Origin of the sequence: Streptococcus sp. HSISS2, assembly GCF_000448665.1 — a bacterium.
Lineage (GTDB): Bacteria > Bacillota > Bacilli > Lactobacillales > Streptococcaceae > Streptococcus > Streptococcus raffinosi.
In genome coordinates, this window is record NZ_CM002133.1 from 2,233,023 (window position 1) to 2,277,082 (window position 44,060).

Sequence of the window (44,060 nt, forward strand, 5' to 3'; positions counted from 1 at the left end):
TAGTCGCAATGTCGCCTACTTTGAAATCTGGACGGACATGAAGGCCATAAAACTCATCTGGTAGCCAATCACCGAAGGCCCCGTCTTCATACATAAGCATACCACCAGCTTCATTTTCCTCAGCTGGCTGGAATAAGAAGAGCATATTATTTTAGGTTGAACCTCAACCATTTGGTCAAGAAGTCCAAGCGCTGTCGTCATATGAATATCGTGACCACAGGCATGCATACGACCCTCATGAGTAGATTTGAAGGGAAGACCTGTTTCCTCTTCAACCGGAAGAGCGTCAATGTCTGTACGCCAACCAATGGTTTTTCAGGAGCATATCCATGGAGATAAACCAGAATACCTGTACGCCAAGTACGTTGCTCCACAAAGTCCTTACCCTCAGTCATTTCAGCAATACGCTCTAAGAGATAAGCCTGGGTTTTAAACTCTTCCAAACCAATTTCTGGAATTTGATGAAGGTCTCGTCTGATTTTGATTAAATCAAGTGTCATTTTTATTTCCTTTTTTGTCTTATTTAATAGAGAATCTAGAAATAGAGGCCTTACGGCCTCTACTATCAATATGTTATAAGTTACGCAAGGCGTCTTCAAGTGCTGTTTTTTGTTGTGTTTTTTCATCAATTTCCTTGATGATGCGAGCTGGAACACCAGCTACAACGACATTTTCAGGAACATCTTGAGTAACGATAGCTCCAGCGGCAACGACTGAACCATTACCAACTTGAACCCCTTCGATAACAACAGCATTGGCACCGACAAGAACGTTATCACCGATACGAACTGGATCTGCTGAAGCCGGTTCAATCACACCAGCAAGGACCGCGCCCGCACCGATGTGGCTATTTTTACCAACAGTAGCACGACCACCAAGGATAGCCCCCATATCAATCATAGTACCAGCACCGATTTCAGCACCGATGTTGATAACAGCCCCCATCATAACGACAGCATTATCTTCGATAGTTACTTGGTCACGGATAATAGCACCTGGTTCGATACGTGCATTAAGGTGACGTTTATCAAGCAATGGAACAGCTGAGTTACGGCCATCTTGTTCCACAACGTAGTCCTTGTTTTCAGTCAAGTTGGCAAGAAGTGGTTCGATATCTTTCCAGTCTCCGAAAAGAACATTACCAAGCTTAGTGACAGAAGCTGGAACAGCAGTTGCCAATTCCCCTTCAAAGGTTACTTTAACATTCGTTTTCTTTTCTGCATTACCGATAAAAGCGATAATTTCTTGAGCAGACATTTTTTGTGCAGTCATGAGATTCTCCATTCACATAAAGTTAGGGATTATTATACCAAAAATTCTGATAATTGTCTTTGCTTTTGCCAAATAGAGTGTATTTTTATGTAAAACCTATCTTTAAAGCTTCTATATCCGTAATCACTCGGTTTGGCTTAATTGGGGAGTTCTCCAGTTCTCGGCGTGAGTAAGGAAAGGTATTGAGCAAGATACCATCAATCCCAACTCCTTCAGCTACGGCAATATCAGTCGTCAAATCATTTCCAACCATGACAGTCTCAGATGGCTTCAACCTATGATCAATCAAAACTTGCTTTAAAAACTCTGGTTGAGGCTTACAGATACCCGCATCCGAAGACAAGTAAATGGCATCAAAATAAGCTCTTAACTCCATTAGGTCAATTTCAGCGTTAGTAAAGGCTGCTTGAGCATTGGACAAGAGATAGAGACGACAGCCCTGCTCTTTTAGAAAGGCTAAAACTTCCTCAGTATGAGGATAAGCCATCAAGTATTTGCGAGATAAGACCCGAAAGACCATAGCTATCAGCTGCCCCCAGCCTTCTGGCTGATGAAGTCTACTAGACTGAAGACTAGCATCTTCATAAAGCTGGTTAAAAATGTGAGCTAGGTCAATTTCTGGATAAGCAACTCCTTTTAGAGCCACTAGGTCCTTGCGAGCCTGACCCACGCGCTTGGCATAAGCTTTTTTAAGAGCTTTCCCCTTATAATACGCCCCATAAGCTTGGTACAGTTGGGCTAGTTTATCCCATAACATAGGGTCTTTCTCATCGGTTAATATATCAACCAAGGTTCCATAAAAATCAAAAATATAGTTCTTATAAACGTTATTATTCATCGCTTTTACTCGTTACTAAACTTTTCTTCTGGATAATCCTCATCATACACCATTTAAGAAAACCAAACAAGCTTACCAAGATATTCTCCATCAAAAAAATCCCAACGGCGTTAGGATTACTTATCATTTTTGATACGACCAATCAGCAATTCTCCTGCAACCGTTAGCTGCCTTACTGAGGTCAAATCTAAAGTTTTTTTATCAACATGGAAGAAAAGAGGGGTCATCTCAGCAAATGCTTGAACATGCTCTGCTGGCATAGACCAAGTCTTAGAAATCATCACACGCTCCAAAAGCTCACAGGAGTCCTGAAAATGCTCCAGAACATCCTGGTTGGAATAAGCCTGCGCCTCTGGTAGTAATTGGCGAAACTCTTTAAGATGATCCTTATGAGGAATAACCTTGAAAATCAAGCCCTGATCAGTCAAAAGTCGTCCAAATTCTTGATAATTAGCTGGCGAAAAAATATCTAAGATCACATCGATACGGTGCTCACGCAAGGGCAGTTTAGCCAAATCACCAACGAACCAGGCCACGTTTTTCTGAGGATTTTGACGGGCCGCAAGAAGGATGGAGTCCTTAGATAAATCAAAGGCCATGAAATCCTTGTCAAACTCTAAAGCCAACTGACGGCTATAATAGCCCTCACCACAGGCAACATCTAGAACATGCGAATATCTAGGAAGGTCACGCAAGCGCTCTGAAATCACCTCAAGGATAGGATCATAATAGCCCGCTGCCAGAATATGACTTCTATTTTCAAAAGAAGCCATATCATAGTGCTTATCTCCCTTATTCTGTCTCAAAAAATTAACAAACCCCTGCTTTGCGATATTAAAGGTATGCCTAGTCTGACAAACCAGACTAGACTGGTCCAAACACATTGGTGCCTGACAGATGGGACACGCAAAAAGACTCTCTTGATCTTTAAAAACACTAAATTTGGCCATAAATCCTCCTCGACACCAAAAAAGAGCACACACCTGAAATCGCTTAGGGCTGCTGGATTCCTCCCCTGACCCGCTTCACGCACAGATGTTGCTCCGAATGATATTATACCATAAATCGAAGTGATTGCAAGTAGCGAACCCCCGATACTGTCAATGAAACTTATCCTCCAAACCTCCCTACAAATAACTTCGATCACTACCAACTTCTAACACCACAACTAAGGCCATAGTGACATCTATGTCACTACTTTTTATTTCTCCACTTTTTATAATAAAACCATAGCTTGAGGAAAAGACCAAAAGCTAGTGACAATGCTAACTCAATGGAAAGGAGAAAATTATTTTAGGATATCTCTTACTTCATGGTGAAGAGGCTAAGAGATTAAAGAACTCACCAAAAATAAAAGAGGAGAATGACAAAGATAACTAAAGAAATGAATGTTGCAGACCTAGCTGCAGTCACAGGAGGCGGATGGAAGATCAACATCGCTATTGGAGGACTCTGCCTAGCTTCAGGACCTATCGGAACTCTTGTATGTGTTGGTGCTTATAATGGCTACAAGGATTCTGCACGATAAGATGAAAGGAGACAACAACAATAATTAATAAACTCAAAACACATCAAAACATGACTCTTAAAGAGCTTGAAAGTGTATCAGGTGGGGCGGTTCCTTGGGCTGCTGTCTCCGTCGGGATTGCTGCTGCAAAGCTGACTTACGACCTAAGCTATGCCGTTGGTAAAACTTATTACAACCTCACACACTAACAATAAGAGCTTACACCATGATGACATCTCAAAGATTTTGAGGATGATAACCTATGAAAGATACAAGAAATCAAACAAACGATACTACTAATAAGCAATCATCTAAACGCAATAATTATCTGCTCGTAAAAGGGGCCTTGATTTGTATTATCTCTACCCTACTTCTGATACTTCTAATCAACCTTATCTTTTATGTACGATTGGGTACACCAATTATTGATACTAATTTGAAATCTGCTTGTAGTACTCTCATCTTCTTCCTCCCCATTTTTCTTTTGACAAGAGAGAAAGAAAACCTAAAGCTAAGACAGAGTAACTCATACAGTCTTCAAGAAAACAAAAACTCTCATTTCCCATTGAAAAATGCAAGCCCAAAAGGGCTTGCATTTTGCGCTTACATCTCTTGTATTGCTTCTAATTTTGCCAGACGTTTAGCTTCTTTCTTTCGTTCACGACTTTGACGGAAAAAGTTTTGCATGATTTCAGCACATTCTTTCTCCATAACACCAGTCTCAAGATCAACACGATGATTGAGACGCTCATCTCTTAGAATATCGTAAAGGCTCCCCGCTCCACCAAATTTTTGATTACTCGCTCCATAGATAACTTTAGGAATACGAGCCAGACCAATGGCGCCACTGCACATTACGCAAGGTTCAATAGTGACGAAAAGAGTGCAATCAAGCAAACGCCAATTACCAATGGTCCTATTTGCCTCCTGAATAGCCATGACCTCAGCATGCATGATTGCTTGGTTAAGTTCCTCACGCGCATTGTGTCCACGACCAACAATTTCTCCATCCTTAACAATAACACAGCCAATTGGGATTTCTGCCTTATCTAAAGATTTTTGGGCCTCCTTAAGAGCCTCAGACATGAAAAAGTCTTTCTCCTCTTGAGTAAAGTCAATCATAAATGTTACTCCTGTTCCAAGATTTTTCATATATCACCACAGAGTCAAAATGTCAGTGTGATGGTCTTCCATGATTTTAAAAAAGGAGGCTTCTAGACAACCGACCCTTTTTAAGGTTTTGGCGTACCCCCCTCGCTTAACTCTTTTTATTATAACATAAGAAAAGCTTGAGCAAGGGTAGCCTTACCAAAGTAGACAAAAAAGCTAAGACGAATCCGCTTAGCTTCAAACACATTAGTTTGGTGAATCTTAGGAGTCACACCAATGTGTTTCTCCAAGTCTAACGAAAAGTCAATGACCGCTTAACATCCTAATTAATATGTCAGTCGGAATGTCAACCAATTGTCTGTGAAATCATTATATCAACCTATAGACACATAACAAAAACGCAACTGTATCAAACAATTGCAAGGACAGTGTTCTAGTTAAGGTGTTCCACACTTTCCTTCCAAACAAATAATGTCTACTACAAAAGTAAAAGGTAACTTTCATAGCTTTTTCCTTACCCACCTATAGTTTATCATGAAACCTCTATCATTTAATTTAAAAATTGGTAATAAAACAATGATACAAATGAGGAGTAACTGTTAATTGTACACTTCGTTTTGAATAATTTTATAAATGCTGGAACCCTTGTTATCATTGCACTTGTCAACGATTTTAATTATTTTTTCCACTCTAACAAGGCCATTAACCACCCATAATTCTAAGTCTTATCTAATTTTACTGTTAATTAAGTCTTACAAGTGTTTAATATTTAACCCAATAATACTCTAACTTTGGCAAGAAAGAATATTTATTTTTTAGAAGCGACTAAGTAAACTGACAAACTAGAAGGGAAGTTCTTCTTCCAAAACAAGGTCAGCCAAGTCATTGTCAGGATTATTTTCCCTAACAGCACGCTGAGCACGACTCTCCAGAAGTTGGAAAGAGGAACAAAGCACCTCAGTAACGTAATGGGTTTGGCCATCCTTATCGTACTTACGGGTACGTAGCTCACCATCAAGAGAAATTAAACTCCCCTTGCTAGCATAAGATGCTAAGGTCTCAGCTAAACGGCCCCAAACCACCACTGTGATAAAGTCAGCCTCACGCTCTCCATTTTGCGCCTTATAGCGCCGATTAACCGCAACTGTGACACGTGTAAAAGACCTATCACTAGCAGTCTTAACCATCTCAGGTGTCGCTGTCAAACGTCCAATCAAAATAACTTTGTTATACATTTTTTTACCTCCACCTATCTATTCGTAAGAGGAAGTAAAAAATAGGTTATTTTTTAATAGTTTTAAAGATTCTCTCGATAGGATCCTTTCTAATACTCGAAGGTTATTATTTTTCTAGAAATAGTACTCCATCAGATGTTTTCATTACAACAATTAATCTTTAAATCTTCTCGACTCGCTTAGCTAACTCAACGTTTTTGAACCACAATTTCCCAAGAGGCAGGACCGACTTGGTCAAAGCGAGTTACAGGATAATCATTATCTGCAGCCCAGTTTGGAATACTTTCCGTTGCTTGCGTACAATCGAAAGCAATCAACAACTCATCTCCAACAGCCAATTCAGCCATTTTCTTCTTCGCATCAATCAATGGGAATGGGCATACCAATCCACCAGTTTCAAGTTTTACCAAAGTCATATTATATTCTCCTCTTAATTTTTGTTTGGTTTTACAAAGATAATGTAGGAAGCCGTCCAAACACCTAAAATAGTCACTGGCAAAGCAATCCATCCCTTACTAGAAAAATTGCTGTAGCTGTTAAACCGTTACCAATTGTACAGCCACCAGCCCATGAGGCACCAATTCCCATAAAAATCCCCCCTAGTGTGCTCTTACCAATGGTTGACAAGTCTGGCAAACGCCAGCGAAACTCTTGAGATCCCTTTGCAGCAAGAAAGGAACCAATAAAAATACCCAATACAAGAAAAACACCCCAACCAAGTTGCTTACTATCGCCTGTAATAATATAACTAATTAGATGTGCCGATGGTGTTGTAATCCCTAACCCTCCAACACGACCAGTCAGCTGACTAGCTGGCCAAGCAATTAAAGCAACAAGACCTATTAGAAGTCCTGCAAAATATTTATGGTAAGTTTTCTCAAAAAGGTAGTGTCTCACTCCCTTATATCTTGGTGGAAGAGAAGCAATCTGACGTCTGGGCTTACGTAACTCTCGAATTACAAAGAAACTTGTTATAACTACTAAGAAAACAAGAAGATACCAAACTGGAATTCCTAATTGACCAGCTAAATCATCATTAATTACCCAGTGCTTAGCTATTAATTGATTCAAAGGAACAAGAAATCCTGATTTCATAGCTGCCGCACTCGTCATATAAAAGAATAGTGCAACCCAACTACCCAGGAGCCCTTCTCCAGCACGATACCACGTTCCCGTGGCACATCCCCCCGCGAGAACAATTCCAATACCAAATAGATAGGAGCCCACAATCGCTCCTAACACGGAAAAGTCTTCATAAGGGTTTCCAATAATACCCAATTTAATCAAGAAAAGTACTCCTATACTTTCCACTGTGATTGCAATAAGGAAAGCGTAAAATAAGGTATTATTACGTGCAATATACATGTCTCGAAAACCACCCGTCAAACAAAAACGAGTTCGTTGTAAAATAAATCCAAATATCAAACCAATGAGCCCACCAGAAAGAACAGTCGTAAGCATAGGTACCTCCTAAAGTAAATGTTGATTACATTTTAAGAAAAATATTATAGCTTGCATAATCTTTCTTTTTTATGATTAGCTATAAACTTTCTTTATGACAAACAAAAAAGCGGATTATTACCGCTTCTTCTCTTACTTACCCTTTCCAGTGTTTGGCTGGATCAAAAGCCTCACCAACTACTGCTGAATCATCAAGTTCAATAATACCACGTTTTTGTGGGGCATTTGGAAGGGCCAACTCACGTGGGGCACACATCATACCATAACTATCTTCACCACGAAGTTTACCAGGGAAGATAAGGGCACCGCTAGGCATCATAGCACCTGGAAGAGCTACGATTGTTTTAAGACCGAGAGCTGCGTTTGGTGCTCCTGCAACGATTTGGACCTTCTTACCGCCGATATTCACTTGGCAGATGTTAAGGTGGTCACTATCTGGATGTGGAACCATTTCGTCAATTTGTCCAACCACAAAGACGGGACCCTGTGTATTTTCCAAGCGTTCTTCAAAACCTTCTTTGGCCAATTCCTCGTTCAAGACAGCTACATCTTGGTCTGACAAGAAAACTTGACCATTTCCATTAATATCAATGAGGCTTGATGCTTCAAAAATGTTCCAAGCAAGAGTCTTGCCTGTTTCATCAGCTGTGACACGCGCCACTTTACCTTTACGTTCTACGCTACGTTTAATGTCCTTAGTATCTTCCAAGATAACCAACAAAACGTCGCCAACTTGTTCTTTATTGTATGCAAAAATCATGGGTTCTCCTTATACTGTTGCCAAAAAGGCATTGATTTCTTCTTTGGTTTTACGAGCTTTATTGACCAGACGCCCCAATTCCTGACCTTTCTGAGTCACGACAAAACTTGGAATACCAAAAATATTCCAAGTTTGCGCCAAAGCCATATAATCATCACGGTTAACACGCACAAAGGTCATATCTGGATGGGCAGCCTCAATATCAGACATAACGGGATAGATAAACTGGCAGTCTGGACACCAATCAGCAGTGAAAAAGAAGACCACTTTTTGGTCACTGTCAACATAACCTGCAAGTTCTTCGAGATTCTTCGGAATAATCATGCCTGCTCCTCCTCATAAGTCAAGACATCATCAGCATAGGCAAAACGATAAGTCCGCCCATCTTCTAATACGATACCTCCCGTAAGCCCTGGATTTTCCTTATCAGTAGGATTCGTATAGAGAACGGCAATAGTCCCTAAATATGATAGTTCTTGTCTAATATTTTGAATTAATACGGTATTCTTTGCTTCTACATGTGAGCGTCTCTGCTTTTCTGCCATTGCCAAGAGACTTAAAGCTCCTAGCCCACCAGCAAACAAAGCTAATGTTTTACGTTTCATATGAAACATTTTACCATATTTTTAGAGGAATGGGGAGAGGCTACCTATCTCTTGAGAATCGTGCTAAAATAGTAGCATGTACTACTCAAGGAGGATTTTATGACTACTCTATTTGACAAAATTAAGGAAGTCACCGAGCTTGGTGCTACTTCAGGATTTGAGGCTCCTGTACGCAACTACCTTCGCAAAACTATCACGCCACTCGTAGATGAGGTGCAAACAGATGGCCTCGGCGGTATTTTCGGTATTAAGTACAGTCAGGCAGAAAATGCCCCTAAGGTGCTTGTGGCTGCCCACATGGACGAAGTCGGCTTTATGATTAAGGAAATCAAGGCAGACGGGACTTTCCGTGTCGTCGAACTTGGTGGCTGGAACCCACTGGTTGTCAGCTCTCAACGCTTTACCCTACACACACGTGACGGTCATGTCTATCCTGTCATCTCAGGTTCAGTACCACCTCATTTCTTACGTGCTAGCGGTGGCGCTGCAAGTCTTCCTAGTGTCTCTGATATCGTCTTTGATGCTGGTTTTGCCAACCAAGAAGAAGCTAATGCCTACGGTGTTTTCCCGGGTGATGTCATCATTCCTCAATCAGAAACTATTCTCACAGCCAATCAAAAAAACGTGATTTCTAAAGCCTGGGATAACCGTTATGGTGTCCTCATGATTCGTGAACTCTTGGAAAATGTCAAAAACCAAGAACTCAACAATACTCTAATCGCTGGGGCTAACGTTCAAGAAGAAGTCGGTTTACGTGGTGCTCATGTTTCAACCACAAAATTTAATCCTGAGCTCTTCTTTGCGGTAGACTGCTCTCCTGCAGGTGATATCTATGGTAATCAAGGTAAGGTAGGCGACGGTACCCTTATTCGTTTCTTCGACCCAGGACATATCATGCTGCCAAATATGAAGGATTTCCTTTTGACTACTGCTGAAGAAGCTGGTATCAAATACCAATACTACTGTGCTGCAGGTGGTACTGATGCTGGTGCCGCTCACTTGCAGAATGCTGGTATTCCATCAACAACCATCGGCGTTTGTGCCCGTTACATCCACTCACACCAAACCCTTTATGCTTTGGATGACTTCCTAGAAGCACAAGCCTTTTTACAAGCCATTGTTAAGAAGTTGGATCGTTCAACAGTGGATTTGATTAAGAACTACTAAGACAAGGAGTAACCCATGATTATTGGTTTTATCGGCGTTGGAAAGATGGCAACAGCCATTATCAACGGCCTAAACACAAGCTCACATCGTATTATTATTTCAGGGTCTTCCTTGGCTCGTTCACGCCAAATTGCAGAGGAACTAGAGGTTGAAGCTGCTGCTTCCCATCAAGAATTGTTGGATAAGGCTGATTTGGTCATCCTAGGTATCAAACCTCAAATGTTTGATAAGGTACTAACTGGCCTCACTTTCCATCAACCTATCATGAGTATGGCTGCTGGAGTAACCTTGGAACGCCTCGCTTCACTCACTAGTCCAGACCTACCTCTTATTCGTATCATGCCTAACCTTAATGCTCAGATTCTTAAGAGCACTACTGGTCTTTGCACCAACGATAAGGTATCCGAGGACCTTTTGGCAGTTGCCAAGGAAATCACAGACAGTTTTGGAACCACTGTCGAATTGGCTGAAAAGGACTTTGATACCTTTACTGCCCTAGCTGGTTCAAGCCCGGCCTACATTGCCCTTTTTATCGAGGCACTAGCCAAGGCTGGCGTCAAAAATGGCCTAAGTAAACAGGTTGCTCTGACCATTGCCACACAGACAGTTCTAGCTACTGCTGAAAACCTTAGTCTGGGTAGCGACAGCCCACATGATCTTATTGACAAGGTTTGTAGCCCTGGTGGGACCACTATCGCCGGCCTCATGGACCTTGAGCGTACAGGCCTCACCCATAGTGTGGTTTCAAGTATTGATACAACCATTGCTAAAGCTAAAAAACTATAAGAAAAAAGCTCGGAAAATTCCGAGCTTTATTTGATATATGGCGCTAACAATTGTAGGAGTAACATCATTGAAACCGCAATACTATTGTTAATCATATGAGCCATGATACTATATTCTAGCTTCTTAGATACACGATAAACAGTTGCAAGGACAAGGCCCATACCTCCATATATAATCCAGACACCCATACTATTAGGCGTATGAACAAGGCCAAAGAGTAAACCACTTAGAATCAAACCAACAATAGAATCTGGATTAAAGACCCGTCCCATAAGAAGCCCTCTAAAAACCAACTCTTCCACAATCGGTGCCATAATCACTGTAATTGTTATAAGAACAAAGGGATTCATATGGGCATTTTCTATGGCTGCCTGATTGGTGCTGTTACTAACACCTTCCCACATCATGACCATTGCACCAAGCCCAGTGACAATGTAAATACCTAGGTAGGTCAGGCCAATCATTCCCCATGCCTTCATGGAAGACAGCGCCCTAAAGCCCTCAAGAAGACCCATACGTTTGCCCAAGAAAAGAGCTCCTGCACTAATGAGTAGCATAACCAAAATTAGGAGACTAACTGCCCTCACATCTTTAACACGAACAAATATGGTTGGAGTCTGTTCAATACACAAAATTAGGAAAGCCAGTAAGAAATAAAGAAAGCGTTTTAAAATGGACACTTTGTTCATAAGAAGCTACCTCTTTTTATTGTTATTTTGTACCTTTATTATAATACAATTCAACTACTTTGACAAGAAACCGTGAAAATAAGAGATTCAATCTTGAAAAGATGAGGGACTCTTATCCTATTTTAGATAGAATGATACGAATAAGGACAAATCCTACAACTAAGCCATAGAGCAAGACAGATAAGACTGTAACATATGGCAACTGAATATTAACAAAGGCATATAGGGCAATCAAAGCAAAGATAAGCAAAAACTCCAGAACCAGTGTTGCAACTGCTGTCACCTGCAAAATCTGTTTATTTCGCTCATCATAGGTAGCAATGTACATCTGGTGAAGACGTTTCGAATGCCTAAGCGCTGCAAAATAATAAATCGACAGGGCGTAACTCCCAATGGTAACCCCCACTACTAATCCTAGTGCAAAATCACTAAGACTGTTAGAGCGAACAATAAATAATCCCAAAATACCCAAAGAAAAGAAAGAACATGCTACTCGGGCTATGTATCTTTTATACTCTGATTCTGTTTTTTCTTTCCTAACGTTTTTAATAACATATCTTAACATTCCTTTCATTATCCTTTAAAAGAGCAAGATAAAATTCCTCAATGATAACTTTAAACATTCACCTTAAACAAAAAGGCTGAGTAGGACAGCTATACTGTTGTTTAAAATATGAACACCCATACTGTACTCGATATGCTTAGTCTTATAGTAAGTTATGGCAAGACCAGCTGACATAATGCCATAGACGACAATTGTTTGAGGCGTAAATGCTGAGTGACCTGCCATAAAGAGAAGACTGGAAATAACAAGACCTGTCTTAAAGTATTTTCCAAAGAGTACCTTAGCTAAGAGTCCCCTAAAAATAATTTCTTCCATAATAGGAATAATAAAACCGGCAACTACTAGGTAAAGATAGAATGGTACGTGAATAAATATCTTATTTAAAGCAGCTTGATTTTCCATAGCTGCATTGTGTGTTAACTGACCTACAAAATACCCTAGAAGATCACCTAGGAAAAAGATGACGAGATTAAGAGAAGCAATCGCAACGAGACGTCTCCAATTAATCTCTTTAAGCGATAAGAGTTTAAATCTATAAGCAATCACGATAAAAATAGCCAAACTCCCTAATGCCCAAACACCGTAACCTATTTGCTCCACAAGTGAAAACTTACCATCCTGAGTAAGTAGTGGGAAAGCACCTAATAGTGTTAAATCTAAGATTAGTAGAGTGAGCGCTAAAACAATAACACCAATTTTCTTCATGACTTGTTTAAACATATCTTTTCTCCTTAATCTTCCTCAAAAAGAAAGACTTCTTCAATAGTCTTTCCAAAATACCTAGCAATTTTAAAAGCTAGTTCCAAGGACGCATTATAGCGACCTTTTTCGAGTGAAATGATGGTCTGCCTCGTGACTCCCATCTCATCTGCTAACTCTGCCTGACTAATCTTATTAGCCTTGCGAAGTTCCTGAATCTTTGTTTCCATATGATACCTCAACCTTATAGTTTATTCTCAAATAGTTAAACTCCCATCTCTTTGTTAAGTTAACTTCACATCTATAGTATAGTTCACTTAACATATTTTGTAAAGTCTATTTTGCATTTTTTGTAAAGTTTTCTTTACTTATCGAATGACATATCCGGATATAGGCGAATAATTCTTTCCAAGTACTCAAAAAAGCTGGCCAATCACTCAGCCAACTTTTCTGGTCTTATCAATTTTTTGATAACTTATTTAGATTTAAGGCGCTCAACATCACGCGCAATCACCAATTCTTCATCTGTTGGGATGACAAAAACTTTAACAGGTGACTCTGCTGTTGTAATATCGCCAACATGTCCAAAGACATTCTTTTCAGGATCCACTTCAATACCAAACCAAGTCAAACCATCTAAAATTGAAGAACGAACTTCTGCAGAATTTTCACCGATACCTGCCGTAAAGACAATGGCATCTGCTCCGTTCAATACGCCAAAGTATTGAGCAATGTATTTACGCAAACGATCTACATAAAGATTGTAGGCTAAAATACATTTTTCATCTCCTTCATTTTTACCAGCAATGATATCACGCATATCGCTTGATTTTTCAGAGATACCAAGGAGTCCTGATTCTTTATTAAAGACGTGACGAATACGTTCAGCATCGGCCATATCAGGCTCACGGTCAATGATGAATGGAATAATCGCAGGGTCAAGATCCCCAGTACGTGTTCCCATCATAACCCCACCAAGTGGTGTCAATCCCATTGACGTGTCTACTGATTTACCACCGTCCACGGCAGTAATTGAAACACCATTTCCAACATGGGCTGTGATAATCTTAGTTTCTTCAATAGGTTTTCCTAGTAGCTTAGCTGCTTCTTGAGAAACATATTGGTGGCTTGTTCCGTGTGCTCCGTATTTACGAACTTGATAGTCTGTATAATAACGATTAGGCACTGGATAACGGTAAGCCACTTCTGGCATAGATGTATGGAAGGCTGTGTCAAAAACAGCAACACTGGTAATATCTGGGAGGAGCTCCTTAAAGGCACGAATCCCTGAGGCTGCGCCAGGATTATGAAGTGGAGCCAAAGCAGACAATTCTTCGATTTTCGCTAATGCTTCATCATCTACCAAACTTGATTCTTTGAAATACTCACCACCAGCAACCACTCGATGACCTACACCTGTGATTTCATCATAATTCTTGATGATATTAAAACGAATCAAATCATCAAGTACGATTTTTACAGCCTGAACATGATCGGTAATATCTAAAATCTGCGTTTCAGAATCATTATCAAACTTAACTGTTGAAATAGAGTCTTTTAATCCGATACGCTCAATCAACCCTTTGGCAAGTACAACTTCAGATGGCATTTCATACAATTGCCATTTCAAACTTGAACTTCCTGCATTGATTGCGATTGTTTTTGTCATAAGTCACCTCTTTGTAAAACGCTTTCAGTAATATAGTCTTATTTTATCATGTTTTTTATAAAATGGAATTGTCTGATTTCCATTTTTGGAAATTCTCAGTAAAATCTTTGAGAATCTCTGGATTTTGTAAATCACTAAGCGGATAAACAAAGGTCTCTGGAGCATTTTCTGTTTGCTTTTTAAGCACAAAGATAGACTTCATATTGTGTTTATTGCCAAAAGCTGCTTCAGGAAGAGTGATTACAGCAATAATATCAGCATATCCTGATAGCCACTTCTTAAGCAAATCACTTTGTGGACTCGTTAAAAGATTAGTTGGTGCCAAAAGAATAGCAATACCGTCTTTCTTCAAGTACTTAAGCGATTGCTCCATAAGAAGATGATGGGCATATGTGTGTTCACCAGTTGCTGCCACCTTGAAACGACTCGCAATTTCATCATTAGGGTAGTAACCTACTGGAAGGTCACTGATAATAACATCGCTTTCTTTGAGGATATGGGGGCGAACTGCGTCTTCTTGAATGTAAACCGCTTTTGAGTTCACTACATCCGCAATACTGGCTGACAAATCAATAAGCAAATCGTCAACTTCCATCCCCATATAATTAAGGTTTTTGTGACTATTATTTAAAAGAGTCTCTGCCAAGTTACCTGTACCTGAACCAATCTCCAAGACATCTAATTGATTGTCCTTAGTCAAACCCTCAAGTAGGTAAAGAATGATAAATCCAATAGCATCTGGTGTAAATTGGTGATTGGCTTGTAAGGCTTCCAACTGCCCTAGTTTGATAAACAAAAACTGAAAGGCTCGACGCCACTCCTCTTTACTTAGATTAAGGGCACGTAATTTCTCGTTATTTTTGATGATAAGTTCGTTATCAACGTCAGCCCCCAAATAATAGGAATTTTGCTCGATAAGGGCATCGTAAGCATGGGTCCCAAGATCATTTTCAATGGTTTGGACATTTTCTAACAACAGCGCAAAAGCTGTCTCAATTGCTTCAAAATTCATGATTTCCTCCGTCCCTCTATCATATCAAAAAGGGGGGAGAATTGCTATTTCTGGTCCTCTTTCTTCACATAGTGATAGGTCTTGGTGTGTCCTTCATTCTCAACTCTAATAATCATCTTCTTGTCTTTTACCTCATAAGTCGTATTTCCCTGAGCAAAACTAAAAGAACCCGACTCCTTATCAGCCAAATCCACCGTCATTTCTGCCATAAGTCGACTCTGACTAGCTACTGTTTGTGCTTGATTTTGTCTAGAGCTAGCAACTACCCTATCCAAATAAACCTGAAGAAGAAGTGTAAAAATGCCAGCCATAAAAAGGGAATAGAGGAGAACACCTCCCCTAACTTGTTTTTTCAAAAGCATAAACGAAACTCCTTTGCAGACCATTTTTAAGAATAACTTCAATGGTGACTATCTGATTTTTTTGACTGATTGTACTAGATTTTAAACCGAAAAGCATGGGTTGATAGCCTCGACCATCGGCGTTAGTTTTCGAAAATCAGAAGCATTTGAGATACCAAATGCCAAGTCTTGATTATCCTGCTTGACATAAAGCTTGTTGCCTTCTACTTTAACCAACTGACAACCTTCTAACTCTGCCTCCATTTGTTGGACAAACAGAAGCCAATCTTGATTTTCTTGTTGTCTTACCTGTTTAACATTGCTCACCAGAACGGTGGTTAAGCCTTGATATACTTGGACAGAACCAGCTATAACCAGTAAGGCTACCAGACATTCCAAAAGGGTAAAGGCGCGAACCTTACTATTTAGAGACATGAGTAATTTCCTTTCCTGATTCATAAACTGTGATGCCTTGCTTGCTACGTTTCACTGTTACCGTGATGCCATTTAAGGTCAACTGATCCTGTTTGGTCTGGACGGCCATAGTTGCCACACTCAAGACCTCTTGTTGATGAAGATTCTTAGCCATTAACCTACGATTAGTGTTAATTTGCTCTAAGATGAGGCTACTGACAAGCACTAAAACGGCCATGGCTACCAAACTTTCGATGAGAATATAGCCTCTAAGAGACCGTCTTTTTATATTTTCCACTGCCCATGTTAAGCTGATAAGTCACCACCTCCTTGTTACTTGAGAAACGAATCTTACTAAGACTAGAATTGCCTCCTTTAGCATCAAATACTAGGGTCTGCCCCTTATCCAGATGAATGTTTTCAGGAATAGAGAGACTGGTTCTTCCATTACTAATCTTATCCTTAGTCAGCTGCAATTCAATGTTAGTCCCTTCCGCTGCTGCCAAGCGCTGACTATCCCGGTACAGATACTCAAAGCGTAGATAAAAAAGATTAGTCTCGACTTGCTGAAAAATACCCGTCACTGACCCTGACAAACTCAGAGTAAGAAAAGCAACGACTGCTAATGTCACCAAGCTTTCCAACAAGGTGAAGGCCCTAATTGGCAACTGAGCGGCTTTCACCACCATGTTTCGCATAATAATCATTGTATGAATCTGCCTGTTTTTGTGTAATTTGACCTGATGACACAAGAGCTGCTAAACTAGCTGTCTTGTTATTTTTCATTTCATAGAGTTCTGCTTGAGAATCCACAACTTTGACGACAGCTGCATTTCCAGTTTCTTTTACAGAATCCTTTTGCTTACTCAAGTTAGGAACAAAGAGCAAAAGAAGAATACTGATAATGAGCAACACGACCAGCATTTCAATCAGAGTAAAAGCACGTAACTTAACGGCATTCAATTTTTTCAACATCAATTTCATGACATCATTCCTTCCATATTTTGATACATCGGTAATAACATGGCTGCATAGATCATTACAATCACGACAGCAACAATAACAAAAATGAGGGGTTGTACAAAGGTTGTCGCCTTATTAAGACGGTTAAAGAAGGTCTGCCAAACCTCTTCAGCATAGACTTCAAGCTCATAGCCCAACCTAGCATTAGCCTCCCCATAGGCAATAATTAGGGAGAGCTCCTCAGTGAAAAACGGATGACTGGCAATACGTTCAGGGAAACTCTGCCCCAGCATCAAGGCTTCTTCTAAATCGGTTCCCAACTCACGAAAGAGCTTGGATTTTTGCTCTTGCATAAGAGCCACTAAATCTAGCAAGTCAACGCCTTGACCTAATAGATTTCCCCACTCCCTAGCATAATAGGCTGTCGTGTAAAGCCTTACTGTCTGACCAATAAATAGAATTTTGGCCATTCGCCTATAAAAAACAAGAGCTGACTGTCGTTTCACCCAGACATAGAGGAGAATCCCTAACACAAGGAATCCAAACAAACTCACAAAGAACAACTGAGGAAACATTTGAACCAGTTGTACTGCCCAGTTATCCTTACCATCACCTTCTAAAAGCTGTGGTAAAAGATAATTTTTGAGCCCAAACATAATCAAAATCAGGAACCCCAAAAGCAAGATAGGATAAGTCGCCACTTCCATGAGTTTCTTACGAACCTTGGTCATGCGAAGCATATAGGTTTCAATCTTAGTCAAGCTCCCTAAAAGATCTCCATGCTTGTCAGCAAGTGCAATCTGAGTGACAATATTATCCGAAAAGCCCACTGATGCAAACATCTGGTCCAATCTCTCACCTCGCATTAAACTCTCTTTCATAAGAGATAATGAGGATTCTTTCAACAAATGACTGCGCTCCAAGAAAGCCACAATTTCAGTTAGGGTGAATCCTGCCTTCAAGAGTTGTTTGAAAAGCTGAATAACCTTGACTTGTTGGTTAATCTTTAATTTTCTCCCCTTGGATATCCCTTTCAGTGAGATGTCCCTGTTTAACCAAGTCTTCCAGTTGCTGGTTCCAGCTGGTTGACGAATGGTTTTGGAAACTTTCTTTGGCAAAATCAATCACCCCTCCTCCCTTTATCAAACGCATATAGGCAATACCTTGAAGCGCATTATCCAATTCAGACTTGTCTACACCAAGGTCCAGGAGGCGTTCATAAACACCGGCCACACTCTTGGCGTGAATGGTTGAAAGAACAGTCACTCCTGTCAGACTAGCCCTAATAACAGCTCGGGCAGTCTCTCTATCCCGAATTTCTCCAATAATCAGAACATCCGGACGATGACGCAGAGATAGCTTTATTAAATTATCATAGGTCATATCAATCGCCTGATTAACCTGGAGCTGCAAGACATTATCCTGTTTAATCTCTACAGGATCCTCAATTGAAATCACCTGTTGCCCCTTAAAACGCTCCTGTACCAAGGCATGCATAAGCGTCGTCTTCCCAGAGCCCACAGGACCTGCAAAAAGGTACAAACCTCGATAATCCAATGCATCCACAATTGGCTGAATCCCTTGATTCCAGTACGTTAACTCTCTTCGTTCGGAATGAAGAACACGAATAACCAGGCTTTCCAAGCCTCGATAGTCTCCAACAGTTGATAAACGCAGAGAAACCAAGTGACCATCACCACAATCATAATCACAAGAGCCCAGTTGACTCCTACGCTTCTCACCCACCATCATTCCTGCCACAAATTTAAAGTGACCAATAAGACTAGCCATGAAATCAGGCCGATATACATCAATCAATCTCCTCTCCTGCCCAATTCGCATATAGAGCTCGTAATTATCCTGACGTGGAATAATATAGATGTCTTGAGCCCCACAACTATCAGCATTTTTGATCATTTCCTTAGCAAATTCTGTTACCATAAGGACCTCCTCATAGTCCTATTCGCAAAAGATTGTAAAAAATAAGGAAAATGAAAAAAAGCTCGAAAACTTCGAGCTTCAATTCAATAATCCTGATTATCGTTTTATTTTACAATGAGCATGAGTTGGAAGGTCATTACGCTTTTCATAGCCTGGACGATATTTTTCCTCAGGAATTTCCTTCCAATCATCCAAGAGGGCGATAGATTGGTAAACCTGCAGATATTCGTTACACTCCTCACACCAATGCTTATCCTTTTGATCCCAAAAGGCAGTCATGACACTACTACGACTAATATAGCTTGGCAAGATTTCTTCCATGGCAAACCAAAGTTTTTTGTAGTACTTTAGAGCATCGTAAAAATCTTCAAATTCCTTTGTGCTGATAATATCCTCTTGCCAGCCTTCTAAGAACCACCACGGCTCCAAGTCACCTTTCATCTCAACTACTTGGTACATCTTTCTTTCTCACTTCATCTTTTGTTTTCCTATTATACAAAATTTTCTGGGAAAGATAAAAAAATGGTTTTATTTTTCATGTTTATCAAGAAAAGAAGACATTCTGGTCATATAAATACAAAAAGGACTCACAGCTGTGAGCCCTTTTACTGTAATCTTAGTCTTCAGATGTTTCCACAATTGCTTCATCAACAGCAATGTTTTCAATAACTTCAACTTCGTTAACTGAAAGTGGTTCAATGTTACGGTAGCGAGCCATACCTGTACCAGCAGGGATAGTCTTACCAATGATAACATTTTCTTTAAGACCAAGAAGATGGTCTTTCTTACCACGGATAGCAGCATCTGTGAGGACACGTGTTGTTTCTTGGAAGGAAGCCGCAGACAAGAATGAATTTGTTTCAAGTGAGGCTTTAGTGATACCAAGAAGAACTGGACGTGATGTTGCAGGAAGACCACCAGAAATAACAATATCCTTGTTAGCATCTGTGAAATCTGCAATGTCCATAAGTGTTCCTGGAAGAAGATTTGTGTCACCTGGATCCATGACACGTACTTTACGAAGCATTTGACGAACCATTACTTCGACGTGCTTGTCTCCGATTTCTACCCCTTGGCTACGGTAAACTTTTTGTACTTCTGCAAGAAGGTAAGTTTCAACTGACAAGGTATCACGAACTTCAAGAAGGTGTTTTGGTTGGATTGAACCTTCTGTAAGAGCGGCACCACGGTGAACTTCATCTCCCACTTCAACTTTCATACGAGCTGTAAATGGTACAACATATTCACCCATGCCAGTTTTACCTTGAACGAAGACCTTCTTAGTACGTGTTGCAGCATCTTCTTCGATTTCGATAACATTACCCTTAACTTCAGTAATGACCGCTTCCCCTTTAGGGTTACGAGCTTCAAAGATTTCCTGGATACGTGGAAGACCTTGTGTGATATCGGTGTTTGAGGCTACCCCACCGGTGTGGAAGGTACGCATAGTGAGCTGTGTACCAGGTTCCCCGATAGATTGGGCAGCGATAGTACCAACCGCTTCACCAACTTCAACCGCATCACCAGTTGCCAAGTTAATACCATAACAGTGACGGCAGACACCGTGGCGTGTGTTACATGTAAATACTGAACGGATAGTGACTTCTTCAACACCAGCATTGACAATAGCAGCAGCCATTTCTTCAGTAATCAAGGTATCTGGACCTACGATGACTTCACCTGTTGTAGGATTCTTAACTGATTTCTTAGTGTAACGACCTTGAAGACGTTCTTCAAGTGTTTCTGTAACCTCTTTACCATCAGTAATCGCACGAATGAGAAGACCACGGTCTGTTCCACAGTCATCTTCACGGATGATAACATCTTGGGCAACGTCTACCAAACGACGAGTCAAATAACCTGAGTCGGCTGTCTTAAGGGCCGTATCGGTCATACCTTTACGAGCACCGTGAGTTGAGAAGAACATTTCCAAAACGCTCAAACCTTCACGGAAGTTTGAAAGGATAGGCAATTCCATGATACGTCCGTTAGGAGCGGCCATCAAACCACGCATACCGGCAAGTTGGGAGAAGTTAGAGATGTTACCACGAGCTCCTGAGTCCATCATCATAACGATTGGGTTCTTAGAATCTTGTGTCTCAATCAGACGTTTTTCAAGTGCTTCTTTAGCTTCACGCCATGTTGTTGTAACAGCAACATAACGGTCATCATCTGTCATCAAACCACGACGGAAGGCTTTGTTAATTTCTTCAACACGGTGGTGAGCAGCATCAATAATTTCTTGTTTGTTATCAATAACTGGGATATCGGCGATACCAACGGTCAAACCAGCAAGTGTTGAGTGATAGTAACCAAGGTCTTTCAAACGGTCAAGGAAGGCTGACGTTTCAGTCGTGCGAAGACGTTTGAAGGTTTCAGCGATGATGTTACCAAGATTTTTCTTCTTAAATGGTGCATTGATTTCCAAACTATCAATAACGGTTTGGATATCTTGACCTGGTTCAAGGAAGTATTTATCTGGCGTACTATCGGTCAAGTTTTCATTTGTGATTTCTTGGAGGTATGGAATTTCTGCTGGAATAATCTCGTTAAAGAAGATTTTACCAACGGTTGTTACCATAATCTTGTGAAGTTGGTTTTCTTTCCAAGGTTTATCAGGCATGCTGTCTACAGCAATACCGACACGGCTATGCAAGTGAACATAACCATTACGATAAGCCATCACTGCCTCATCAATATCCTTGAAGACAATACCTTCACCTTCACGGCCTTTTTCTTCCATTGTCAAGTAGTAGTTACCAAGAACCATGTCCTGAGATGGTGTTACGACTGGTTTACCATCTTTAGGGTTAAGGATGTGTTCTGCTGCAAGGAGGAGCAAGCGTGCTTCAGCTTGAGCTTCTTCAGACAATGGAACGTGAATGGCCATTTGGTCACCGTCAAAGTCGGCATTGTAGGCTTCACAGGCAAGTGGGTGGAGGCGAAGGGCCTTACCATCAATCAAGACTGGTTCAAAGGCCTGAATCCCCAAACGGTGGAGGGTAGGTGCGCGGTTAAGAAGTACTGGGTGTTCCTTAATGACATCTTCAAGAATATCCCAAATACGTTCATCACCACGTTCAACCATACGTTTAGCGGCTTTCACGTTGCCTGCGTATTCACGCGCAACGATTTCACGCATAACAAATGGTTTGAAAAGTTCGATGGCCATCAAACGTGGCACACCACATTGATACATTTTAAGTGTTGGACCAACAGCGATAACAGAACGTCCAGAGAAGTCAACACGTTTACCAAGCAAGTTTTGACGGAAACGGCCTTGTTTACCTTTAAGCATGTGGCTCAAAGATTTAAGTGGACGACTACCTGGTCCAGTGATTGGACGACCACGACGTCCATTATCAATAAGGGCATCTACCGCTTCTTGCAACATACGTTTTTCATTTTGCACGATGATACCTGGGGCATTCAATTCAAGCAAACGAGCCAAACGGTTGTTACGGTTGATAACACGACGATAAAGATCGTTCAAGTCAGATGCTGCAAAACGGCCACCATCCAATTGAACCATCGGACGAAGATCTGGTGGCAATACTGGCAAGATGTTAAGTACCATCCATTCTGGTTTGTTACCAGACTTGTAGAAGGCATCAAGAACGTCCAAACGACGAACAGCCTTAACACGTTTTTGACCAGTTGCTGTCTTCAATTCTTCCTTAAGTTCAGCAATTTCAGCTTCCAAATCCACTTGTTTTAAGAGTTCTTGGATGGCTTCTGCACCCATTTTAGCGACGAATGAACCATGTCCATACTCTTGCAATTTTTCGCGGTATTCACGTTCAGTCAAGAGAGATTTTGGTTCAAGTGGTGTTTCTTTTGGATCGATAACCACGTAAGCTGCGAAATAAATAACTTCTTCAAGCGCACGAGGGCTCATATCCAAAGTCAATCCCATACGAGAAGGGATTCCCTTGAAGTACCAGATATGTGATACTGGTGCTTTCAACTCGATGTGACCCATACGTTCACGACGAACCTTAGCACGTGTTACTTCAACACCACAGCGGTCACAAACGATACCTTTATAACGGATACGTTTGTATTTTCCACACGCACATTCCCAGTCCTTAGTTGGACCAAAGATCACTTCATCAAAGAGACCTTCACGTTCTGGTTTGAGCGTACGGTAGTTGATTGTTTCAGGTTTCTTAACTTCACCATAAGACCATGAACGGACTTTAGTTGGTGAAGCTAGTGTGATTTGCATACTTTTAAATCGATTTACGTCAACCACTAGTATTACCTTTCTTTTTTCTATTGACAATAGTAGCTCTATTGTCACCTTTATCAGCTACCTTAGAGGGGGAAGAATCTTCCACTTCTAAAGCTTATGTTTATTCTTCTTTATTTGAAGCTTCTTCTTTAGCTTTTTCTAATTCAGCAGCTTCTTTGGCCTGTTGCACACGTGCTTTTTCAAGATCGTCAACGTGCATAACGTCGTCATCTTCACCTTCATCAAGATCACGCAATTCAACTTCATGATCGTCTTCGTCAAGGACACGCATGTCAAGACCGAGTGATTGCAATTCTTTTACAAGTACTCGGAATGATTCTGGAACGCCTGGTTTTGGAATTGGTTTACCTTTAGTAATCGCTTCATAGGCTTTCAAACGTCCGTTAACATCATCAGACTTGTAAGTCAAGATTTCTTGAAGAATGTTTGAAGCACCGTAAGCTTCAAGGGCCCAAACCTCCATCTCACCGAAACGTTGTCCACCAAATTGTGCTTTACCACCAAGAGGTTGTTGAGTAACAAGTGAGTAAGGACCAACTGAACGAGCGTGAAGTTTATCATCAACCATGTGGTGAAGTTTGATCATGTACATGACACCAACTGACACACGGTTATCAAATGGTTCACCTGTACGTCCATCGTAAAGGATTGTCTTAGCATCACTATCCATACCAGCTTCACGAACAGTATCCCAGAGGTCTTCTGAGCTTGCTCCGTCAAAGACTGGTGTTGCGATGTGAATACCCAAGTTACGAGCAGCCATACCAAGGTGAAGTTCCATAACTTGTCCGATATTCATACGTGATGGCACCCCAAGTGGATTCAACATGATATCAACTGGTGTACCGTCTGGAAGGTAAGGCATGTCTTCAACCGGAACAATACGAGAAACAACCCCTTTGTTACCGTGACGACCGGCCATCTTATCTCCGACCTTGATCTTACGTTTTTGAGCAATGTAAACACGAACAAGCATGTTAACACCTGATTGCAATTCATCACCGTTGGCACGTGTAAAGATTTTAACATCACGAACGACACCATCACCACCGTGAGGAACACGAAGTGACGTATCACGTACTTCACGAGATTTGTCACCAAAGATAGCGTGGAGAAGACGTTCTTCAGCAGAAAGGTCTTTTTCACCCTTAGGTGTTACCTTACCAACAAGAATGTCACCTTCTTTAACCTCAGCACCGATACGGATAATACCCATTTCGTCAAGGTCTTTAAGGGCTTCTTCACCAACATTTGGCAATTCACGTGTGATTTCTTCAGGCCCAAGCTTTGTATCACGTGTTTCTGATTCGAATTCTTCCAAGTGAACAGATGTATAAACATCATCTTTCACAAGACGTTCACTCATGATTACGGCATCCTCGAAGTTGTAACCTTCCCATGTCATGTATGCGACGATAGGGTTTTGACCGAGGGCCATTTCGCCACCTTCCATAGATGGACCGTCAGCGATGAAGTCACCTTTTTCGACAATATCGCCAACCTTAACCAAAGTACGTTGGTTGTAAGCAGTACCTGAGTTTGAACGGCGGAATTTTTGAACAGTATAAACATCAAGCGAACCATCTTCACGACGAACTTCAACCTTATCGGCATCAGAGTAAACAACTTTACCATCATGTTGAGCGATGACAGCAGCCCCTGAATCGTGGGCAGCTTGATATTCCATACCAGTACCAACAAATGGTGCTCTTGGATCAATCAATGGCACAGCTTGACGTTGCATGTTGGCACCCATGAGGGCACGGTTAGAGTCATCGTTTTCCAAGAATGGAATACATGCTGTCGCAACGGCAACTACCTGTTTAGGAGAAACATCTACGAAATCTACAAGGTGTGATGGGTACTCTTGGTTATTACCTTGGTGACGACCCATGACGATTTCTTCTGCAAATGTTCCATCTTCATTCAATTTAGAGTTGGCCTGAGCAACTGTGTACTCATCTTCTTCATCAGCAGTCAACCAAACCACTTCGTTGGTTACTTTACCAGTTGCACGGTCAACCTTACGGTATGGTGTTTGAATGAAACCATACTTGTTAAGGTGTCCATATGAAGACAAGTTATTAATCAAACCGATGTTAGGTCCTTCAGGTGTCTCGATTGGACACATACGACCATAGTGTGTATAGTGCACGTCACGAACTTCGTATCCGGCACGGTCACGTGTCAAACCACCAGGTCCCAAGGCTGACAAACGACGTTTGTGTGACAACTCTGACAATGGGTTGTGTTGGTCCATGAACTGTGACAATTGAGAAGAACCAAAGAATTCTTTAACCGCTGCAGTTACAGGACGAATATTGATAATTTGTTGCGGTGTCAGGACTTCGTTATCTTGAACTGACATACGTTCACGCACGTTACGTTCCATACGAGCCAAACCAATACGGAATTGGTTAGCAAGCAATTCACCAACGGCACGGATACGACGGTTACCAAGGTGGTCGATATCGTCTACTTTACCGATACCTTCAGCAAGGTTAAGGAAGTAGCTCATTTCAGCCAAGATATCCGCTGTCGTCAAAGCACGAACCTTATCGTCTGGATTGGCATTACCAACAATTGTAACCACACGATCTGGATCATTTGGTGCAACAACCTTGAATTTTTGAAGAACAACAGGTTCTGTAACCACCGCATAATCGTTTGGTGTGTATACAAATTTGTTCAAATCACCATCCAAGTGTTCTGCGATTGAATCAATCACATCACGTGTCATTTCAGTACCAGCTTCAACAAGGATTTCACCTGTTTCAGAATCTACCAAGTTTTCAGCAATAGTTTGTCCCAAAAGACGTGTCTTGATGTTAAGTTTTTTGTTAACTTTGTAACGACCAACAGCAGCCAAGTCATAACGACGTGGGTCAAAGAAACGAGCTACAAGCAAGCTACGTGAACTGTCGGCAGTTTTAGGTTCACCCGGACGAAGACGTTCATAAATTTCTTTAAGCGCTTCATCAGTACGTGAATCTGCTGGGTTTTTGTGGATATCTTTTTCAACAGTGTTGCGAACCAACTCGCTATCACCAAAGATATCAACAATTTCGTCATCACCTGAGAATCCAAGCGCACGCACAAGCGTTGTGAATGGAATCTTACGTGTACGGTCGATACGAGTATAGGCGATGTCTTTTGAATCTGTTTCAAGTTCAAGCCATGCCCCACGGTTAGGGATAACTGTTGAGCCATAACCCACTTTACCGTTTTTATCAACCTTATCGTTAAAGTAAACACCCGGTGAGCGCACCAACTGAGAAACGATAATACGTTCACCACCATTGATGATGAAAGTACCCATCTCAGTCATAATAGGGAAATCTCCAAAGAAGACTTCCTGAGTTTTGATTTCACCAGTTTCTTTGTTAATAAGACGGAAAGTCACAAAGATTGGTGCTGAGTATGATGCATCGTGGATACGAGCTTCTTCAAGTGTATACTTAGGCTCTTTCAATTCGTAACCAACGAATTCCAATTCCATAGTGTCTGTGAAGTTTGAGATAGGAAGTACATCCTCAAAAACCTCTTTAAGACCAGTATCCAAGAAATCTTTAAATGAATCCGTTTGGATTTCAATCAAGTTTGGTAAATCAAGAACTTCTTTGATTCTTGAAAAACTACGACGGGTACGATGTTTCCCGTATTGAACGTCATGTCCTGCCAAGTCTTCTACTCCTTTTCTACATTCGAGACCTGCTTTGCAAGTCGTGCACTTTAAATATTTGCCATTTTTTTAGTGCTTTATCCAATCAAATGCTAAATCTGACCACTCTAATAACAGATACTCAGAGATAGGGCAAGATGTGAATTTTTAGAACCTTTAAATATGCATTACAATGCTTGGAAATCCTAAAAATAAGCACAAAAATAGCAGCTAAATCTGACCGAAAAAACGTTGATTTAACTGCTGTATCTCTTGATTGGACAATATTTCAACCAAGTAAGACGACAAATAGTTGCCTATATTATACCTAATTTTTAGCTTTTTTGCAAGTTTTTGGGAGATTTTAATGACCTCCAAGAATACTAGACCAAGCCTTTTGATAGTCACTATCCGTTCCTCCGATAGCAAACTTGTAAGTGGTGTCGCCAGGCCCATTTTTGGCCCAGTAACTATCAACCATTTCACCACTTACGGAAACATTACGGCCATTGACCGACACTGTTGCTGGCTTAAGACCTGTTGATTTGAGCACACTGGCTTTTATGGCACTTGAATCCATGTTAAACTTATCACCTGTCTTAAAAATACCTGGATTAGCATTGTAGATAGCTGACGTTAAACGAGCCATATATTGGGCATTGTAGGTGTAACCTGTTTTAGAATCGGTCGGCGTATTATTGTCATAACCAGCCCAACCACCAAGGGTAATCCCAGGAGTTGACACAATCAGCCAAGCATCCGCAAAGTTATCTGTCGTTCCTGTTTTACCCATCCAATCGGCTGAAGCTGCTGAACCATTGACATTTTTCAATTCAGAATGGAACTGGGTCGTTGCCCCCTTAACGACAACTTCTTTGAGGAGATTATCCATGATACTTGCCGTAGCCCTCGAGAAAACTTGAACCCCTTCGGATTTATGCTGATAAATAACCTCGCCTGTACGATCAGTAATACTATCAACCATATAACCTTTTTCGTAGACACCACCATTTGAAAGCATCTGATAAGCATTGACCTGTTGGGCGACTGTCGTTTCAATCCCACCACCAAGAGGTAGACTCTCAATATTATAGTTAGCAATATTGTAACCCATCTTGGTCATATATCCCTCAACATCAACATCATTACGCTGAAGCATTTGGTAGGTCCAAAAAGCAGGAATATTCCATGAGGTATTAAGAGCCTCCTGCAGATTCATCATAGCCGTACCCTTATTACCATCGTGAAGAATCGGTGTCCCACCTGTAAAATTGGCTGGATAATTGGAAAGAATACTGGAGCTTCCCATCAAACCTTGATCAATAGCAATACCATAAGCGATAATGGGCTTAATAGAAGAACCAGGAGAACGTGCCGTATCAAAGGCATGGTTATTTTGGTTATTTTCATAACTACGACCACCAACAAATCCTAGAATTGCTCCAGTCGCATTGTCCATCAGTACATTTCCGACTTCAACGCCACTATTGCCACCTTGATCGAGTAGGCCACCATATTGACTAGCAGCATTTTGCATCGCATTATAGACGGCATTGTCAATTGTTGTCTTGACATGATAACCACCTGTTTGTAGCTCTCGAAGAGCCATCTCACGGTAGGTTTCCTTTGTCTTATCATTTTTTAACTCTTGACTTGATACCTTGTCACGCTTCACCAAATAATCATACATGACATCCTGAGCTTCAGACATGACTGAATAGTACAAATAGTCATGACTGACAGCATCTGGATTTTCTCCAGCCTTGAAATCTTTAGTAATATCATAATTCTTGTAACTATCGTATTGTGACTTATCTAGGTAGCCGCCTCGATAGAGATTGTAAAGGACATCTTTTTGACGCGCTAAGCCATAAGACAGGTCATTTGCGTTCTTGAGTTGACCATCTGCGGTATAAGGCGAATAGACAATGGGACTCTGTGGTAAACCTGCAAGATAAGCCGCTTGAGGAACAGTTAAATCCGCTGCAGAAACCCCGAAAATTCCTTGGGCAGCTTCCTCAATACCAGCGATATTTTTCCCCTATAGTTACGTCCAAAAGGAGAAACATTCAGGTAGTCGGTTAAAATTTCATTTTTTGAAGCACGACGCTCCAGTTGTAGGGCATAGATAATCTCTGCTGCCTTACGCTTAAAGGTCGGGGCATCTCCCGTGACCTGTTGCTTGATTAACTGCTGAGTCAGCGTTGAACCGCCACTTGAGGAACCTACACCTAACACTGATGACACCAAGGCCCTAAAAACCGCCTTTGGTACAACACCCTTATGCTTCTTGAAATTTTCATCCTCAGTTGCGATGATGGCATTTTTGACGTTATTAGAAATCGCATCACTTTCAATCGGAGTTCTCAATAAGTCCGTGTCAATATCTGCAATCTTCTTAGAGTCAGAATAACTCATCGAAGATACCAGACTAACCTCACTAATCTGATTCAACAAGGTTTTATCCTTAATAGACGGAACAGACTCAATTTGACTCCCCAAATAGCCCAAACCAATACCGGCACCAAACAAGGTAAGGACGATAATAACCACATAAAAGAAATCAGACAAGAGTTTTAATGTTTTTAAGAAAACATCGCCCATATCTAGGAAAGTCATCCGGTCCTCAGACGACTTCTTCGCTTGCTTGTGATTTTTCTTAGACTCAGTCACAAGCTTCCCCTCTCCTAAAGATTTCTCTCCTTTTTTAGACCTGAAACCGGCAAACTTTTTACGAATGGCTTGACCTGGCCGTCTAAAAAAATTTATTATTTTTTCAAAATTCATAGAAATACCTCAAAGCCTATTATAACAAACTTTGACAAAGCTTGCATAGGGTTGCTTTCTTTTGGTATAATGGTGCAGAATATACTTTACTGGAGAATATCATGACAATTTTTGAAGAACTAAAAGCACGTGGCTTGATTTTTCAAACCACAGACGAAGAAGCCCTTGTAAAAGCCTTTGAAGAGGGACCTGTGTCATACTACACTGGTTATGACCCAACAGCAGACAGTCTCCATCTTGGGCATCTTGTAGCCATCCTTACAAGCCGTCGCCTGCAATTGGCTGGACACAAACCTTATGCCCTCGTTGGTGGCGCAACAGGTTTGATTGGTGACCCATCATTTAAAGATGCTGAACGTAGCCTCCAAACCAAAGAAACGGTTGAAGGTTGGGTAGAAAAAATTCAAGGCCAACTCTCTCGCTTCCTTGACTTTGAAAATGGTGACAACAAAGCCGTTATGGTCAACAACTATGACTGGTTTGGTTCAGTCAGCTTCATCGATTTCTTGCGTGATGTGGGTAAATACTTCACGGTTAACTACATGATGAGTAAGGAATCTGTTAAGAAGCGTATCGAAACAGGTATCTCTTACACTGAGTTTGCCTACCAAATTATGCAGGGTTACGATTTCTATGAACTCAACGATAAATACGGTGTAACTCTTCAAATCGGGGGATCTGACCAATGGGGTAACATGACAGCAGGTACTGAGCTCTTGCGTCGTAAAGCAGACAAATCTGGACATGTTATCACTGTGCCACTTATCACAGATTCAACGGGTAAAAAATTCGGTAAATCTGAAGGTAACGCTGTCTGGCTTGATGCGACTAAGACTACACCTTACGAAATGTACCAATTCTGGCTCAACGTTATGGATGATGATGCTGTTCGCTTCTTGAAGATTTTCACTTTCTTATCACTTGAAGAAATCGAAGAAATCGGTAAAGAATTTGATCAAGCTCGTCACCAACGCTTGGCACAAAAGATTTTGGCTCGTGAAGTTGTGACCTTGGTACACGGTAAAGAAGCCTACGAACAAGCTGTTCACATCACTGAACAACTCTTCGCTGGTAATCTTAAAGCCCTCTCAGCACGTGACCTCAAAGTTGCTCTCCACGGTGTGCCAACCTATGAAATTTCAGCAGACGAAAATCTTAACATCGTTGAACTTCTCGTCAATGCCAAGATTTCTCCATCTAAACGCCAAGCACGTGAAGATGTACAAAACGGTGCTATTTATATCAACGGCGAACGTATCCAAGACCTTGATTACACGCTTTCAGATAGCGATAAAATTGACAACGAAATCACCGTTATCCGTCGTGGTAAGAAGAAAAACTTTGTCTTGACTTACTAATAAATACCAATTCTCACTCCTTAATGGAGTGATTTTTTACCTTGGACATTCAACTACAGGTGCACAATAAAAATAGTGGCTGCCTGCGCATCAACTCTCAATACTTACTACTTTCTTCAAGACACAAAAAAACCAGCACTAGGCTGGTTTTTTTGAGACTATCACATTAGTTATAAATCTTGAAAGCGTCGTCGTCGTTTTGACCAACGAATGGCATTGCTTTACGCAATTCAACACCAATCTTTTCAATTTCAAGTTCTTCAGCTTCTTTACGGTAAGCTTTCAAACGTGGGAAGCCAGCATCGTGGTCTTCAACGAATTCACGAGCAAATTTACCTGATTGGATATCAGCAAGTGCAGCTTTCATGTTTTCTTTGACTTCTGGACCGATGACACGTGGGCCAGTTACAAAGTCACCAAATTCTGCAGTATTTGAACATGATTGACGCATTTTCTTAAATCCACCTTCATAAATAAGGTCAACGATAAGTTTCATTTCATGAAGAACTTCAAAGTAAGCCAATTGTGGTGCATAACCAGCTTCAGTCAACACTTCGAAACCTGCTTCAATAAGGTGTGTCAAACCACCCATAAGAACTGCTTGTTCACCAAACAAATCTTCTTCAGTTTCTTCTTTAAATGTTGTTACAAGCAAGCCAACACGTGCAGCACCGATACCTTTAGCCCAGTCCATTGCAATGTTTTGAGCATTTCCTGTTGGATTTTGGTAAACAGCGTAAAGAGCTGGTACACCAAAACCTTCTGTATATGTACGACGTACCAAGTGACCTGGTCCTTTAGGAGCAACCATGAAGACATCAACATCTTCTGGAGCTTTAATGTAGCCAAAATGAATATTAAACCCATGGGCAAAACCAAGAGCTTTACCTGCACTCAAGTTTGGCGCAATTTCATCTTTATAGATGTCTTTTTGAATTTCATCTGGTGCCAAAACCATAATGATATCAGCCAATTTAGTTGCTTCTGCTACTGTGTAAGTATCAAAACCATCTTCTTTAGCTTTATCAAATGATTTACCAGGACGTACACCGATGATGACATCATGTCCTGAATCACGCAAGTTTTGTGCATGCGCATGACCTTGTGAACCGTAACCAATAACAGCAATTTTTTGCCGTCAAGTGCTGGTACTTTTACGTCTTTTTCATATTCCATTTGAACTGCCATAGTAATATGTCTCTTTTCTAAAAAAATATTTTATTGCCTTTTTAAGGCTGGGTTAACAAATTTAAATTGGATTTTTAATCACGGGTAAATCCAGTCGCACCCGTACGAGCGATATTCTTAATACCATAAGGTCGAATAACTCGTAGAAGCGCCTCGCTCTTTTCAGCATTCCCAGTCATCTGGATAGTAATAGAGCTAGGTGCCACATCAACCACCGAAGCACGGAAAGGTTGAATAATTGCCAAGATTTCAGCACGTTTAGAGGTTGGTGCTGATACCTTAACTAAGATAACTTCACGTTCCAAATGTGGCTGATCTGTAATATCGCGAATGCGAATCACATCAATCTGACGATTGAGTTGTTTGATGATTTGTTCCACCTCATTGTGAGAATTTACATCAATAATAATCGTAATACGTGAAACATTAGGATCCTCTGAAGCACCAACAGAAATACTTTCAATGTTGACTTGACGTCTTGAAAGGACACCTGTGAAGCGGTTAAGGACACCGGAACGGTTTTGAAGTTTAGCAGTTAACATTCTACGCATTGAACTTCACCCCCAACATTTCGTTATTACTCTTACCAGCCGGAACGATTGGCAAAACATGCTCCTTACGAGAGATGTCTACCTCTATGAACATTGGCACATCTTCCTTGATAACTTCCAAATCCTGATCAATTGTTTCTGGATTATCAAACTTATAAGACTTGATCCCATAAGCTTGAGCCATCAATTGGAAATCTGGAAGAGTTTCAAAGACAGATTCTGATGTACGTCCCTCATAGAAGGACTCTTGCCATTGGCGAACCATACCAAGTGAATGGTTGTTGAGCATGACAACCTTGATTGGTACCTTATAAATGTTCAAGATAGCCAACTCTTGGTTAGTCATTTGGAAACCACCATCACCAACAAAGAGAACAACTTCCTTATCAGGATTGGCAATCTTAGCACCAATGGCTGCTGGAACACCAAATCCCATTGTTCCTAGACCACCTGAGGTAACCAGTTGGCGTTCATTTTGGTATGGATAGTACTGAGCAGTCCACATTTGATGTTGACCAACGTCAGTAACCACAACAGCATCACCCTTAGTCAATTCACCGATACGTTCGATAACTGCCTGAGGTTGTACCATACGTTCTTTCTTGTCGTAAGAACGCACACGCTCTTTATCTTTCGTGACTTTTTCAATCCATTTTTCAGTGTTGTTTTTAACAACAGGTTCTGCTAAAAGCATCTCAAGAGCTTGCTTAGCATCTCCAACAACAGGAATATCTACAGCAATAATTTTACCAATTTCAGCCGGATCCACATCAATGTGAACGACCTTAGCATTCTTAGCAAATGTTTTAGGATTACCTGTTAAACGGTCATCAAAACGACAACCAATAGAAATCATAAAGTCAGCGTCAGTCATAGCAATATTAGCTGCATATGAACCATGCATACCTCCCATGCCCAAGAAAAGGGGATGGCTAGTAGCAATTGTTCCTTGACCTAATAGACTTGTAACAACCGGAATTTGGTAGCGTTCTGCAAAAGCGACTAACTCCTTAGCAGACTCAGAATAAGATACCCCACCTCCAGCTACGATAACTGGTTTTTTAGCTTTGCCCAACTGTTTCAAGATTTTCTTAATCTGCATTTCGTTTGGTCTTAGCGTTGGTTGGTAACTTGGAAGATAAATTTCAGGATCGTTAATATAATCCGTTTCCTTAGCTACAATATCTTTCGGAAGGTCAATAACAACTGGACCAGGACGCCCAGTCGTTGCAATATGGACTGCTTCCTTAATAATACGAGGAATATCAGCTGTATCACGAACTTGATAGTTGTATTTGGTAATCGGCATGGTGATTCCAACAATATCAGCCTCTTGGAAGGCATCCTTACCAATACCTGCTGTTCCTACCTGACCTGTAAATACAAGGAGAGGTACACTATCACTCATAGCATCTGCAATCCCTGTGATAGCATTAGTCGCACCAGGACCACTCGTTACCAGAGCAACACCAAGTTTACCAGTTGATTTTGCATAACCCTCAGCTTCATGCAAACTTCCTTGCTCATGACGAGATAAGATATGATTAATCTCGTCATTTTTATAAATAGCATCATACAAAGGAAGAACCGCACCGCCAGGATATCCAAAGATGGTTGAAATCCCAAGTTCAAGAAGTGTATCAAGAATCAAATCAGCACCAGAGCGTGCTTCTTCAAGTTCAATTTTCTTCACATGGACCTCCTTTAGTAGTTGGTTTTTCCGAATTGTCTAAAAATTCAAAACCTTGTATACTATGATAACATTTTTAACCAGATTTGCAAGGGGTTAGGAGAAAAATATCACAAACCCTTTGGAAAGAATGGTTTTAGTCCTTCTCCTGTGCTTGACGTTCTGCCTTACGCTCTTCAAACTCTTCATCACTCATCAATGTTCCACCGACATTAGCAGATTTGGCAAAAGCTGTGTAACGACGCAACCAACCACTTGAAATTTTTGATTTGAACGGTTTCAAGTGTTTACGACGTTCTTCAAGTGTTGCATCATCGACAAGCAAATCGATGGTACGATTTGGAAGATCAATCACGATTTCGTCACCATCTTCAATCAAGGCGATATTTCCACCTTCAGCAGCTTCTGGAGATACGTGACCAATAGCAATACCACGAGTCGCTCCTGAGAAGCGGCCATCTGTAATAAGAGCTACATCTTTACCAAGCCCACGTCCGACAATCTTAGATGTTGGCGCCAGCATCTCTGGCATACCAGGACCACCTTGAGGACCTTCGTAACGAATGACGACGACATGTCCCTTCTTGACAGTTCCATTGTCAATCAACTCAAGGGCTTGATCTTGTGAATCACAACAAATGGCTTTACCACGGAAAGTTTTAACAGATGGGTCTACACCACCAACCTTGATAACAGCGCCATCCTGAGCAATATTTCCGTAAAGGATAGACAAACCACCAACTGGTGAAATTGGATGTTCGATTGGATGAATGATTTCTTCATTTTTAATTTCAGCACCAGCCACATTTTCTTTCAAAGTCTTACCAGTGACTGTGATGCGGTCACCCTTAATGGCACCTTTCTTAATCAACTGATTAATAATGGCTGGAACACCACCAGCTTCGTGCACATCATGCATGGTGTAAACACTTGAAGGGGCGATTTTAGAAAGATAAGGTGTTTTCTTAGCAATCTCGTTAATGTCCTTGAGGTTATAATCAATTCCAGCTTCACGCGCAATAGCAAGCGTATGAAGAACGGTATTGGTTGAACCACCCATGGCCATATCAAGCGCAAAGGCATCATCAATTGCTTCTTTAGTCACAATATCACGTGGGCGAACATTATTTTTGATGTTGTCCATCAATTTTGTAGCTGCTTGACGAACCAATTCACGACGTTCATCTGAAACAGCTAGGATAGTACCATTACCTGGAAGTGCAAGACCCAAAACTTCCATCAAACAGTTCATTGAGTTGGCAGTAAACATTCCTGAACATGAACCACAAGTTGGACAGGCATTTTTTTCCAAATAATCGAGCTCTTTCTTGCTCATATCTCCAGCCTGATAAGTACCTACAGCTTCAAACAAACTTGATAGCGTAGCCTGATGACCAGTCATGTCAACGCCACCCTTCATAGGGCCACCTGAGCAAAATACCGCTGGCACATTCGTACGCATAGCCGCCAAAATCATCCCTGGTGTAATCTTATCACAGTTAGGAATATAGAAAACCCCATCAAACCAGTGGGCGTTAATAACAGTTTCTGCAGAGTCAGCAATTAATTCACGAGAAGGAAGGCTGTAACGCATCCCAATATGCCCCATGGCAATCCCATCATCTACACCAATTGTATTAAACTCAAAGGGAACACCACCAGCTTCACGGATAGCTTCTTTAGCAATATCTGCCAATTCACGTAAGTGAACATGCCCTGGAACAATATCAATATAGGAGTTACAAATAGCAATAAAAGGCTTTTTCATATCCTTGGAAGATTTAACCTGTCCAGTCGCATACAAAAGTCCACGTGCTGGCGCCTTATCAACACCAACTTTAATCATATCACTTCTCATGATGTTACCTTCAATCTATAAAATTTCTCACATCATATGTTACCACTTTGCAAAGTAATGTCAAGGAATTTTCAGAATATTTCTGTAATTCCGAAAAAGCGTTCCTGCTGTATCGAAATCGACAAAACAAAAAGGAAGCCCTAAGACTTCCTAAATGATTATTTCAAAATTACTCAACGCTAAAGATATATGGATATACTGGCTGATCACCTTGGAAGATTTCAACTTCAATATCTTCGTGTGCTGCTTCCAATTTATCAGCGATTGTTTGAGCTTGTTCTTTATTTCCTTCTTCGCCGACATAAATCATAACAATTTCGCTATCTTCGTCAATCATCTTGTCAAAGGTATCAAGAAGGGCTTGATCCATATCTGGTGTAGACACAAGAATCTTACCATCAACCATACCAAGGATGTCATTTTCATGAATCTCAAGGCCATCAATAGTTGTGTCACGTACCGCTAAGGTCACGCTACCACTTGTGACGTCTGAAAGACTAGCTGTCATCGCTTCAACGTTAGCTTCGATACTTTGGCTAGGGTCGAAAGCAAGCAAGCTTGTAAAGCCTTGTGGAACTGTACGTGTTTCAACAACTGCCGCATTGACATCTACTACTTCAGCAGCTGATTGTGCCGCCATAAAGATGTTTTTATTATTTGGCAAGATGATAACATTCTTAGCATTAACCTGCTCAATAGCCTTAACGATATCCTCTGTTGATGGATTCATTGTTTGACCACCTGAAATCACATAGTCAACACCTTGAGATTTGAAAATATCTGCAAGTCCATCACCAGCAACAACCGTGATAAGGGCAAAATCTTTAGGAGCTGACTGCTCTGTTTGCACAGCTTCTTCTTTTTGCACTTGTGCATCGTGTTGGTTACGCATGTTGTCAACCTTAACTTTGACAAGGGCACCATACTTAAGACCTTCTTGCATGACAAGACCCGGATCTTCCGTATGAACATGGACCTTAACAATCTCATCATCGTTAACGACAAGGAGAGAGTCGCCAAGATTACTCAAGTAATTACGGAATTCTTCATAATCAAAATCTTTGACATATGTAGGTCCTTGTTTAAGAGCAACCATAATTTCAGTACAGTAACCAAATTTGATATCTTCGGTCGCTACATGACCTGCAACAGATTTATGGTGCTCAGCATTAATCATTTCAGTCATGGTAGCAGGCGTTGCTTGGAAATCCTCTGAAGCAATATACTCACCAGTAAGTGCTGACAAGAACCCTTCATAGATAAAGACCAATCCTTGACCACCTGAATCGACAACACCGACCTCTTTTAAAACTGGTAGCATTTCTGGAGTCTTAGCCAAGGCTGCCTTAGCTCCTTCAAGAGCTGCACGCATAACCTCAACAGCATCATCCGTAGATTCTGCTTTTTTAATAGCTGCTGTGGCTGCACCACGAGAAACAGTCAAGATTGTACCTTCAACAGGCTTCATAACAGCTTTATAAGCAACTTCAACACCTGATTGGAAAGCGCTGGCTAAATCCTTACCATCAAGTTCGATTTTGCCTTTGATACTTTGTCCAAAGCCACGGAACAATTGAGAAGTGATGACCCCTGAATTCCCACGAGCACCCATCAAAAGTCCTTTAGACAAGATTTGTCCAACTTCACCAACTGTTGATGCCGTCTGATCAGAAACAGCCTTAGCTCCGTTATCCATGGTCATACCCATATTAGTTCCTGTATCTCCATCAGGAACTGGGAAGACATTAAGCGAGTTCACATATTCTGCCTGCTTACCAAGACGAGTCGCCGCAGCCTCTACCATTTCTTGAAGCAAGCTTGTTGTAATTTTAGACACTAGTTTTCTCCTACGACTTTGATGCTTTGAACGTAAACATTAACAGTTTCAGCCTTGATACCCAATTGATTCTCAAGATTGAATTTTACACGTTCTTGAATATTTTTAGAAACCTCACTGATCTTGACACCGTAACTCATGACAGTGTATACATCCACAGTGATACCTGCATCAGTAGATTTCACGACAACTCCTTTTGCGTAGTTTTCTTTTCCGAGAAGTGCTTGAAAATTATCTCGGATAGCACTCTTACTTGCCATACCGACAACGCCAAAAATTTCTGTTGCTGAACCGCCAACTACTGTTGCGATGACATCATCTGACAATTCGATTTGACCATCTTTTGTATTGATTTTTACAGTCATAATTACTACCTCAAAAAGTTTTTATCAGCTTATTTTACCATATTCAAGCCCACTTGTAAAAAATAAGAAGGAGATACCCCCTGTAGAGAGCATCTCCTCATCAATTTATCATTAAAACTGTCTCTTTATGAGATAACGACGGTACATCACGTAGAGGAATATCGCACGCCATACATTATCAACAACTGTTGCAATCCAGACACCTGCAAGACCCATTCCCAGACTCACTCCAAGGAAGTATCCTGAGAAAATTCGGATGACCCACATCCCAATAGTCGTTGCATAAAAAGGCATCTTAGCCTTACCCAGACCTTGCCAAACTGCTGTGTAGACTAAAGTTCCCGAAGTCACAGGATTCCCCAGAAAAGAATAAAGAATAACTACCTGACTAGCCGCAATAGCTGCTTTATTATCTGTGAAAAGGCCTGACAAACCATGACCAAAACCTAAAATAATTCCCGATACCAGAACCATGAGGACAGTCGAAATCCAGTAAGATTCTCGAATAATACGCTTCATCTGCGCCTTATCCCCCGACCCAAACTATTGGCAACTAGAATTACCGTCGCTGTCGCTACTCCCATACCAGGCATGTAGTTAAACTGGGTAAGGTTTTCACCAATGGCATTACCACCGACAACAGCTGTACCAAAGGTCACAATAATAGCCACGATTACCACATCACCAGCACGCATCATCAGTCGTTCACCTGCAGCTGGCAAGGCAATCCCCAACAACTCCTTGTTCAACGGTTTAGTGACCTCAAACTGCTTCACATCCAATTTCATGGCTGTCCATAGAATCACTGTCCCAACCAGACGAGAAAAAACCGTTGCTGTCGCAACCCCAATAATCCCCCAATGACCAACAAATATGGCTAAAGAGGATAAAATAGCATTAAGCACATTGGTCAAAAGACTGACAACCATGGAAATACGAGGGCGTCCCTTGGCTCGTAGAATATTACCAAAAGTGGTCATCAATCCTAGAAAGACGACTCCCCCACCGACAAGTGCAAGGTAGAGACTACCAGCCTGAGTCACCGATTGCTCAGTACCTAAAAGATTTAGAATGGTTCCTCCACCCAAAATCGAAAGTAGACCAAGAACCAAACTAAGGGCAAGAGTAATAATGATAGCATCCCAGGTATCTCGGTTGGTCGCTTTGACATCACCTTTTCCTAGACTTCTAGCAATGACACTAGCACTTGAGGCCCCCAAGGCAATAAAGATAGCCTGATAAATGGTAATGATATTATTAGCCACGGAAACCCCTGATATGGCGACAATACCAACCTGCGCCACTAGATAAGAATCGACAACCCCCATCAACATTTGTAAAAGGTTCTCAGCCATAGCCGGCAAGGCTATATTTAGAATTTTCTTTGTTTCTGTCATAATATTCTCTTTTACATTGATAAAAATAGGGCTGATTTCTCAGCTCCTATTTTTTATTCTTATAAGCCAAGATAGCTTTCAACTGCTTTTTGCATATCAGCTGCCGCAACAACTGTTTTATGGCGAACTTCTGCACGTTCAAGTCCATCTACAGCAGCTGGGATAGCTACACCTGAAAGTTGGTGCAAATCTGCTACCGCTTTGAAGTCATCTCCACTGTCTTTACCAGTGACAGCTGAGACAGCTACACGTGGGAATTTGTAAGGGCTAGCTGTTGAGGCGATGACTGTTGGTGTGTGATCATCTGTCTTTTGAACATAGGCTTCGTAAACCGCTGAGGCAACTGCTGTATGAGGATCTTCAATATATTTGTCTTCCTCGTAAACACGTTTGATTTCAGCAGCTGTTTCATCCTCGGTCGCAAAACCAGCTGCAAACAAGTCTAAAATATCTTGATTTGCATCAGCCAAAGTATACTCACCCTTAGTCACAAGCGCATCCATAAGTTCTTTAGTCTTAGTTGCATCATTGCCAAGAAGGTGGAAAATCAAGCGTTCCAAGTTAGAAGATACCAAGATATCCATTGAAGGACTTGTTGTCACCTTGAAGTCACGTTTCTTGTCGTAAGTACCTGTTGCAAAGAAGTCTGTAAGAACATTATTTTCGTTAGAGGCGCAGATTAACTTGCCAACTGGGACACCAATTTGACGTGCATAATAGGCTGCCAAGATGTTACCAAAGTTACCTGTTGGTACTGTAACGTTAATCTTATCACCGTTTTGAATATGACCCGACTTAACCAATTGTGCATAGGCATAAACATAGTAAACCACTTGTGGTACCAAACGGCCAACATTCATTGAGTTAGCTGATGAAAATTGCGTTTGATGAGCCAACAACTTCTCACGTAAATCAACATCGTTAAACATGCGTTTGACATCTGTTTGGGCATCATCAAAGTTACCATCAATAGCAATAACATGAGTGTTCGCACCTGTTTGAGTAGTCATTTGTAGTTCTTGGATTTTTGAAACACCATCTTTTGGATAGAAAACAATGATTTCAGTTCCAGGAACATCCGCAAAACCAGCCATGGCTGCCTTACCAGTGTCCCCTGATGTCGCTGTCAAGATAACAATCTTATTATCAACACCTTGTTTTTTAGCTGATGTTGTTAGTAAGTATGGCAAAATTGACAGTGCCATATCTTTGAAGGCGATAGTAGAACCATGGAAAAGTTCAAGATTATAATGATCCTTAAGTTTCACAACAGGAGCAATAGTAGCCATGTCAAACTTGTCATCATAAGCATTTGTGATACAGTAATCCAATTCTTCTTCAGTGAAATCATCCAAGAAAGCTGACAAAACCAATTTAGCAACTTCTTGATAAGAAGCGTCTTTCAATTGGTCAAAGTCCAAAGCAACCTCAGGGATTGACAATGGTGTAAACAAACCACCATCTGTTGCCAAACCTTGAAGAATAGCCTGGCTAGCTGTCACTTTATTATTTTCATCACGTGTTGATTGGTATACAAGTGTCATGGTAAATCCTCTTTTTTAGATAGTCTTTGGCTCCATTGTAGCATAATTGTCAGAATATTTCTACACATATTGTGACTTGTGCAAAAAACATTCGGCTTTCACTTGATGTACAGGATTCAAAGACAAGAAAAAATCCGGAATTTTTCTATTCCGGATTTTGGTTTAAAATTTATCTTTAGTGTCATTCTCAGTTGAGAAGGTCATATCTTTTGACTTACCATCACCACTAAGGATGACTTTTTTATCCTTCTTGGTAACTTTTAGCTCTTGGCCTTTTTTCACATTTAGACCATCGATATCAACATCTTTGTTGACAGAAGTAATAGTCATCTTATGCCCTAAACGACTAACCTTCCCTTTAAAGAGGGTCGTTGTAGTTTCACCTGTCTTAGAATCATACTTTTGACCACTATCTTTAGCAGCCTTTTCAAGAGCTTCATCAAGTTCTTTCTCTATGGTTTCCTCACTGTAATAATTTTCGAAGGATTCTCCATAAAGGTCTTTAAATAAATCGCCAAAGGTTGAAAAGGTCTTTTGAACTCTCTCACGGTAGTCTTTGATATAGGTTCCCTTGTCAAACGTAAAGCTTGCAGTCACCTTCGCATTGCTACCCTTTGCCTTCATGGTTACAGCAGTTTTTGTAATATATTTTTCAAGTTCTTTACTATCCACATCGGTCAAACCTTCGGTCATACTTGAACTATATTCTCTACCTAGAGAACTGCTGTACCACTTACCGTCAATATTGCCTGTCACATAACGGTAGCCTGTAAAGCCACCAACACTTAATAGGATAAGAGCTACGGCTGAAAGAACAGAAATTATGATAAATTTTTTCTTTTTAGCATCTAAGCCTTTTTAGGAGCCATATTGGTCACAGCTGCTTGCCCTTCTGGAAAAGCAACTGTCGCTGGTGTAGCTGTTACTGGTGTTCCTTCAATTGATGCAGGATTAGCATTTGTCTCAACGATTTCTGCCTCAACCTTAATGGGTTCAGCTGTAGCTGTTTCTTCTGCTTTAACTGGCTCCTCGTTAACAAACTCTCCAGCCTTCAAAGCATCCGCCATCTCCTGCACACTCGGCTTACGTCCATTCACCGTTTCAAAATAGTCCAACCATTCCGCTCTTGTCATCTATATTCCCCTTTAATTACATTTTTAATTTATTTTCTGGTAAAGTTAATGTCACCAAATTCACTGTGTGCTTTGATGACAAAGCCACCATTGTTAGGTGTATAGTCTAATACGTCACCTTTTTTAAAGACATCTGAATCTCCAGCACTAGCTATTGTGATTGTTTGATCCCAACGGTTTATGTCACCCATGAAAGCAGTTGTTGTTACTTGACCTGTTTTAGAATCGTAAGTATAACTCTTGGGAAGTTCTTTTTTTATCGTCGAATCAAACTGTTTGTAGTAATCTTTTTCTGACAATGAATAACTATCAAACACCTCTGAGAATTCCTCCCCGTACTGACCTTTCAGTTCATTGACCCTACTCTTGTAAGCCTCGTAAAGACCTTTTCGATTATAGATAAAACTCACCTCTAATCGGGCTTTATTATCAGTAATGCTCATCGCTGTATTGATATCAGTGATAAGGTTTTGCCCCTGTGGTAAGGCATTACTGATCTTTTGCTTAGCATTGGCAGTATCTTTTAGAGTAGCCAACATTTTCTCGCTAAAAGTCGGGCTTATCCAATCACCCTCAATACTAGCTGCTTGATATCGGTAGCCCATTACCGCAAAAACAATCAAAAGTATGGTGAGTATTGCTGCAATTACACCTGATACCATTCCCAAAATATTCTTTGAAGTTACTGGCGCTTTTGATTCGTTCATCTTTTGACCGGGATTGAATTGAACACTCACTACCCTATCAGCATCAAACTCTCTAAACTTATTAGTCGCTCTATTCCCTTCTATGGAGGCCCTTGGAGGCCTCGTTTCACGAGGCTTGAGAGAATGTGCTGTATCACCCAAACTAAGCCCTTCTTCTTTTGTCATAGGAATCTCCTTATTTTGCTGTAAGGCTATTATAACAATTCTTAAAGCGATTTGCTATCTTATTCAGGGAAGTTCTTAATTTTTAATTTAGGTAAACACTCTAATCTAATAACTTTTTAGCCAAAAAAGTAGCCCTTATATGAACTGCACCCCAAAAGTTAGACAGAAAAAATCTAACTTTTGGGGTGTTTTTACTATGAAATTGAGTTATGAAGATAAAGTTCAGATCTATGAACTTAGAAAACAAGGACAAAGCTTCAACCAACTTTCAAAAAGATTTGGTGTGAATGTTTCTGGTCTAAAATACATGATGAGATTGATTGATCGTTACGGAATAGAAATCGTTAAAAAGGGGAAGAATCGTCACTATTTCCCTGAATTAAAACAAGAAATGATTGATGAAGTTCTTCTTGAAGGTCGTTCACAAAGAAGTGTTAGTCTTGATTATGCCCTCCCAAACCAAGGAATGCTTCCAAATTGGCTGGCTCAATACAAGAAAAACGGGTATACTATTGTTGAGAAAACAAGAG

37 protein-coding genes, 1 other RNA gene and 8 pseudogenes are annotated in these 44,060 nt (G+C 40.8%); 7 read left to right on the forward strand and 39 right to left on the reverse strand.

Annotated elements, in window-relative coordinates; genetic code table 11:
* The 5 genes and pseudogenes from HSISS2_RS09775 to ffs form a co-directional block, all read right to left on the reverse strand.
* Nucleotides 1-500, reverse strand: a pseudogene (locus tag HSISS2_RS09775) (M20/M25/M40 family metallo-hydrolase); the annotation flags it as partial.
* A gap of 73 nt (nt 501-573) precedes the next feature.
* Nucleotides 574-1,272: a 2,3,4,5-tetrahydropyridine-2,6-dicarboxylate N-acetyltransferase gene (dapD, locus tag HSISS2_RS09780; RefSeq protein ID WP_002886999.1), complete on the reverse strand. Its 699-nt coding sequence runs from the start codon at nt 1,270-1,272 to the stop codon at nt 574-576.
* 85 nt (nt 1,273-1,357) lie between these two features.
* Nucleotides 1,358-2,110: an HAD family hydrolase gene (locus tag HSISS2_RS09785; protein WP_021146552.1), complete on the reverse strand. Its 753-nt coding sequence runs from the start codon at nt 2,108-2,110 to the stop codon at nt 1,358-1,360.
* 116 nt (nt 2,111-2,226) lie between these two features.
* Nucleotides 2,227-3,060: a putative RNA methyltransferase gene (locus HSISS2_RS09790; RefSeq protein WP_021146553.1), complete on the reverse strand. Its 834-nt coding sequence runs from the start codon at nt 3,058-3,060 to the stop codon at nt 2,227-2,229.
* Nucleotides 3,061-3,067: 7 nt separating this feature from the next.
* Nucleotides 3,068-3,163, reverse strand: an RNA gene (gene ffs / locus HSISS2_RS11170) — signal recognition particle sRNA small type.
* A gap of 310 nt (nt 3,164-3,473) precedes the next feature.
* Here ffs and HSISS2_RS09795 point away from each other — a divergent pair.
* The 3 genes and pseudogenes from HSISS2_RS09795 to HSISS2_RS12255 all read left to right on the forward strand — a co-directional run.
* Nucleotides 3,474-3,638 carry a class IIb bacteriocin, lactobin A/cerein 7B family gene (locus HSISS2_RS09795; protein ID WP_042767141.1) on the forward strand — a complete coding sequence of 55 codons (165 nt, stop codon included), beginning with the start codon at nt 3,474-3,476 and terminating at the stop codon, nt 3,636-3,638.
* A gap of 50 nt (nt 3,639-3,688) precedes the next feature.
* Nucleotides 3,689-3,826 carry a class IIb bacteriocin, lactobin A/cerein 7B family gene (locus tag HSISS2_RS09800; RefSeq protein ID WP_021146555.1) on the forward strand — a complete coding sequence of 46 codons (138 nt, stop codon included), beginning with the start codon at nt 3,689-3,691 and terminating at the stop codon, nt 3,824-3,826.
* 53 nt (nt 3,827-3,879) lie between these two features.
* Nucleotides 3,880-4,119, forward strand: a pseudogene (locus tag HSISS2_RS12255) (hypothetical protein); the annotation flags it as partial.
* A gap of 101 nt (nt 4,120-4,220) precedes the next feature.
* Here the strand turns inward: HSISS2_RS12255 and tadA are convergent.
* From tadA to HSISS2_RS09835, 7 genes and pseudogenes are all read right to left on the reverse strand, one after another.
* Nucleotides 4,221-4,739: a tRNA adenosine(34) deaminase TadA gene (gene tadA, locus HSISS2_RS09805; protein ID WP_008536135.1), complete on the reverse strand. Its 519-nt coding sequence runs from the start codon at nt 4,737-4,739 to the stop codon at nt 4,221-4,223.
* Between the two features lie 830 nt (nt 4,740-5,569).
* A complete protein-coding gene (locus HSISS2_RS09810; RefSeq protein ID WP_021146558.1) occupies nt 5,570-5,962 on the reverse strand; it encodes a single-stranded DNA-binding protein in 393 nt (130 codons plus the stop codon).
* Between the two features lie 188 nt (nt 5,963-6,150).
* On the reverse strand, nt 6,151-6,378 hold the full coding sequence (locus HSISS2_RS09815; RefSeq protein ID WP_002887422.1) for a sulfurtransferase TusA family protein: 228 nt from the start codon (nt 6,376-6,378) through the stop codon (nt 6,151-6,153).
* 14 nt (nt 6,379-6,392) lie between these two features.
* A pseudogene (locus HSISS2_RS09820) lies at nt 6,393-7,423 on the reverse strand (YeeE/YedE family protein).
* Between the two features lie 136 nt (nt 7,424-7,559).
* Nucleotides 7,560-8,183 carry a YtpR family tRNA-binding protein gene (ytpR, locus tag HSISS2_RS09825; protein ID WP_021146560.1) on the reverse strand — a complete coding sequence of 208 codons (624 nt, stop codon included), beginning with the start codon at nt 8,181-8,183 and terminating at the stop codon, nt 7,560-7,562.
* A 9-nt stretch (nt 8,184-8,192) separates the two neighbouring features.
* A complete protein-coding gene (locus tag HSISS2_RS09830; protein WP_008536132.1) occupies nt 8,193-8,507 on the reverse strand; it encodes a thioredoxin family protein in 315 nt (104 codons plus the stop codon).
* Nucleotides 8,504-8,788, reverse strand: a complete 285-nt coding sequence (locus HSISS2_RS09835) for a DUF4651 domain-containing protein (protein WP_021146561.1) — start codon at nt 8,786-8,788, stop codon at nt 8,504-8,506. Before HSISS2_RS09835 ends, HSISS2_RS09830 begins: the two co-directional genes overlap by 4 nt.
* A gap of 99 nt (nt 8,789-8,887) precedes the next feature.
* Here HSISS2_RS09835 and pepA point away from each other — a divergent pair, with 99 nt between their 5' ends.
* The gene (gene pepA, locus HSISS2_RS09840) at nt 8,888-9,955 is read left to right on the forward strand and encodes a glutamyl aminopeptidase (protein ID WP_021146562.1); all 1,068 of its coding nucleotides are present in this window, start codon (nt 8,888-8,890) and stop codon (nt 9,953-9,955) included.
* Between the two features lie 15 nt (nt 9,956-9,970).
* Entirely contained in the window at nt 9,971-10,741 is a 771-nt protein-coding gene (proC, locus tag HSISS2_RS09845) for a pyrroline-5-carboxylate reductase (RefSeq protein WP_021146563.1), read from the forward strand.
* Nucleotides 10,742-10,767: 26 nt separating this feature from the next.
* Here the strand turns inward: proC and HSISS2_RS09850 are convergent, their stop codons facing one another.
* The 17 genes and pseudogenes from HSISS2_RS09850 to pbp1b all read right to left on the reverse strand — a co-directional run bounded on the left by HSISS2_RS09850 (nt 10,768) and on the right by pbp1b (nt 29,737).
* Nucleotides 10,768-11,430, reverse strand: a complete 663-nt coding sequence (locus HSISS2_RS09850; RefSeq protein WP_021146564.1) for a CPBP family intramembrane glutamic endopeptidase — start codon at nt 11,428-11,430, stop codon at nt 10,768-10,770.
* Between the two features lie 112 nt (nt 11,431-11,542).
* The gene (locus tag HSISS2_RS09855; protein ID WP_021146565.1) at nt 11,543-11,995 is read right to left on the reverse strand and encodes a hypothetical protein; all 453 of its coding nucleotides are present in this window, start codon (nt 11,993-11,995) and stop codon (nt 11,543-11,545) included.
* 63 nt (nt 11,996-12,058) lie between these two features.
* The gene (locus HSISS2_RS09860; RefSeq protein WP_021146566.1) at nt 12,059-12,715 is read right to left on the reverse strand and encodes a CPBP family intramembrane glutamic endopeptidase; all 657 of its coding nucleotides are present in this window, start codon (nt 12,713-12,715) and stop codon (nt 12,059-12,061) included.
* Between the two features lie 11 nt (nt 12,716-12,726).
* On the reverse strand, nt 12,727-12,924 hold the full coding sequence (locus HSISS2_RS09865) for a helix-turn-helix transcriptional regulator (RefSeq protein WP_021146567.1): 198 nt from the start codon (nt 12,922-12,924) through the stop codon (nt 12,727-12,729).
* Between the two features lie 245 nt (nt 12,925-13,169).
* Nucleotides 13,170-14,363: an acetate kinase gene (locus HSISS2_RS09870; RefSeq protein ID WP_021146568.1), complete on the reverse strand. Its 1,194-nt coding sequence runs from the start codon at nt 14,361-14,363 to the stop codon at nt 13,170-13,172.
* A 55-nt stretch (nt 14,364-14,418) separates the two neighbouring features.
* The gene (locus HSISS2_RS09875; RefSeq protein ID WP_008536115.1) at nt 14,419-15,375 is read right to left on the reverse strand and encodes a class I SAM-dependent methyltransferase; all 957 of its coding nucleotides are present in this window, start codon (nt 15,373-15,375) and stop codon (nt 14,419-14,421) included.
* A 44-nt stretch (nt 15,376-15,419) separates the two neighbouring features.
* A complete protein-coding gene (comGG, locus tag HSISS2_RS09880) occupies nt 15,420-15,737 on the reverse strand; it encodes a competence type IV pilus minor pilin ComGG (RefSeq protein WP_008536113.1) in 318 nt (105 codons plus the stop codon).
* Nucleotides 15,715-16,151: pseudogene (comGF, locus tag HSISS2_RS09885) on the reverse strand (competence type IV pilus minor pilin ComGF). Before comGF ends, comGG begins: the two are co-directional and overlap by 23 nt.
* Nucleotides 16,138-16,428, reverse strand: a complete 291-nt coding sequence (gene comGE / locus HSISS2_RS09890) for a competence type IV pilus minor pilin ComGE (protein WP_008536111.1) — start codon at nt 16,426-16,428, stop codon at nt 16,138-16,140. The pseudogene comGF and the gene comGE overlap by 14 nt, the downstream one beginning before the upstream one ends.
* Nucleotides 16,400-16,828 (reverse strand): competence type IV pilus minor pilin ComGD, encoded by a 429-nt coding sequence (gene comGD, locus HSISS2_RS09895; RefSeq protein WP_008536109.1) that lies wholly within the window; start codon nt 16,826-16,828, stop codon nt 16,400-16,402. The genes comGE and comGD overlap by 29 nt, the downstream gene beginning before the upstream one ends.
* Nucleotides 16,788-17,102 (reverse strand): competence type IV pilus major pilin ComGC, encoded by a 315-nt coding sequence (comGC, locus tag HSISS2_RS09900; protein WP_037609465.1) that lies wholly within the window; start codon nt 17,100-17,102, stop codon nt 16,788-16,790. Before comGC ends, comGD begins: the two co-directional genes overlap by 41 nt.
* An 8-nt stretch (nt 17,103-17,110) precedes the next feature.
* Entirely contained in the window at nt 17,111-18,211 is a 1,101-nt protein-coding gene (comGB, locus tag HSISS2_RS09905; RefSeq protein WP_134981461.1) for a competence type IV pilus assembly protein ComGB, read from the reverse strand.
* Nucleotides 18,093-19,034, reverse strand: a complete 942-nt coding sequence (gene comGA / locus HSISS2_RS09910; protein ID WP_008536104.1) for a competence type IV pilus ATPase ComGA — start codon at nt 19,032-19,034, stop codon at nt 18,093-18,095. The genes comGB and comGA overlap by 119 nt, the downstream gene beginning before the upstream one ends.
* 96 nt (nt 19,035-19,130) lie before the next feature.
* Nucleotides 19,131-19,493, reverse strand: a complete 363-nt coding sequence (locus HSISS2_RS09915) for a DUF1033 family protein (protein ID WP_021146573.1) — start codon at nt 19,491-19,493, stop codon at nt 19,131-19,133.
* A 157-nt stretch (nt 19,494-19,650) separates the two neighbouring features.
* Nucleotides 19,651-23,289, reverse strand: a complete 3,639-nt coding sequence (gene rpoC, locus HSISS2_RS09920; protein ID WP_042767143.1) for a DNA-directed RNA polymerase subunit beta' — start codon at nt 23,287-23,289, stop codon at nt 19,651-19,653.
* A gap of 100 nt (nt 23,290-23,389) precedes the next feature.
* Nucleotides 23,390-26,971, reverse strand: coding sequence for a DNA-directed RNA polymerase subunit beta (gene rpoB, locus HSISS2_RS09925; protein ID WP_021146575.1), 3,582 nt, complete (start codon nt 26,969-26,971; stop codon nt 23,390-23,392).
* A 343-nt stretch (nt 26,972-27,314) separates the two neighbouring features.
* Nucleotides 27,315-29,737, reverse strand: a pseudogene (pbp1b, locus tag HSISS2_RS09930) (penicillin-binding protein PBP1B).
* 101 nt (nt 29,738-29,838) lie between these two features.
* Here pbp1b and tyrS point away from each other — a divergent pair.
* Nucleotides 29,839-31,095 (forward strand): tyrosine--tRNA ligase, encoded by a 1,257-nt coding sequence (gene tyrS, locus HSISS2_RS09935; protein ID WP_002887457.1) that lies wholly within the window; start codon nt 29,839-29,841, stop codon nt 31,093-31,095.
* Between the two features lie 166 nt (nt 31,096-31,261).
* Here the strand turns inward: tyrS and ilvC are convergent.
* The 10 genes and pseudogenes from ilvC to HSISS2_RS09985 all read right to left on the reverse strand — a co-directional run bounded on the left by ilvC (nt 31,262) and on the right by HSISS2_RS09985 (nt 43,530).
* Nucleotides 31,262-32,283 (reverse strand): annotated as a pseudogene (gene ilvC, locus HSISS2_RS09940) (ketol-acid reductoisomerase).
* 74 nt (nt 32,284-32,357) lie between these two features.
* Nucleotides 32,358-32,834: an acetolactate synthase small subunit gene (gene ilvN, locus HSISS2_RS09945; protein WP_021146579.1), complete on the reverse strand. Its 477-nt coding sequence runs from the start codon at nt 32,832-32,834 to the stop codon at nt 32,358-32,360.
* On the reverse strand, nt 32,827-34,527 hold the full coding sequence (locus tag HSISS2_RS09950; RefSeq protein WP_021146580.1) for an acetolactate synthase large subunit: 1,701 nt from the start codon (nt 34,525-34,527) through the stop codon (nt 32,827-32,829). The genes ilvN and HSISS2_RS09950 overlap by 8 nt, the downstream gene beginning before the upstream one ends.
* A 133-nt stretch (nt 34,528-34,660) precedes the next feature.
* Complete coding sequence (ilvD, locus tag HSISS2_RS09955; RefSeq protein WP_002887460.1) at nt 34,661-36,382, reverse strand: dihydroxy-acid dehydratase; 1,722 nt, start codon at nt 36,380-36,382, stop codon at nt 34,661-34,663.
* Nucleotides 36,383-36,551: 169 nt separating this feature from the next.
* On the reverse strand, nt 36,552-38,219 hold the full coding sequence (locus HSISS2_RS09960; protein WP_008536092.1) for a DAK2 domain-containing protein: 1,668 nt from the start codon (nt 38,217-38,219) through the stop codon (nt 36,552-36,554).
* On the reverse strand, nt 38,219-38,584 hold the full coding sequence (locus tag HSISS2_RS09965) for an Asp23/Gls24 family envelope stress response protein (protein WP_002887462.1): 366 nt from the start codon (nt 38,582-38,584) through the stop codon (nt 38,219-38,221). The genes HSISS2_RS09960 and HSISS2_RS09965 overlap by 1 nt, the downstream gene beginning before the upstream one ends.
* Nucleotides 38,585-38,695: 111 nt before the next feature.
* Nucleotides 38,696-39,981 (reverse strand): annotated as a pseudogene (locus HSISS2_RS09970) (MATE family efflux transporter).
* Nucleotides 39,982-40,040: 59 nt separating this feature from the next.
* On the reverse strand, nt 40,041-41,525 hold the full coding sequence (gene thrC / locus HSISS2_RS09975) for a threonine synthase (protein WP_021146583.1): 1,485 nt from the start codon (nt 41,523-41,525) through the stop codon (nt 40,041-40,043).
* A gap of 162 nt (nt 41,526-41,687) precedes the next feature.
* Nucleotides 41,688-42,658 (reverse strand): annotated as a pseudogene (locus HSISS2_RS12260) (hypothetical protein).
* 29 nt (nt 42,659-42,687) lie between these two features.
* Entirely contained in the window at nt 42,688-43,530 is an 843-nt protein-coding gene (locus HSISS2_RS09985) for a hypothetical protein (RefSeq protein WP_021146586.1), read from the reverse strand.
* Between the two features lie 196 nt (nt 43,531-43,726).
* On the opposite strand from HSISS2_RS09985, the gene HSISS2_RS09990 reads away from it, so the two are divergent.
* Nucleotides 43,727-44,060, forward strand: a 334-nt coding sequence (locus HSISS2_RS09990; RefSeq protein ID WP_042767144.1) for a transposase, incomplete at its 3' end; no start/stop codon positions are given.

Excerpts from the sequence above, each read along its gene's own strand:
- dapD (WP_002886999.1), bottom strand. The coding sequence starts at position 1,272 with ATGACTGCACAAAAAATGTCTGCTCAAGAAATTATCGCTTTTATCGGT.
- HSISS2_RS09785 (WP_021146552.1), bottom strand. The coding sequence starts at position 2,110 with ATGAATAATAACGTTTATAAGAACTATATTTTTGATTTTTATGGAACC.
- HSISS2_RS09790 (WP_021146553.1), bottom strand. The coding sequence starts at position 3,060 with ATGGCCAAATTTAGTGTTTTTAAAGATCAAGAGAGTCTTTTTGCGTGT.
- HSISS2_RS09795 (WP_042767141.1), top strand. The coding sequence starts at position 3,474 with ATGACAAAGATAACTAAAGAAATGAATGTTGCAGACCTAGCTGCAGTC.
- HSISS2_RS09800 (WP_021146555.1), top strand. The coding sequence starts at position 3,689 with ATGACTCTTAAAGAGCTTGAAAGTGTATCAGGTGGGGCGGTTCCTTGG.
- tadA (WP_008536135.1), bottom strand. The coding sequence starts at position 4,739 with ATGATTGACTTTACTCAAGAGGAGAAAGACTTTTTCATGTCTGAGGCT.
- HSISS2_RS09810 (WP_021146558.1), bottom strand. The coding sequence starts at position 5,962 with ATGTATAACAAAGTTATTTTGATTGGACGTTTGACAGCGACACCTGAG.
- HSISS2_RS09815 (WP_002887422.1), bottom strand. The coding sequence starts at position 6,378 with ATGACTTTGGTAAAACTTGAAACTGGTGGATTGGTATGCCCATTCCCA.
- ytpR (WP_021146560.1), bottom strand. The coding sequence starts at position 8,183 with ATGATTTTTGCATACAATAAAGAACAAGTTGGCGACGTTTTGTTGGTT.
- HSISS2_RS09830 (WP_008536132.1), bottom strand. The coding sequence starts at position 8,507 with ATGATTATTCCGAAGAATCTCGAAGAACTTGCAGGTTATGTTGACAGT.
- HSISS2_RS09835 (WP_021146561.1), bottom strand. The coding sequence starts at position 8,788 with ATGAAACGTAAAACATTAGCTTTGTTTGCTGGTGGGCTAGGAGCTTTA.
- pepA (WP_021146562.1), top strand. The coding sequence starts at position 8,888 with ATGACTACTCTATTTGACAAAATTAAGGAAGTCACCGAGCTTGGTGCT.
- proC (WP_021146563.1), top strand. The coding sequence starts at position 9,971 with ATGATTATTGGTTTTATCGGCGTTGGAAAGATGGCAACAGCCATTATC.
- HSISS2_RS09850 (WP_021146564.1), bottom strand. The coding sequence starts at position 11,430 with ATGAACAAAGTGTCCATTTTAAAACGCTTTCTTTATTTCTTACTGGCT.
- HSISS2_RS09855 (WP_021146565.1), bottom strand. The coding sequence starts at position 11,995 with ATGTTAAGATATGTTATTAAAAACGTTAGGAAAGAAAAAACAGAATCA.
- HSISS2_RS09860 (WP_021146566.1), bottom strand. The coding sequence starts at position 12,715 with ATGTTTAAACAAGTCATGAAGAAAATTGGTGTTATTGTTTTAGCGCTC.
- HSISS2_RS09865 (WP_021146567.1), bottom strand. The coding sequence starts at position 12,924 with ATGGAAACAAAGATTCAGGAACTTCGCAAGGCTAATAAGATTAGTCAG.
- HSISS2_RS09870 (WP_021146568.1), bottom strand. The coding sequence starts at position 14,363 with ATGACAAAAACAATCGCAATCAATGCAGGAAGTTCAAGTTTGAAATGG.
- HSISS2_RS09875 (WP_008536115.1), bottom strand. The coding sequence starts at position 15,375 with ATGAATTTTGAAGCAATTGAGACAGCTTTTGCGCTGTTGTTAGAAAAT.
- comGG (WP_008536113.1), bottom strand. The coding sequence starts at position 15,737 with ATGCTTTTGAAAAAACAAGTTAGGGGAGGTGTTCTCCTCTATTCCCTT.
- comGD (WP_008536109.1), bottom strand. The coding sequence starts at position 16,828 with ATGCGAAACATGGTGGTGAAAGCCGCTCAGTTGCCAATTAGGGCCTTC.
- comGA (WP_008536104.1), bottom strand. The coding sequence starts at position 19,034 with ATGGTAACAGAATTTGCTAAGGAAATGATCAAAAATGCTGATAGTTGT.
- HSISS2_RS09915 (WP_021146573.1), bottom strand. The coding sequence starts at position 19,493 with ATGTACCAAGTAGTTGAGATGAAAGGTGACTTGGAGCCGTGGTGGTTC.
- tyrS (WP_002887457.1), top strand. The coding sequence starts at position 29,839 with ATGACAATTTTTGAAGAACTAAAAGCACGTGGCTTGATTTTTCAAACC.
- ilvN (WP_021146579.1), bottom strand. The coding sequence starts at position 32,834 with ATGCGTAGAATGTTAACTGCTAAACTTCAAAACCGTTCCGGTGTCCTT.
- ilvD (WP_002887460.1), bottom strand. The coding sequence starts at position 36,382 with ATGAGAAGTGATATGATTAAAGTTGGTGTTGATAAGGCGCCAGCACGT.
- HSISS2_RS09965 (WP_002887462.1), bottom strand. The coding sequence starts at position 38,584 with ATGACTGTAAAAATCAATACAAAAGATGGTCAAATCGAATTGTCAGAT.
- thrC (WP_021146583.1), bottom strand. The coding sequence starts at position 41,525 with ATGACACTTGTATACCAATCAACACGTGATGAAAATAATAAAGTGACA.
- HSISS2_RS09985 (WP_021146586.1), bottom strand. The coding sequence starts at position 43,530 with ATGACAAAAGAAGAAGGGCTTAGTTTGGGTGATACAGCACATTCTCTC.